This is a genomic window from Leisingera sp. ABM4_060 (assembly GCF_056158765.1).
Genome location: NZ_JBSWTX010000001.1, coordinates 3,574,950 through 3,631,267, shown reverse-complemented (window position 1 = coordinate 3,631,267; position 56,318 = coordinate 3,574,950). Strand labels below are relative to the sequence as shown.

Annotated in this window: 51 protein-coding genes; 19 read left to right on the top strand and 32 right to left on the bottom strand. The window is 63.4% G+C overall.

Going from position 1 to position 56,318, the window contains the following annotated elements:
* Positions 1-6: 6 nt before the first annotated feature.
* The 10 genes from ACXAEH_RS17535 to ACXAEH_RS17490 form a co-directional block, all read right to left on the bottom strand.
* Complete coding sequence (locus tag ACXAEH_RS17535; RefSeq protein WP_475034581.1) at positions 7-1,650, bottom strand: choline dehydrogenase; 1,644 nt, start codon at positions 1,648-1,650, stop codon at positions 7-9.
* A gap of 27 nt (positions 1,651-1,677) precedes the next feature.
* Positions 1,678-2,379 carry a GntR family transcriptional regulator gene (locus ACXAEH_RS17530; protein ID WP_475034580.1) on the bottom strand — a complete coding sequence of 234 codons (702 nt, stop codon included), beginning with the start codon at positions 2,377-2,379 and terminating at the stop codon, positions 1,678-1,680.
* 12 nt (positions 2,380-2,391) lie between these two features.
* The gene (locus ACXAEH_RS17525; protein ID WP_475034578.1) at positions 2,392-3,789 is read right to left on the bottom strand and encodes an amidase family protein; all 1,398 of its coding nucleotides are present in this window, start codon (positions 3,787-3,789) and stop codon (positions 2,392-2,394) included.
* A gap of 2 nt (positions 3,790-3,791) precedes the next feature.
* Positions 3,792-4,556, bottom strand: a complete 765-nt coding sequence (gene ehuA / locus ACXAEH_RS17520) for an ectoine/hydroxyectoine ABC transporter ATP-binding protein EhuA (protein WP_475034576.1) — start codon at positions 4,554-4,556, stop codon at positions 3,792-3,794.
* Positions 4,557-4,564: 8 nt separating this feature from the next.
* Positions 4,565-5,230, bottom strand: a complete 666-nt coding sequence (gene ehuD / locus ACXAEH_RS17515; protein WP_039127002.1) for an ectoine/hydroxyectoine ABC transporter permease subunit EhuD — start codon at positions 5,228-5,230, stop codon at positions 4,565-4,567.
* Between the two features lie 3 nt (positions 5,231-5,233).
* On the bottom strand, positions 5,234-5,956 hold the full coding sequence (gene ehuC, locus ACXAEH_RS17510) for an ectoine/hydroxyectoine ABC transporter permease subunit EhuC (RefSeq protein WP_475034574.1): 723 nt from the start codon (positions 5,954-5,956) through the stop codon (positions 5,234-5,236).
* Positions 5,957-6,016: 60 nt separating this feature from the next.
* Positions 6,017-6,874 (bottom strand): ectoine/hydroxyectoine ABC transporter substrate-binding protein EhuB, encoded by an 858-nt coding sequence (gene ehuB, locus ACXAEH_RS17505; protein WP_475034572.1) that lies wholly within the window; start codon positions 6,872-6,874, stop codon positions 6,017-6,019.
* A 27-nt stretch (positions 6,875-6,901) separates the two neighbouring features.
* Positions 6,902-7,666 carry a maleate cis-trans isomerase family protein gene (locus ACXAEH_RS17500; protein WP_475034571.1) on the bottom strand — a complete coding sequence of 255 codons (765 nt, stop codon included), beginning with the start codon at positions 7,664-7,666 and terminating at the stop codon, positions 6,902-6,904.
* A 49-nt stretch (positions 7,667-7,715) separates the two neighbouring features.
* Positions 7,716-8,570 carry an ectoine/hydroxyectoine ABC transporter substrate-binding protein EhuB gene (gene ehuB / locus ACXAEH_RS17495; protein WP_475034570.1) on the bottom strand — a complete coding sequence of 285 codons (855 nt, stop codon included), beginning with the start codon at positions 8,568-8,570 and terminating at the stop codon, positions 7,716-7,718.
* A gap of 61 nt (positions 8,571-8,631) precedes the next feature.
* Positions 8,632-9,795, bottom strand: a complete 1,164-nt coding sequence (locus ACXAEH_RS17490) for a M24 family metallopeptidase (RefSeq protein WP_475034568.1) — start codon at positions 9,793-9,795, stop codon at positions 8,632-8,634.
* Between the two features lie 382 nt (positions 9,796-10,177).
* Here ACXAEH_RS17490 and lhpI point away from each other — a divergent pair, with 382 nt between their 5' ends.
* The 5 genes from lhpI to ACXAEH_RS17465 all read left to right on the top strand — a co-directional run bounded on the left by lhpI (position 10,178) and on the right by ACXAEH_RS17465 (position 14,920).
* Complete coding sequence (lhpI, locus tag ACXAEH_RS17485) at positions 10,178-11,107, top strand: bifunctional Delta(1)-pyrroline-2-carboxylate/Delta(1)-piperideine-2-carboxylate reductase (protein ID WP_475034566.1); 930 nt, start codon at positions 10,178-10,180, stop codon at positions 11,105-11,107.
* Positions 11,108-11,124: 17 nt separating this feature from the next.
* Positions 11,125-12,309, top strand: a complete 1,185-nt coding sequence (locus ACXAEH_RS17480) for an aminotransferase-like domain-containing protein (RefSeq protein WP_475034564.1) — start codon at positions 11,125-11,127, stop codon at positions 12,307-12,309.
* 17 nt (positions 12,310-12,326) lie between these two features.
* Complete coding sequence (locus ACXAEH_RS17475; RefSeq protein ID WP_475034562.1) at positions 12,327-13,352, top strand: succinylglutamate desuccinylase/aspartoacylase family protein; 1,026 nt, start codon at positions 12,327-12,329, stop codon at positions 13,350-13,352.
* A gap of 154 nt (positions 13,353-13,506) precedes the next feature.
* Positions 13,507-14,427 carry a GlxA family transcriptional regulator gene (locus ACXAEH_RS17470; RefSeq protein ID WP_475034561.1) on the top strand — a complete coding sequence of 307 codons (921 nt, stop codon included), beginning with the start codon at positions 13,507-13,509 and terminating at the stop codon, positions 14,425-14,427.
* Positions 14,428-14,437: 10 nt separating this feature from the next.
* Positions 14,438-14,920, top strand: a complete 483-nt coding sequence (locus ACXAEH_RS17465; RefSeq protein ID WP_475034559.1) for a GNAT family N-acetyltransferase — start codon at positions 14,438-14,440, stop codon at positions 14,918-14,920.
* 27 nt (positions 14,921-14,947) lie between these two features.
* Here the strand turns inward: ACXAEH_RS17465 and ACXAEH_RS17460 are convergent, their stop codons facing one another.
* Together ACXAEH_RS17460 and ACXAEH_RS17455 are read right to left on the bottom strand one after the other, a co-directional pair.
* On the bottom strand, positions 14,948-15,946 hold the full coding sequence (locus tag ACXAEH_RS17460; protein WP_475034558.1) for a GlxA family transcriptional regulator: 999 nt from the start codon (positions 15,944-15,946) through the stop codon (positions 14,948-14,950).
* A gap of 117 nt (positions 15,947-16,063) precedes the next feature.
* Positions 16,064-16,666, bottom strand: coding sequence for a TetR/AcrR family transcriptional regulator (locus tag ACXAEH_RS17455; RefSeq protein WP_475034557.1), 603 nt, complete (start codon positions 16,664-16,666; stop codon positions 16,064-16,066).
* A gap of 243 nt (positions 16,667-16,909) precedes the next feature.
* Here ACXAEH_RS17455 and ACXAEH_RS17450 point away from each other — a divergent pair, with 243 nt between their 5' ends.
* The 5 genes from ACXAEH_RS17450 to ACXAEH_RS17430 all read left to right on the top strand — a co-directional run bounded on the left by ACXAEH_RS17450 (position 16,910) and on the right by ACXAEH_RS17430 (position 22,489).
* The gene (locus ACXAEH_RS17450) at positions 16,910-17,818 is read left to right on the top strand and encodes a tetrahydromethanopterin S-methyltransferase subunit H family protein (RefSeq protein ID WP_475034556.1); all 909 of its coding nucleotides are present in this window, start codon (positions 16,910-16,912) and stop codon (positions 17,816-17,818) included.
* Positions 17,815-19,044, top strand: coding sequence for a uroporphyrinogen decarboxylase family protein (locus ACXAEH_RS17445; RefSeq protein WP_475034554.1), 1,230 nt, complete (start codon positions 17,815-17,817; stop codon positions 19,042-19,044). The genes ACXAEH_RS17450 and ACXAEH_RS17445 overlap by 4 nt, the downstream gene beginning before the upstream one ends.
* Positions 19,045-19,067: 23 nt before the next feature.
* Positions 19,068-20,915 carry an MtaA/CmuA family methyltransferase gene (locus ACXAEH_RS17440; protein WP_475034553.1) on the top strand — a complete coding sequence of 616 codons (1,848 nt, stop codon included), beginning with the start codon at positions 19,068-19,070 and terminating at the stop codon, positions 20,913-20,915.
* A gap of 61 nt (positions 20,916-20,976) precedes the next feature.
* A complete protein-coding gene (locus ACXAEH_RS17435; RefSeq protein WP_475034552.1) occupies positions 20,977-21,291 on the top strand; it encodes a zinc ribbon domain-containing protein in 315 nt (104 codons plus the stop codon).
* Positions 21,292-21,394: 103 nt separating this feature from the next.
* Complete coding sequence (locus tag ACXAEH_RS17430) at positions 21,395-22,489, top strand: ferredoxin--NADP reductase (protein WP_475034551.1); 1,095 nt, start codon at positions 21,395-21,397, stop codon at positions 22,487-22,489.
* A gap of 15 nt (positions 22,490-22,504) precedes the next feature.
* Here ACXAEH_RS17430 and ACXAEH_RS17425 read toward each other — a convergent pair whose 3' ends face one another.
* Both ACXAEH_RS17425 and ACXAEH_RS17420 read right to left on the bottom strand, forming a co-directional pair.
* Positions 22,505-23,860, bottom strand: coding sequence for a DUF3179 domain-containing (seleno)protein (locus ACXAEH_RS17425; RefSeq protein WP_475034549.1), 1,356 nt, complete (start codon positions 23,858-23,860; stop codon positions 22,505-22,507).
* Positions 23,861-24,124: 264 nt separating this feature from the next.
* Positions 24,125-25,474 (bottom strand): MmgE/PrpD family protein, encoded by a 1,350-nt coding sequence (locus ACXAEH_RS17420; RefSeq protein ID WP_475034548.1) that lies wholly within the window; start codon positions 25,472-25,474, stop codon positions 24,125-24,127.
* A gap of 425 nt (positions 25,475-25,899) precedes the next feature.
* Here ACXAEH_RS17420 and ACXAEH_RS17415 point away from each other — a divergent pair, with 425 nt between their 5' ends.
* The 3 genes from ACXAEH_RS17415 (at position 25,900) to ltaE (ending at position 28,896) form a co-directional block, all read left to right on the top strand.
* Entirely contained in the window at positions 25,900-26,796 is an 897-nt protein-coding gene (locus ACXAEH_RS17415) for a LysR substrate-binding domain-containing protein (protein ID WP_475034547.1), read from the top strand.
* Between the two features lie 376 nt (positions 26,797-27,172).
* A complete protein-coding gene (locus tag ACXAEH_RS17410) occupies positions 27,173-27,850 on the top strand; it encodes a hypothetical protein (protein ID WP_475034545.1) in 678 nt (225 codons plus the stop codon).
* Positions 27,847-28,896: a low-specificity L-threonine aldolase gene (gene ltaE, locus ACXAEH_RS17405; RefSeq protein ID WP_475034544.1), complete on the top strand. Its 1,050-nt coding sequence runs from the start codon at positions 27,847-27,849 to the stop codon at positions 28,894-28,896. Before ACXAEH_RS17410 ends, ltaE begins: the two co-directional genes overlap by 4 nt.
* A 171-nt stretch (positions 28,897-29,067) precedes the next feature.
* Here ltaE and ACXAEH_RS17400 read toward each other — a convergent pair whose 3' ends face one another.
* On the bottom strand, positions 29,068-29,631 hold the full coding sequence (locus ACXAEH_RS17400) for a TetR/AcrR family transcriptional regulator (protein WP_475034543.1): 564 nt from the start codon (positions 29,629-29,631) through the stop codon (positions 29,068-29,070).
* Between the two features lie 206 nt (positions 29,632-29,837).
* Between ACXAEH_RS17400 and ACXAEH_RS17395 the strand changes: the two genes are divergently transcribed.
* On the top strand, positions 29,838-30,311 hold the full coding sequence (locus ACXAEH_RS17395; protein WP_475034542.1) for a nuclear transport factor 2 family protein: 474 nt from the start codon (positions 29,838-29,840) through the stop codon (positions 30,309-30,311).
* A 49-nt stretch (positions 30,312-30,360) separates the two neighbouring features.
* Here ACXAEH_RS17395 and ACXAEH_RS17390 read toward each other — a convergent pair whose 3' ends face one another.
* The 3 genes from ACXAEH_RS17390 to ACXAEH_RS17380 form a co-directional block, all read right to left on the bottom strand.
* On the bottom strand, positions 30,361-31,344 hold the full coding sequence (locus tag ACXAEH_RS17390; RefSeq protein ID WP_475034540.1) for a GlxA family transcriptional regulator: 984 nt from the start codon (positions 31,342-31,344) through the stop codon (positions 30,361-30,363).
* A gap of 22 nt (positions 31,345-31,366) precedes the next feature.
* Positions 31,367-33,841, bottom strand: a complete 2,475-nt coding sequence (locus ACXAEH_RS17385; RefSeq protein WP_475034539.1) for a GcvT family protein — start codon at positions 33,839-33,841, stop codon at positions 31,367-31,369.
* Positions 33,842-33,995: 154 nt separating this feature from the next.
* Positions 33,996-35,516, bottom strand: coding sequence for a trimethylamine methyltransferase family protein (locus ACXAEH_RS17380; RefSeq protein ID WP_475034538.1), 1,521 nt, complete (start codon positions 35,514-35,516; stop codon positions 33,996-33,998).
* Between the two features lie 95 nt (positions 35,517-35,611).
* Between ACXAEH_RS17380 and ACXAEH_RS17375 the strand changes: the two genes are divergently transcribed.
* A complete protein-coding gene (locus ACXAEH_RS17375; RefSeq protein WP_475034536.1) occupies positions 35,612-36,526 on the top strand; it encodes a LysR substrate-binding domain-containing protein in 915 nt (304 codons plus the stop codon).
* 1 nt (position 36,527) lies between these two features.
* On the opposite strand, the gene ACXAEH_RS17370 is transcribed toward ACXAEH_RS17375, so the two are convergent.
* The 4 genes from ACXAEH_RS17370 to ACXAEH_RS17355 form a co-directional block, all read right to left on the bottom strand.
* Positions 36,528-37,388: a metal ABC transporter permease gene (locus tag ACXAEH_RS17370; RefSeq protein ID WP_475035618.1), complete on the bottom strand. Its 861-nt coding sequence runs from the start codon at positions 37,386-37,388 to the stop codon at positions 36,528-36,530.
* The gene (locus ACXAEH_RS17365; protein ID WP_475034535.1) at positions 37,388-38,269 is read right to left on the bottom strand and encodes a metal ABC transporter permease; all 882 of its coding nucleotides are present in this window, start codon (positions 38,267-38,269) and stop codon (positions 37,388-37,390) included. The genes ACXAEH_RS17370 and ACXAEH_RS17365 overlap by 1 nt, the downstream gene beginning before the upstream one ends.
* Entirely contained in the window at positions 38,266-39,171 is a 906-nt protein-coding gene (locus ACXAEH_RS17360) for a manganese/iron ABC transporter ATP-binding protein (RefSeq protein WP_475034534.1), read from the bottom strand. The genes ACXAEH_RS17365 and ACXAEH_RS17360 overlap by 4 nt, the downstream gene beginning before the upstream one ends.
* A gap of 98 nt (positions 39,172-39,269) precedes the next feature.
* Complete coding sequence (locus ACXAEH_RS17355; protein WP_475034532.1) at positions 39,270-40,172, bottom strand: metal ABC transporter substrate-binding protein; 903 nt, start codon at positions 40,170-40,172, stop codon at positions 39,270-39,272.
* A 285-nt stretch (positions 40,173-40,457) separates the two neighbouring features.
* On the opposite strand from ACXAEH_RS17355, the gene ACXAEH_RS17350 reads away from it, so the two are divergent.
* Positions 40,458-40,859, top strand: a complete 402-nt coding sequence (locus tag ACXAEH_RS17350; protein WP_475034531.1) for a hypothetical protein — start codon at positions 40,458-40,460, stop codon at positions 40,857-40,859.
* Between the two features lie 27 nt (positions 40,860-40,886).
* On the top strand, positions 40,887-43,838 hold the full coding sequence (locus ACXAEH_RS17345; protein ID WP_475034529.1) for a M10 family metallopeptidase: 2,952 nt from the start codon (positions 40,887-40,889) through the stop codon (positions 43,836-43,838).
* A gap of 89 nt (positions 43,839-43,927) precedes the next feature.
* Here ACXAEH_RS17345 and ACXAEH_RS17340 read toward each other — a convergent pair whose 3' ends face one another.
* From ACXAEH_RS17340 to ACXAEH_RS17315, 6 genes are all read right to left on the bottom strand, one after another.
* A complete protein-coding gene (locus tag ACXAEH_RS17340; protein WP_475034527.1) occupies positions 43,928-45,487 on the bottom strand; it encodes an alkaline phosphatase family protein in 1,560 nt (519 codons plus the stop codon).
* A gap of 122 nt (positions 45,488-45,609) precedes the next feature.
* Entirely contained in the window at positions 45,610-46,365 is a 756-nt protein-coding gene (locus tag ACXAEH_RS17335) for a maleate cis-trans isomerase family protein (protein WP_475034526.1), read from the bottom strand.
* Positions 46,366-46,378: 13 nt separating this feature from the next.
* Positions 46,379-47,545 (bottom strand): M24 family metallopeptidase, encoded by a 1,167-nt coding sequence (locus ACXAEH_RS17330; protein WP_475034524.1) that lies wholly within the window; start codon positions 47,543-47,545, stop codon positions 46,379-46,381.
* Entirely contained in the window at positions 47,538-48,728 is a 1,191-nt protein-coding gene (locus ACXAEH_RS17325) for a diaminopropionate ammonia-lyase (protein ID WP_475034523.1), read from the bottom strand. Before ACXAEH_RS17325 ends, ACXAEH_RS17330 begins: the two co-directional genes overlap by 8 nt.
* A 2-nt stretch (positions 48,729-48,730) precedes the next feature.
* Positions 48,731-49,876 carry an amidohydrolase gene (locus ACXAEH_RS17320; RefSeq protein ID WP_475034522.1) on the bottom strand — a complete coding sequence of 382 codons (1,146 nt, stop codon included), beginning with the start codon at positions 49,874-49,876 and terminating at the stop codon, positions 48,731-48,733.
* Between the two features lie 154 nt (positions 49,877-50,030).
* Positions 50,031-50,573 carry a hypothetical protein gene (locus ACXAEH_RS17315; protein ID WP_475034521.1) on the bottom strand — a complete coding sequence of 181 codons (543 nt, stop codon included), beginning with the start codon at positions 50,571-50,573 and terminating at the stop codon, positions 50,031-50,033.
* A 237-nt stretch (positions 50,574-50,810) separates the two neighbouring features.
* Here ACXAEH_RS17315 and ACXAEH_RS17310 point away from each other — a divergent pair, with 237 nt between their 5' ends.
* Positions 50,811-51,290: a YHS domain-containing (seleno)protein gene (locus tag ACXAEH_RS17310; RefSeq protein WP_475034519.1), complete on the top strand. Its 480-nt coding sequence runs from the start codon at positions 50,811-50,813 to the stop codon at positions 51,288-51,290.
* Positions 51,291-51,380: 90 nt separating this feature from the next.
* On the opposite strand, the gene ACXAEH_RS17305 is transcribed toward ACXAEH_RS17310, so the two are convergent.
* Positions 51,381-52,004 carry a (d)CMP kinase gene (locus ACXAEH_RS17305; protein ID WP_475034518.1) on the bottom strand — a complete coding sequence of 208 codons (624 nt, stop codon included), beginning with the start codon at positions 52,002-52,004 and terminating at the stop codon, positions 51,381-51,383.
* A complete protein-coding gene (gene aroA / locus ACXAEH_RS17300; protein WP_475034516.1) occupies positions 52,001-53,347 on the bottom strand; it encodes a 3-phosphoshikimate 1-carboxyvinyltransferase in 1,347 nt (448 codons plus the stop codon). The genes ACXAEH_RS17305 and aroA overlap by 4 nt, the downstream gene beginning before the upstream one ends.
* A gap of 240 nt (positions 53,348-53,587) precedes the next feature.
* Here aroA and ACXAEH_RS17295 point away from each other — a divergent pair, with 240 nt between their 5' ends.
* A complete protein-coding gene (locus ACXAEH_RS17295; RefSeq protein ID WP_475034515.1) occupies positions 53,588-54,424 on the top strand; it encodes a hypothetical protein in 837 nt (278 codons plus the stop codon).
* 183 nt (positions 54,425-54,607) lie between these two features.
* On the opposite strand, the gene trmB is transcribed toward ACXAEH_RS17295, so the two are convergent.
* Together trmB and ACXAEH_RS17285 are read right to left on the bottom strand one after the other, a co-directional pair.
* Complete coding sequence (gene trmB / locus ACXAEH_RS17290; RefSeq protein WP_475034514.1) at positions 54,608-55,384, bottom strand: tRNA (guanine(46)-N(7))-methyltransferase TrmB; 777 nt, start codon at positions 55,382-55,384, stop codon at positions 54,608-54,610.
* A gap of 89 nt (positions 55,385-55,473) precedes the next feature.
* Entirely contained in the window at positions 55,474-56,130 is a 657-nt protein-coding gene (locus ACXAEH_RS17285; RefSeq protein WP_475034512.1) for a COG3904 family protein, read from the bottom strand.
* Positions 56,131-56,318 lie beyond the last annotated feature (188 nt).

Here is a 56,318-nt window from a genome sequence, read left to right as displayed (position 1 = left end):
TTTTGCCTAGCGCTGCGAGGTCTCCCAGTTGGGATCATTGTAATACGGCAGGTTCGATGGCGGCAGCGGGTCCTTGCCTGCGATCATATCCGCAGTCTTCTCGCCGATCATCATTGACGGGCAGTTGAGGTTGGCCGAAGGGATGATAGGCATCACCGAGGCATCCGCCACCCGCAGGCCTTCGATGCCATGCACCCGGCATTCCGGGTCGACCACTGCCATCGGATCACTGCCCATCTTGCAGGTGCCGCAGGGATGATAGGAGGAATGGCAGGTCTCGCGCAGCCAGGCTTCCAGGTCGGCATCGCTTTCGACCTGCGCGCCGGGGAAGATTTCCTTGCCGGTAAAGGCCGCCAGCGAGGGCTGCTGCACCAATTCCCGGCTGAGGCGGAAACCGGCTTTCAGCTCCTCTACGTCTTCCGGGTGCTCCAGCAGGTTGAACCGGATGCGCGGCGCAGCGAAGGGATCGTTTGACGCCAGCCGCACATAACCGCGGCTTTGCGGGCGCTGGTTGGCAAATTGCAGCTGGAAGGCGTGCTCCTTGACGAAGTCCGCCGACCCCTCGGCCACCGCGATCTGGAACAGAGCAATCTGCAGGTTGGGGAAGCGCACGCCAGCCTTGGTGCGCACAAAACCGACCGCGTCGAAATGGTTGTTGGCCAGCAGCCCCTTGCGGGTCAGCAGCCAATCCAGCACACCTTTGGCCTGCGAAAACAGGTTCAAATGCTTGTAGAGCGTCACGGCCTGCGTGCAGGCCACCTGCAGCGAGGTCAGCGGGTGGTCCATCAGGTTCTCGCCCACGCCAGGCAGGTCGTGCAGCACTTCGATGCCCTGTTCCCGCAGCTGCGCAGCCGGCCCGATGCCGGAGTGCATCAAAATCATCGGACTGTTGAAGGCGCCCGCCGAGAGGATCACCTCGCGGTTCGCCTTGACCGTCACTTCCTGCCCGTTCTGCACCATCCGCAGGCCTGTGGCCTTGCGCCCCTCCATCACGATGTTGCGCACGTGGCAGCCCGTTTCGATGGTCAGGTTGGCCGGCGGGTTGCGCAGATAGCATTGTGCCGTCGAGGAGCGGCGGCCGCCGGCCACGTTTTTGGGCAGCAGGCCAAAGCCATCCTGCTGACCGCCGTTCACGTCATCGGTGCGCAGGTATCCCGCCTCGCTGCCCGCCTGCAGGAAGGCCTGGGTCAGCGGGTTGTCCGCTCCCATGGTCGAGGCGCGGATCCTGCCTTCGGCCCCGCGGTACTCGCTGGCGCCATCCACCCGAGTTTCCAGCCGTTTGAAATAGGGCAGCACCTCGGCATAAGACCAGCCCTTGGCCCCGGCCTCAGCCCAGCCCTCATAGTCCATCGGGTGGCCGCGCAGATAGAGCTGGCCGTTGATCGAGCTGGAGCCCCCCAGCACCTTGCCGCGCGGCTGCACCAGCACCCGGTTGTTCAGGAACGGCTCCGGCTCGGTCTCGTAGTTCCAATTGTATTTCGGGGCGTTGTAGGCATAGCGCATCGCCGCCGGGACATGGAACAAGGGGCTTGTGTCCCTCGGCCCCGCCTCCAGCAGCAGGACAGAGACCGAAGGGTCTTCCGCAAGGCGTGCAGCAATGATGGCGCCGGCGCTGCCGGCTCCCACCACAACATAGTCGCAGGTCTTCATCTGTTGTCTTCCCTGTTGAGGGCTTTGTCAGCCCTTGGTCGCTTTCGCGGCGGCGCTGCCCGCAGCCGGGCCCGCCTCCACCGCTTGGCTCAGCTCGTGCTTGGCACGCACTGTTGCGTGATCGATATGGCGGGTCATCAGCACCACCGCCTTTTCCACATTGGCCACCCGGACCGCATCCAGGATCGCCTCATGCTCGAAGTTATGCTTGCCGACCATGCCGCCATGATCGACCACGCGGAACTGGGTGATGCGGGCGATGCCGTCATACTGGTCGCCGATGATCGCCAGCGAACGCTTCATGATCGAGGGCTCCAGCAGCGCCAGGTGGAACTGGCGGTTCAGCTCCACCTTCTCCCACAGATCGGTGGAGCGTTCGTCCTGCTCGATCAGCGTCTGGCAGGCGGCGATGGTCGCCTCGGTATGGCGCGGCACCGCGTCGGCCAGCACAATGGGTTCCAGCGCGCCGCGGATCTGGTTCATCTCGATCAGCTCGCGTTCATTCATCCTGGCGATGATCGGGCTGCGGCGGGGACGCAGCTCCACCAGGCTTTCGGCCGCCAGCATCCGGATCGCTTCGCGCAGCGGCACAATAGAGATGTCCATCTCCTTGGCCAGCGGCATGATCTTCAGCTCTTCCCCAGCCTTCAGCTCACCAGCAATGATCTGCTGTTTCAGAACCTCATAGATCGCCTTGGGGCCATCACCGTAGTTGAGAATGTTCTTCATGATCCACCGTACCTATTCGTCACATTCCAGGCGGCCAAAAGCCTCGGCCGCCGCCAGGACCTTATGGTCCTGCCCCAAAGCGCCAATCAGCTGAATACCAAGCGGCAGGCCGGAAGGCAGCCCCCCGATTGGCATCACATGCGCGGGCAGATAGCACAGGCTGCCCAGCATGTGCAGCATATGCTGCTTGAGGATCGGTTCTTCGCGGCCATTCACCATCACCGTGCGGGCGGTGACCTCGCAATCGGGGCGCAGGGGCGCCGCTGCCCCGGCCGCCGCCGGACAGAGCAGAAGGTCGTAGTCTGCGAAAAAGCCCTTCAGCATCTGGCACAGCTGCAGCCGTTCCTCATGCAGCACCAGCCAATCGCGGTGGCTCAGCGCATTGCCGCGTTCATTCAACGCCGCATAGGCGCCTGCGGGGGCATCGGCGCCCTGGCGGGCACGGAACTCTGCCGCCAGCTCCGCCTTGCGCGCGGTTTCCGCCCGCACCAGCAGGTTCATCAGTTCGGTTGCCCGGTCAAAATCGATTTCCGGCGCGGCTTCCGCCACGCTGGCACCTGCTGCCCGCAACCGGCTGGCGAAAGCCTCTATGGCAGCGCGGTAGCTGTCCTCGACCGGGCAGCCGGGCAAATCAGGCAGCAGCGCAATCCGCAACGAGGCCGTGTCCACTGCAGCCCCTCCAGCATCCCCGCTCAGAACTGAATAGGCCAGCGCCGCGTCCCGCGCCGAGCGTGCCAGCGGCCCCGCCGCGCCGATATCCGGCTCCCGCAGCTCGCCCAATGGGCTGTGGCCGCGCAGGGAAATCCGCCCCCAGCTGGGCTTCAGCCCATGCACGCCGCAGTTATGCGCAGGCAGCCGGATCGAGCCGCCTTGGTCGCTGCCGATATCGATGTAGGACATGCCTGAAGCCACCGCCGCTGCCGACCCGCCAGAAGAGCCGCCCGCGCTGCGTTCGGGGTCATAGGGGTTGCGAGTGGCGCCGAACAGCGGATTGGCGGTCTCCCAATCGGACAGGTAGGGCGGAATGTTGGTCTTGCCGAGGATCACCGCCCCGGCCCGTTTCAGCGCCGCCACCACGGCGGAATCCTCCGCGGCAACCGTATCCGACCGTGCCGGATCTCCCCAGGTGGTAGGATGCCCCTGCCAGTCAAAGCACTCCTTCACAGTCACCGGCACTCCATGCAGCGGTCCAATGGGCGCCGCCGCCGCATCGCAAGCATCCGCCGCCACCCGCGCCCCGGCCCGGTCCTGATAAACCACCGCGCTCAACGCACCGTTTACCCGGTCGATGGCCGCAAAACAGCTCTCCAGCGCTGCGCGCGCGGAAACTGCCCCCTGCGCCAGCGCCTGACGCAGCGCCACCGCATCGGGCCACACGCCCTCCAGCAGGGGATACCGCACCGCTGCCATGCTCACCCCGCCTCCAGCACCTTGGACAGGAACTGCTGCAGCCGCGCGTTCTGCGGGTTGTCGAACAATTGCCCGGGTGCACCCTGCTCGACCATGCGGCCGCCGTCGAAGAAGCACACCCGGTCCGAGACCTCCTTGGCAAAGCCCATCTGGTGGGTGACCAGCAGGATGGTGTAACGGCCTGATTTCGCCAGGTCGCGGATCACCTCCAGCACTTCGCCTACCATCTCCGGGTCCAGCGCCGAGGTCGGCTCGTCAAACAGCAGCACCTCCGGATGCATTGCCAGGGTGCGGGCAATTGCCACCCGCTGCTGCTGGCCGCCCGACAGCTGGCTGGGATAGTGGCCCGCCTTGTCGGCCAGCCCGACCATGGTGAGCAGTCGCATCGCCTCCTCGGTTGCCTCTGCCTTCGATTGGCCCAGCGTATGCACCGGCGCCTCGATGCAGTTCTCCAGTGCCGTCATATGCGGGAAAAGGTTGAAGTTCTGGAACACCATGCCGATCTTCGAACGGATCCGGCGCACATGCGCGGTGCTGGCATCGACCAGCGTGCCGTTCTTCTGCATCCTGTTCAGCGGCTCGCCATTCACATACATGGTGCCGCCCTGAATGCCTTCCAGCGTCATCAGAACCCGCAGCACCGTGGTCTTGCCGGAACCCGAGGGGCCGATGATCGAGACCACCTCGCCCTTGTCCACACTGAAGTCGAGATCCTTCAGAACCTGCAGCGCGCCATAGGCTTTCAGCACCTTGTCGAATTGGATCATGGGATGGGTCAATGCAGGATGCTCCTCTTGACGTAGTTCTCCACCAGGCGGATCAGGAAGGCGGCGATCAGGCTCATCACCAGGAAGAAGATCCCTGCAATGGTGACGGCTTCGGTAAAGCGGTAGTATTCCGCGCCGATCAGCTTGGAGATTTGCATGATTTCCGCAACCGCCACGAAGGACAGCAGCGGCGTTTCCTTGAAGATCGCTACCAGGTAGTTGCCCAGCGCAGGCACAATGGGGGGCAGCGACTGCGGGATGATCACATCCCGGAAGGTGCGGTAGGTCGAGAGGTTCAGCGCAATGCAGGCCTCCCACTGGCCCTTGGGCACGGCCTGGAACCCGGCCCGGTAGACCTCAGCACACAGGGCAGAATTATAGATGCCGATGGCCAGAATGCCTGTGGTCAGCGGCGGCAGGGTGATGCCGAAATCGGGCAGCAGGAAGAACAGAAAGAAGATCTGCACCAACAGGGGTGTTGCCCGGATGAACTCAATGAACTCAGTGGCCGGCCTGCTGATCCAGGGCGAGCGGTGCGTTTTCAGCAGCATCAGGATGAGGCCGCCAATCAGCGCCAGAACAAAGCTTGCGACTGTGGCCCAGACGGTGACGCCTGCGGCTTCCCACATCTTGGGCAGCACCACGTCGAATGTGAAATCCCATCTCCAGTCCATGGCTCAGACCCTCTTGCTCAAGTGGCGGGAGAAGCGCTCTTCCAAGGCGTCGCCGCCAAAGCGCACGAACTGGGCAAAGCAGTAATACAGCATCAGCGTGATCGCGAAGATCTCCACGGTGCGGAAATGCAGCTGGTTCTGCTGCACGCTGGCATAGGTGATGTCGACCAGGGTAACGGCTGAGACCAGGGCGGTGGCCTTGATCAGCTCAATGGTCAGGTTGACCATGCCGGGAATCATGATGGCGATGGCCTGCGGCAGGATGATGCGCACCATCCGGTTCCAGGGTGAGATGTTGAGGGCAATGGTTGCCTCGGTCTGACCCTTTGGCACTGCTCCGATAGCGCCGCGGGCAATCTCTGCGCCATAGGCGCCGAAGTTCAGCCCGATGCCCAGCACACCCGCCAGAACCGGCGACATGGTAAGGCCGAATTCGGGCATCACAAAGAACAGCCAGAACAAAATGACCAGCAGAGAGGTGCCGCGGAATATCTCGATGTATCCCACCGCCAGCCACAGCACCGCGCCGGAGGCCTTGGCCCGGGCAACACCGGCAATCAGCGACATGGCCATGAAGACAAGCCAGGACAGCACCGAGATCTGAACCGTCACCACCGCGCCTTTCAGGATCGCGGGCAGAAACATCTTCAGCTCGGCAAAGGTCGCCACCGACAAGCCCGCCAAAAAGGCGGCCAAGCCAATGACAATGGCTATTCTTGGTACCATCCGGCCCTCCCCATCCGTTCAAGCCTCCCCCGGGTCCGGAGCCGGAGGAGGCTGTTGGTCTTAGCTGCCGCAGAGCTCGGCAGTGGCGCTGATCGGCAGTTCGTCGGCGGTCATGCCGTGCTCCTGCAACAGTGCGATATGCGCGTCGGAGCCGATGAACTTGGTCAGCTCGGCATTGAAGGCCGCAACAAATTCCGCATCCGCCGGACGGAAGGCAAAGGCGCCGTGCGAAACTGCTGCCTTACCTGCCACCTCGGCAAAGGGTGCAGTGGATTCAATCGGCGCATCCGGCAGGCTTTCGATGATCTGACGCACGCCGGGGGCCGAGACCGCCCAGGCATCAATACGGCCCGCACGCAGGGCAGCCACCCCGGTCGGGTTGTCGGGCAGCTGCGAAATGCTGGTGTCGGTCAAACCGACGGCCTCGGCATAGCCTTTCTGGGCAGAGCCCGAGACCACACCGATCTTCAGCCCCTGATCGGCCACGGATTCATAGTTGGTGACGCCCTTGGGGTTGCCCTTGGCCACCACCATCGCCTGCTGGATGCCGAAAGTCGGCTCAGAGAATTGCACCTCTGCGCAGCGCTTGGGGGTGACGAACATGCCGGCAGCCACGACGTCGAAACGGTCGGCCTTGACGCCGGGGATCAATGCGCCCCAGTCGGTGGACTTGGCCTCGGCGATCTTGCCGCCCATTGCGTCCAGCACCGCACGCAGGGTTTCGACGTCAGTGCCGGTAAGATTGCCGCTGTCGTCCTGATAGGCATAGGGTTTGAAGTTATAGAAGGCGACGCGCAGCCCCTCGCCCTTGGCGCGGTCCATCAGGCTTTCGGCATGGGCCGCCACAGCGGGCAGCATTGCCACGCTTGCCGCCAGGGCGCCTTTCAGCACGGTTCTGCGGATCTTGTTGAATGTCATGAGTTTTCTCCCTGTTTTATTTTGTCGTCAGTTTGGTGTGCCGCGCAGCAGCCGGCCATAGCCCGGCAGGCCGCCCGTCACACCCAGCGAGGCCAGAATGTCCCAGGCCATCGCCTGATTGCTGGACACCGCCGGGATGCCGGTCTCTGTCTCGATCCGCTCCAAAACCTCCAGCGACTGAAAATCCGTGCAGGAGATAAAGATAGCCTCCGCCCCTTCCCCGCCCAGCCGGGCGGCAGCTTCAAGGATCGCTTCAGGCCGGACCCGGCTGATGTTTTCCGAGGCGGTGATGCCGAAGTCATACCGGCGGTTGATAGCAAAGCCCGCCGCCTCAAATTGCGCCGCCATGCGGGCCGCAATCTCCGGCTCGTACGGCGTCACCAGGTTGATGCGGCGTGCGCCCAGGTGGCGCAGCGCGCCTGCGGCGGCCTCCACCGGGTTCACCAGCAGCGCACCAGGCCGCACAGTTTGGATGGCATCGCGGATCACGTCCGGACCAATGGCAATGGTGCCGGATGTGCAGCCGAAAATTACCGCATCCAGCGCCACCTCCGGGTTCAACTGCCGCGCGGCTTCCGCCAGCTGCGGCGCCATCTTGGCCAGCTGACCCACGGTGCAATCGCCGCCAAAGGCAATGCGGGTGGTGAAGGTGAGCACGTTCCGAGGCAGCAGCCGCCCCAGGTCGCGTTCGATCACCTGGTCATTGGCCAGCGCCAGCACGCCCACCCGGAACGGGCCGGGGCTTTCGCCCAGCACAGTCTCAGTCAGCGGCATCTGGTCTTGCGTCGTCATCGTCCAGCCTTGATCAGTCAGTGGACGGGGTCCGAAGACCCCGCCTGGGTTAGCCTTTGCAAAGATCGGCAGTGCTGCGCGAGGGCAGCTCGCTGGGTTGCAGCCCATGCGCCTCCATGATCTTCAGATGCTCCGGCGTGCCAATGAATTCGGCCAGCTTGGCATTGAAGGCCGCGACAAATGCCGCTTCATCCGGGCGAACCGCATAGGCGCCATGCGGGCTGGCGGGCTTGCCATCCACCTCGGCAAAGGGCTGCAGCATCTCAAACGCGCCGCCGTCGTTGCCGGCCACCGCCAGACGTGCGCCAGGCGCATCAATGGCAAAGGCATCGGCCCGGCCCGCGCGCACAGCCGCCAGCCCGGTCGGCGTATCCGGCACCTGCATGATGCTGGCTTCCTCGACGCCGACGCTCTTGGCCCAGTCGACCTGGGCAGTGCCGGAGATCGCCGCCATCGTCACGCCCGCCTCGCGCACACTTTCATATTCCGACAGACCCGCAGGGTTGCCGCTTTTCACCACCAGCGCCTGCTGGATGCCAAATGTCGGCTCGGAAAAGGCAACCTCGTTGCAGCGCTTGGGCGTCACGAACATCGCCGCCGCCACGATATCAAACCGGCCGGCCTTCAGCCCCGGGATCAGGTTGCCCCATTCGGTCGAGGTTTCAGAGGCGATGCTCAGGCCCATTTCGCCCAGCACATGGCGCAGGATTTCCACCTGCTCGCCAATCACCTTGCCGTCGCCATCGACATAGGCAAAGGGGGCAAAGTTGTAATAGGCGACCCGCAGCCCATCCGCCTTGCCGCGCTCTTCCAGCGTTTCGGCCATGCCCATCGCAGGCACCCCGGCCAATGCAGCTGCCGCCACTGTCTTGAGCAGTGTCCGGCGCAATTCATTGATTTTCATATCTTCCTCCCTTGGTGCGGCACCGCGGATCTCCCCGCGGCGCCTATGATTCACATCCTCATCAGGCTTCGATGACCGGGATCTCCCATTCGGCAACCGGCGCCGACAGCAGGTCCGGCTCGCCTTCCGTCACCGCCCAGTTGTCCTCGGCGTTGATGAAGCCCAGCTCGTTCGAGAAGTTCGGGTTGCAGGCAAAGACGTTGCCGACCTCGAAGGTGATGTCCTCAAACGCCGCCAGCGACGGGTATTCGGTGGTTTCGATGCCGACACCGTGACCGACCCGGCCCACGCCCATGGTCTTGAGGCCCCGTTCAGCCAGGTATTTGTCGACCACCTCAATCACATGTGCAGGGGTGTTGCCTGCTGTCAGCTGCATGTTGCAGTCATGGCGCAGCTGCATGGCCCAGGTGTAAAACTCGCTCAGCGCATCCGAAGGTTTGCCGATCGACGCGGTTCGCGCCAGATCCGACCAATAGCCCTTGTAGCTGACGCCGACGTCAAACCCGAGGGTTTCGCCCTTCTGGATCACCCGGTCAGTGGGCAGCAGCACGATGCCTTTCTCGTTGGCACCCGACAGCACGCACAGCAGCGAGATCTTCTCGGCACCGTTGGCAATCAGGTTCTGGCGCAGGATCTGGGCGACCTCGTTTTCGGTCATGCCCGCACGCACCTCCTGAAAGGTCTTCTTCTGCGCTTCGGCGGAAATGATCGAGGCGCGGCGCAGGTATTCGATTTCCTGCGGCGACTTCACGTTGCGCACCTTCAGGATAATGTCGGCGGCGTCGATGAAATCCGCCTCCGGCAGGCCCTTCATCACTTCCTGCAGGCCAAGGTAGGAAATACCCAGATACTGCTCGCGGCCCAGTTCGGCGCCAATGCGGGCCTTGGAAAGGCCCAGGTCCTTCAGCACGCCGATGATGAACTCTGGGTGGCCCATCAGCCCGCCGGTGGTGCGGATGTCGGTGATGAAGGAGGTCTGCTCCACCTGTGCCACCTCAAAGGGCATGGTGATCAGGGTCGGGTCGCCATCCTTGGGCAGGATGAACATATAGGAGCGGATCTTGTCCACGGCGCACTGCTCGGAGCGGTGGCCGGTGTAATACTGATAGTTCAGGCGTTCGGTGATCAGCATGGCGTCGAGGTTTTTCTCGGCCATCAGCGCACGGGTTTTGGCGTAGCGCGCTTCGAACTCTTCTTTGGTGAAATCTGCGTATGGGGCTGTCATGTCGTACCTTACACGAGCTGTGTTTGCGTGCTGTCATACTAGATAATATATTATTTAGAGCAAGGATTTTCTGAGAATTGGGCGAAACCAGCACCTGAAAGGGGGCGATTGCCCAAGAAAACAGGGGTTCTCAGCGCATCCCCTCCTCAGCCGCGCCATCTACCGAAACAGGCGGCGTCCCAGAGAATCTCAGGATCGAATCCGCAATCCGGCAAGGCTGATTCTCAAAACGGCATCACAGCCGCAATGGCAACAGAACCGCCGCACGGCCTTGCTGCGTTGGGCCAGACCGGTGCTTTAACGCGGGCTGTCACAACGCTTGACGCCGCTTGATACTAGATAATATATTATCCAGCAAAACCGGCAGCGGGAGGACAGCCAGTTGAAACTCTTCACCGACAGCGACATGCAGGCCGCCCTGCCCTGGGAGGCACTGATTTCCGAACTGAATGGGGCATTTGCAAAAGGCGTTTCGCAGCCCCTGCGCACCGCGCATGCCGTGCCGGTGCCGGGTGAGCCGGATGCCACGTTCCTGGCGATGCCCGCCTGGGAGGAAGGCGGCAAGCTGGCGGTGAAGATCCTGTTCATCGCCCCCGGCAACTCGGCCCGCAACCTGCCCGCGGTGAACGCCAGCGTGATGGTGTTCGACGCGGTGACCGGCCAGGCCGAGGCGGTGATGGAGGGCGGCGAGCTGACCGCGCGCCGTACCGCCGCCACCTCTGCCCTCGCGGCCGACCAAATGGCGCGCAAGGATGCCAAATCGCTGCTGATCGTCGGCGCGGGCACCATTGCCGGCAACCTGATCCCGGCCCACCGCGCCGTGCGCAGCTATGAAACGGTCAAGATCTGGGCCCGCCGCCCCGAGCAAGCCCAGGCGCTGGCCAATCAGTTCGACGAGGCCGTCACCGTCGCCGCTGACCTCGACGCCGCCGTCGCCGAAGCCGACGTCATCGCCGCCGCCACCATTACCAATGAGCCGCTGATCAAGGGCGCTCTGCTGAAAGACGGCACCCACCTCGATCTGGTTGGCGGTTTCACCACCGAAATGCGCGAAGCCGACAGCGAGGCGCTGAAGCGCGCCGCAGGCGGCATCATCGTCGACACCTACGATGGCGCCATGGCCGAGGCCGGCGACATCACCCAACCGCTTGCGGAGGGCACCATCACCCGTGCCGATATCGTTGGCGACATGGCCGAGCTGTGCCGGGGCGAGGCGCAGCCGCGCAAGTCGGACAGCCAAATCACCGTTTTTAAATCCGTGGGGGCCGCGATCGAGGATTTTACCGCCGCCCGCATGGCCGCCGCATCCTGAACCTGACTGGAAAGACAATGACTGATTTCAGATACGCCCGCCGCTCTGCCATTCTTGGCAAATCGGTGTTCGACCACGCGCCGGGCACCATCGCCCTCAATTCCGGCGCCGCCTACCCGCCCTGCCTGCCCGACGTGGTGCGCGAGGCGACCGAGGCCGTGGGCCCCCTGCGCGAAGAAGCCATGCAATACGCGCCGCTGATGGGCCTCGACGACCTGCGCGACGAGATCTGCAACTTCGTGGCCGAGGACGGCATCAAGGCCAGCCGCGAGAACGTGCTGGTCACCTACGGCTCCAAAAGCGCCTTTGATCTGGCGCTGCGTACTTTCTGCGAGGCCGGCGACACCGTGATCGTCACCCGCCCGACCTATATGACTGCTGTCCACATCATGCGCACCCACAACGTGCGCTTCCTGGACATCGGTCAGGATGAGGAAGGCTTCTGCGCCGACGAGCTGGAAGAAAAACTGCAGCGGATGGAAAACAACGCCGAACAGATGCCCAAGCTCCTGTTCGACGTGCCGGACTTCCACAACCCGACCGGCGTCACCACCTCGCTGGCGCGCCGTAAAAAGATGCTGGCGCTGGCGCAGCGCTATAACTTCGTGATCTGCGAGGACGACCCTTACCGCCGCATCCGGTTCGAGGGCGAAGTGATCCCCTCGATCAAATCCATGGACACCACCGGCCATGTGATCAGCCTCGGCACCGTGTCCAAGATCCTCGCCCCTGGCCTGCGCGTCGGCTGGGCGATCGGCGACGCCGGCGTGATCCGCCGCATGGCGATGCAAAAGGCCGATGGCGGCTCCAACGCCTTTGCCCAGCGCATCGTGGTGCAGCTGATGCAGTCCAACAAGATGGCGCATCACATCGACGAAATGATCCACCAGATGCGCATCCATCGCGACGCGATGATCGAAGCCTTTGCCGAACACATCCCGGAAGCCAAAATCCGCGCTCCGCACGGCGGCTATTTCCTCTGGGCCGCGCTGCCCGAGGGCACCGATGCGGAACGTCTGGTCGAACTGGGCATTGAAGAAGGCGTCGAGGTTTCCTCCGGCCGGCTCAGCTTCCCCAATGACGATCCCGGCAACTGCATCCGCATGGCCTACAGCTTCATCACGGTAGACGAAATCAAGGACGGCATCGCCAAACTCGGCGCCGCCTGGCGCAAACTCCAATCCAATGCACAAGCGGCATAATACAGAAGGAATTTCCCATGCCCTGCCCCAAAGTCTCCCTCGCCCCCTCCTGCGAGATCGATCTGGACGCCGACGGCAAGCAGCACGGCTACGTGCGCATCCAGTTCTCCTCGGACCGATCGGCCTATGGCTGGCTGCCGATGCCGATTATGTCGATCAAGAACGGCGACGGCCCCGTCGCGGTGGTGATCGGCGCCAACCATGGCGACGAATACGAAGGTGTCTCGATCTGCAACGGCCTGTACCAGGAGCTGGAGCCCGAAGACATCAAAGGCCAGATCATCTTCCTGCCCGCGGCCAACGCCCCGGCCTTCTATGCCGGGCGCCGCACCTCGCCGCTGGACTGGACTGGAGAGGCCAACCTGAACCGGATGTTCCCGGGCAACCAGTACGGCTCCCCGACCGAGATGATCGCCTGGTACATCACCAACCACATCGTGCCGCGCGGCGATGCGTTCTTTGACCTGCACTCGGCCGGCAAATCCATCGACCACCACCCCTCGGTCAAGATCCGCCTGATGGGCGACGCCCAGAAGGACGCGATGCAGATGAAGTTCCTGGAGCTGTTCGGCGCGCCCTTGGGCATCGTCGGCGACCGGGTGCATGAAACAACCCTGTCCGGTGAAATCCTGCCGCAGGACAAGATCTACCTGTCCACCGAACTCGGCGGCGCCGGCAAGATCCGCCCCTGGATCCGCGAGTTCGGCTTCAACGGCATGAAGCGCTGCCTGCGCGAGCTGGGCGTCTTCACCAAGGACGAGCACCTGCCCGACCCCGAGCACAAGGTCTCGCTCAAGGCGATGCAGACCGGTGACCATTACATCTTTGCAGGCAAGGACGGCATGTTCGAGCCGGTTGTGAACCTCGGCGACGTGGTCGAGGACGGCCAGCTGGCGGGCTACATCTGGAACCTGAAAGAGCCGTGGGAAAAGCCGGAAGAGCTGCGCTTCAACAAAGGCGGCGTGGTGTTCTGCAAGCGCACGCCTGCCTTGTGTGAAATCGGCGACACGCTGTTCTTCACCCTCAGCGATTATGAAGGCTGACCGGACCCTCTCTGCACGGCCCCCTGGCTCCTTGGGGCCGTGCACAGCTGGAAGCGCCGGACCTGGCACAGGCCGCGGACGGGCGCCCTCACACTCTCTCCCCGGGGACCTGCCGCAAAAGTCCTTTGCGTTCTTCCTTCTGCCCGGCGCTTCCATGCTCAGCTTCAGCTCTGCGATTGAGCCCCTGCGGATTGCCAACCAGCTGGCCGCACAGCCGCTGTACACCTGGCATACCCTGTCCGAAGACGGCAGCAGCGTAACCTGCTCCAACGGCACAGAACTGGGGGTGGACGGGCCGCTTCCCGATGCGCCCCCGGCAGATTACTACCTCATCGTTGCAGGCCCCTCTGCTCAGCATTCTGCGCAAGCTTCGTCGGTCAGCTGGCTGCGGCGCAAGGCGCGGTTCGGCGCCACGGTCGGAGCGGTCTCCGGCGGCACCGGGCTGCTGGCCGAGGCCGGGCTGCTGAAATCCGGCGGTTTCACCCTGCACTGGGAGGACCGGCTGGGGTTTTGCGAACGCTTCCCGGAACTGGCGCCGCTGGACCAGCTGTTCTGCGCGGATGGCCAGGTCCTGACCTGCAGCGGCGGCACTGCGGCGCTGGATCTTTCGCTGCATCTGATTGCCAGCCACCACGGACAGCGCTTTGCCCGCACCGTCTCCGGCATATGCGTCCACTCGGGCCTGCGCAGCGGCCAGGAACATCCGCAAAGTTCGCTCTCCTATCTGCTCGGCAGCCGCAGCCCGCATCTGGTCAAGGCAGCCGGTATCATGGCCGAGAACCTGGAAGATCCGCTGCCGCTGAAGGAAGTCGCCCGGCGCGCGGCGATCTCGCGCCGCCACATGGAGCGGCTGTTCAGCACCCACGCCGGCCGCACACCTGCGCATTACTACCGCGATCTGCGGCTGGAACGCGGCCGCAAGCTCTTGAGCGAAACCGACTACCGGCTGCCGGCGATCTCTGTTGCCTGCGGCTTTGCCAGCACCACCGCCTTTGCCCGCAGCTTTAAAAGGAAATTTGGCATTGCTCCAGTCGAATACCAGTCCCGCAAGCAGCCAGACGCCCGCCGCACCTGAGGTCATTACAGTGAGGTCTTTACCAAAGATCACGCTCAATCCGGAAAACTTTCAGGACTGGCCCGGCCTGCTTGGGCTTTTACGCCATGCCTTTGCCCATACCGTCGGCAAGGTCGACCCGCCCAGCACGGTGTATGGCTGCACCGCTGCCGACCTGGCCCGGCGTGCAGAGCGCGAACATCTGATGATCGCTGCCGACGGCGCCCAGCTAGCGGGCTGCCTGTTTCTCAAAGAAGCAAAGGATGAGCTGTTCCTGGGCCGGTTCGCCATCCAGACCGGGCACAAAGGCGGCGGCCTCGCCCGGCGGATGATCACACGCGCTTCGGCCATAGCCCGCCAGCGCGGCAAATCCCGGCTGGTGCTGGAAACCCGAACCGCATTGGTGGAAAATCAGAACAAATTCCGCGCCCTGGGGTTTGAGATCACCGGCGGCCGGGCACATGCGGGCTACCATGGGATTACCACCTACCGGATGGCGCGGCGGCTGGGCTGAAACTGCCGCCTCCCCTCCGCGCCTGCGCTACTTTGCAGCAGGGCCCTTTCTGCCGCTGCGCAGCTGGTGCGGGGTGACGCCGAACTCATGACGGTAGGCCTTGGCCAGCGAGGCTGACGACGGGAAACCGCAGGCCAGGGCGATATCGACAACCGGCAGGCTGGTGTCCGTAATCAGCTTCCCCGCCAGCTTCAGCCGCACCCGGCGGTAGTGCCGCGCCGGCGTGGTGTCGAGATGAGACAGAAACAGCCGCTCCAAATGGCGGACGGACAATCCCGCCCGTTCCGCAATGGCGGCTGTGGGCAGCGGGGCCTCGACGCTTTCCTCCATGATGGCAATGGCCTTGGCCAGCTTGCCGCCCAGAAAATTGAAATTGCCGCCGGCCCCTCTGGGCTGCTCCCCCGAAAAGCCCCGGGCGGTCTCCAGGGCCATTGCGCTTGTCAGCTCGGCACAATCTTGCGGCGACAGGATCTCTGACAACAGCCGGATGACGATCTCCGCCGTATGCCCGTGGCCGGCACAGGTGAAAATCCCGGCGTTGTTTTCGGCCAGACGGTTTGTGACCGTCGGGTAGTTCCCGGTCTCCGCAAGCGCCCGCGCATCCTGCCAATGGGTGGTCGCCGGCCCGGACAACGGCGCCGCAGCGCGGATGTAGGCGGTGGCCGCCTCCGACAGCAGCAGCACCGGGCGGCGCAGTTTTTGCATCGCCCGGGCCCGCTGCATCCAATTGCCGCCGCCGCAATTGCTCCCGCCGGTGACAAACAGGTAGTCCTTCAGATACTGGTCGCCGATCGCCGGTTCTGCCCGCACCAGAATCTCGGAGCTGCTGGACACCAGGCCCGGCAAATCCGATGCCACCTGCCAGGTGAACTGCACACCGGCCTCCAGCGCATTGGCCGTCTGCAGCACTGAAATCACCGATGACAGTTCGAGATGCGAAAACCCGGGGCGCACGTAGATCTCAAAGCTCAGGGTCTTGCTGAACTTTCCAGACGGCGCCGGGGATATGGGCGGGCGGATTTGCACGGCATCCTTTCCATGCTGATGGCGTAAGCGCGTGCACCAGAATGGAAAACACGGGCAGAACTTTCAAGCCGCTCCTGGCATCGCCGGTCTTGCCGCTGCCAATAGCCGCGCCCCGCCTTACCCGGCCGGAGGTTGCGCCGCCCGGGGCCAGCCCTCCAAAATCAGCCTGGCGCCTTCGCGGGCCCGGGCTGCTGACAGCCGCTCGCCTTCATAGGCGGACACGATGGAGCCCTTCATCAGAAAGTGCCAGACCTCCGCAAAACCGCTTGGGTCCTGCAGGCCCGCATCCTGCGCCAGGCCTTTGATGAAATGCCGGATCGCGGCCAGATGGCGGGAGGCGGCGCGATGAACCTGCGAGTTGATTTCGCTCTCCAGCAGCACGTTCACAAAGGCGCAGCCCTCGTAATCACGGCGCCGGAACCAGCTGTCGAAGACGTCGAAAACCGCCAGCAGCCGCGCCTCCGGAGAGGCCGCTGCCTTTCTCACCTCTTCTTCCAGCCAGCCCCGCGTCCACAGATCTTCGCGCAGCTCAAGAAAGGCCAGAACCAGCTCCTCCTTTGACTTGAAGTGCTTGTAGAGGCTCGCCTTGGCGCAGCCGGATTCCGCAAGGATAGTGTCGATGCCGACCTGTGAAATGCCGCGGCTGGAGAACAGCCTGTACGCGGTGTGCAGGATGCGGTCCCGCGCTTTCATTGCAGAAGGGTCGGCGGCAGTCAGCATGCAGGTCTCCTCGGGTGTCTGCAATGTAGGGTTCCGCGCCGGCCCGCACAAGCATCTTGCAGGTGGCGAATCTGCAAAATGAGACAGAATTTTCCAAGCGACCTCAGAAAACAAATCATTAATGCCCTGTTTTAAAATCACAAAATAAGAATTTAAGAATTTTGTAGACAGACCTGTCTGTCTATTCTTACGCTATATGAAGACCCAGCGCCAGCCGCGCGCGCCGCTACGGGAGAGCATCTGTTGAAGACCCCAAGACCCCTGAAAATCGGCAACTGCACCATTGGCGGACCGGCCGGGTTCCACACCGGCCTGGCCGTGGGCAGCATCTTCTACGACAACCATTCGATTGTTGAAGACGCCTTTGCCGGAACCTTTGACGCCACCCGGGCCGCGCAGCTGATTGCCCGCGTCAACACCCTTGCAGAACGCTACGGCATCCAGATGGCCTTTGATGTCATCGGATCCGACCCGGATGCCTTCTGCCGGTTCATCGGCTTCACCGCAGAGCGCACCGGCCTGCCGCTGCTGCTCAACGCAACCGAAAGCGAAGTCCGCATCGCGGGCCTGGAATACGCCGCCCGCAAGGGCATCCTCGAACGCTCGGTCTACGCCTCGCTGAACGAGGACAGCGAAGACGAAGAGATCGAGGCGCTTGGCCGCCACAAACCTGCCGGGGTGATGATCCTGGCAACCGGCATTGCCGATCCAACCCCGGACGGATCGCTGGCAATGATCGAAAACCACTTCCACCCGATCCTGCACGAGATCGGCTGCGAAACCCCCATCGTTGACCTGGGGGTGATGGATGCGCCCTCCGTCGGTATCGCCATGCGCGGCATTCAGGCGGTGCGCGAAGAATTCGGCTACCCGGCCGGCTGCGCCTTCTCCAACTGCTTCCCGCAGTGGACCGGCCTGGCATCGCTGGGGCGGGAGTATGTCAACCTGTCGCTGGCGGCGGCAATGACCTGCTGCCGGATGGCGGGGGGCGATTTCCTGCACTACGGGATCATCGAAAAATGCGCCCCGATGGCCCATGCGCTGGGGTCCGCCGAAGTATTCCTGGGCTTTGCCGCGCAGGAGCTGGACGGCGGCAGCCTGCCGGACGGCCACGCGCTTTTGAAGATGTTCAAACTGGCCGATGTGTCATGACGGCCCCGGGCGAAACCCTTTCCCGGATCATGGCAGAGCGCATTCCGGCCGACATCGGGACCACATCGCTCACCGCCTTCCGCCGGGCGGCCATACCATCCCATGATGCCTCATTCGTGGGACACCCGGTCTATGAAACACTGCCCCTGTCCGCCAAGGACGCCGCGCGCGCCGGATCGGATCTGCAGCGGGTTGGCTTTGTCTGGCCCGGAGCAGAGACCCGCACCCCGGAGTTTCAGGATGCATACGGGGTGCTCTGGCTCGAAAGCGGCGGCACCTATGCGCCCTATGATCATCCGCTGGAGCACGCTGGCTGGGAGGCGCTGAACCGGCATCCCCGCCCGGTGCTGCCGCCGGTCATTCAGTTCCGCGACACCGGCAGCGGCGCAGCGGCGGTCCTGGACCCGCCCTGCCCGGGCCTGCTGGACACCTGCTTCCTGCTGCGCAACGGCTGGCAGTTCATGCTGGATCTGACCGAGAACTACCAAACCGCCAATGCGTTGCTGGATTGGGCGCTGGAAACCATCACCGAGGCCTATCTGACCGCCCTGGACGCCCTGCCGGAGCCGCCGGAGATCATCGTCTACGGCGATGACCTTGGCTTTGAGGCCGGCATGTATCTGTCGGAACTGGACTTCCGGACTTTCATCTTCCCGCGGCTGCAAACGCTGTTTTCACGGATCCGCAGCAAATGCGGCAGCCTGATCTGCTTTCACTCCTGCGGCGCGATTTCGTCGATTGTCAGCGACATTGCCGATCTGGGCGCGGATATGCTGAACCTCGACTTCTATGCCCGCAATGTCCTGCTGCCGCAGGTGCGCAAGAAGATCCCCGCTTCAATGATCCTGCACACGCCGGTAAACGCCGCGGCCCTGGGCCGCGCGGTGGCAACCGGAAACCGCGCTTCGCTTGCCCTGCTGACAGCCGATATCGCCATGTCTGCCCCCTGCATCGGCGGCCCGGTCGACAATATCTCTACCCCGGACGAAGCCGCCCACGCCATGACCGGCGTGCAGTTCATGCGCGCCCTGACCCCGGACGACCTGCAGCAGATCCGCAGCCTCGGCCCGGTCAAATCCATCATCGAAAAGGCCGCCGCCGCCGCACGGTCAGCCGGCGTTCCCGCGCTCTGCGCCACCGGCGCGCTCTTTGGCGCGCGGGAGAGCGGCGGCCCGCCAGCGCGCTGGCGGGCGCTTTCGCCGGCCAGCGGCGCCCGGCTCAACTGAAACGCATCCAAGGGAGGATTTCCATGAACAAGCAAATGACCAGCCGCGAACGCGTGTTCGCCGCCGTGACGATGAGCGAAACCCCGGACCAGGTACCCGTGGTGCCTTTGCTGATGACCCGCGGCATCCGCGAGGGCGGGGTCCGGGTCGATCAGGTCCTGCTGGACGGCGAAGCCCAGGCGCATGCCAAGAAAAAGGCGCTGGATAAGTTCGGCGGCGATGTCATCATCGCGGGCACAGACCTGTTCACCCCGGTCGAATGCGTGCCCGGCTGCGAGCTGGACTACCTGCCCTATGCCCAGCCCTCGCTGGTGACGCACCCTACCCCCACCCGCGAGGCATTCTACCGGTTCAAGGAGAAATACGAGCGCGAAGGCTTCCAGCCCTCCAAGCGGGTGCTGGCGATCCAGGACGAAATCCGCACCTATGTGAAGTTGGGGCTGAAAGACACCCACGCCATCCCGACTCCTGTCGGCGGCCCGATCACAACGGCGCAGCTGATGACCGGTTCCTCAGAGTTCCTGCAGCTCCTGTCCGAAGACCCGGACTACGCCCACGAAGTCACGGAACTGGCGCTGGACATCGTCCAGAACGTCTGCCGGATGATGTTCGAGGCCGGCGTCGACGTCTGCAACATCCTCGACCCGTTCAACTCCTCCGACATCCTGCCGCCTGAGGTCTACCGCAAGCACGGGCTGCCCTACCAGAAACGCCTGTTCAAATACATCAGCGAGGACCTCAAGGGCATCGGCTTCACCCACACCTGCACCTTCACCCAGCCGATCTGGCGCGACATCGCCAGTAATGGCTGCTTCAATTTCAACGGCGACATGTACCCGGGCATGGACAAGGCCAAACAGGCCATAGGCGGGCAGATTTCCCTGATGGGCACCCTGTCGCCCTACTCCACCCTGATGCACGGCTCCACCAAGGACGTCCGCAACGAGGTCAAGAAACTGGCCGCCGAGGTCGGCTACAACGGCGGGCTGATCGTGATGCCCGGCTGCGATATCGACTGGAACATCCCCGAAGAGAACCTGCACGCGATGATCCAGCAATGCGCCGACATCAAATACCCCATGGATGTCAAAGCCTTGGGGGATCTGTCGAACGTCTACCTGGCCGGCCACCCGATGCACCCCGGCAAACGCTCCTCCTCGGCAGCAGACGACCAGCAGATCGCCGAGGTGAAGACCCACGCCGAGAACCTCTCCCCCGCCGAAGAGGTGAACCATCACCTGGTCGAGGCGATCATGGAATACGACGGCGACAAGGCAATTGAGTGGACCAAGAAGGGCCTGGAGCGCGGCATGAGCGCTCAGGAGATCGTGTTCGACGGGCTGTCGCTGGGCATGAAGATCGTCGGCGACATGTACGAGCGCAACGAGCGTTTTGTCACTGACATGCTGAAGGCCGCAAAAACAATGGACAAGGCAATGCCGGTCCTGACGCCGATCCTGGAGGCCTCGGGCGGCGATGGCGGCCCCACCGGCACGGTTGTGGTCGGGCTGGTGCGCGGCAACACCCAGGACATCGGCAAGAACCTGGTCTGCCTGATGCTCAAGGCCAACGGCTTCAACGTTATCGATTTGGGCAAGAACGTGAAGCCCGAGCAGTTTGTCCAAACAGCCGAGGAACACGGCGCCGTGGCCATCGGCATGTCGGTGATGACCAATTCCTCCACCGTCTATGCTGAAAAGACCAGGCAGCTCCTGGAGGAGCAGGGCAAGGGCGACCGGTATCTGCTGATGTTCGGCGGCGCCGCGGCCAATATCGGGCTGGGCCGGAAGATGGGCCTGGAATACGGCATGGATGCCAATGCCGCGGTCGAGCTTGTGAAAAACCACATCGAAAAACAGGCGGCAGCCTAAGGCGGGCCCGCGCCGTGCGCCCTGCCCCGGGGACGCGCGGCCAGCCGCAGGGGAGGCACAAATGCCGGTTTACACATTCCGCTGCAAAAGCTGCAGCACATCGCGCGACCTGGTCGCAGATTTTACGCAGGCCGAAGTGCTGGAGCTTATGTGCTTTGCCTGCGGCGGGGACATGACCCGCGCGCCTGTCCTGTCGGTCAATGTCATCGGCCCGGCGGCCCGGGCCCGCAAGGCCGCCAAACAGCAGCAGGAACGCGCTTATTTTGCCAAAGCCTGTGGCCACAACTACGCCTGCCGCTGCGGCGTGAAGCTGTCGAAGCAGAATCCCTTCAGGCAGGACATTCGCGCCGCGCATGGCTTCACCGGCGAAGACTGACCGGCTGCCAGCAATGCCGCCGGGATTCTGCCGCCCCATCCAGATCACTTCGCACAAAGGGGTTGCAGGGCCGCCAAGACCCCTCACCCGCACAGGAGGACGCATGGCCACCTACCCGCTGAAAATAGTCAAACGAACGGTCGAAACCGATGATGCCGTGAGCCTGACACTCGCTGTCCCAAAGGACCTGCACAGAGCATTTGCCTACCGTCCCGGGCAGTTCCTCACGATTGAGAAGAACACCAGCGCGGGTCCGGCTGCCCGGCAGTACTCGCTGTCTTCCGTACCCGGCCTCGACCAGGACCTGCGCATCACCGTCCGGAAAATCGAGGGCGGGGTCTTTTCCGCCTGGCTGACCGAACAGGCTGCTCCGGGGGATGTGCTGGAAGTGCAGCCCCCCCGCGGCCGGTTTTTCAAGGATCTCCAGGACGCGCGCCACGTGGTGCTGCTGGCCGCCGGATCCGGCATCGCGCCCATTTACGCAATCGCCCGCTGGCTGCTGGAGACCGGGCCCGGCCACAGGGTAACGCTGATCTACGGCAACCGGACGCCGCAGTCTGTCATTCTGGCCGAAGACGTGGCCGCCCTGGCCTCCGGGTTTCCGCAGCGATGCACGGTCGAACATGTGATGAGCCGCGCTGACGGCGCCTGGACCGGCCACAGGGGCCGCATCGACCGCCGTTTCATCAGCTCCCGCTTTGCAGACTGGGCTGCGCAATCGGACGGCCTGCCGATGGTCTTTTACATGTGCGGCCCCGAAGGTTTCATGGACTGCGCCGAAAGCGCCCTGCAGGCGCTGGCCGTGCCGCTCAGGGACATCCACCGCGAAAGCTACGGCATGGTTCTCGAAGATGACGGCAGCGAACCGTGGCTGGAGGTAGCCGGCGCACATACCGCAGGCATCGCGGGGACCACCGCGCGCATCACTGCCCTGTGCGGCGGAAAGGAGTATGAAACCACCTGGCAGGAGGGTGAAAGCCTTCTGGCAGCCCTGCTGCGCGCTGATGCCGATGTGCCCTTTGCCTGCCAGGAGGGCACCTGTTCGTCCTGCATCGCGAAACTGACGGAAGGCAGGGTCGAGGCCCGCCCCGGCGTGCTGCTGACACTGCGCCAGGAGGATCTTGACGAAGGCCTGACCCTTGCGTGCCTGTCTTACCCCGCAACCACATCGATCCGCCTCGACTTTGACAGTATCTGACCCTGCCGGACCGCCTTAACCGGGCCAAAGGGCGGTCTGCGGATGGAACTGCGACCAGGCAAACCAGAACGCCTGATGGCTTCCCAGGTCAGCACCGTTTTCATCCACCGCCTTCACGCCCCCGGCCTCAAGCTGCAGGTGAACATTTTCAAAGGAAATCCTGCTGCCGCGTTTCAATGCTGCAATCGCCTTGCTGCGCTGAAAGGCAACCGGTTTTCCTGAGGCGGTCAGAACGCCGATGACGTCTTCATGGACCGGCAGGCGCGGATCGACATCCCCAACCGGAAAGATCGGCCCATTGGCATCCCGGCCATTGCGGAAATCGAAATCCCGGCCCAGCGCCAGCGCCTCCACCAGCACGGTGGTTTCGGGATGCGCCCGCTTCCAGGTGCCCCAATCCGTCGTGACAACCGAGGCCTGCTTCAGCTGCAGCTTCCGTTTTGCCAGCGGCCCGGTCACGGCCTTGCCCAGGAACGTATCGAACACAGAATAGGTGTTGACGTCATACATGACCTTGTTGGACCGGATCAGCAGGCCCGAAGTGCGCAGCACCGGCCGCTTTACCCCGGCTGGCAGCTGGTCCGTGAAATAGGCCTGCGCCGCCCCGCATAAGGTGCAATAGGGAATGCCCAGATCCCGGCCGCCCAGGGTATCGTTCACCATTTCGCGCACCTCCATGATGCGCCGAGGATAGGCACGGTATTCGCCATTCACCTCGATCCCGAAAACGATATCGCTGTCCTTCAGCCAGACGGCCTCTTCGGCGCTGCTCACTTCGGGATTGTCGGCCGCCGGGATGCAATTGCACAGGCTGTCGGTTTCGCCATAGGCACGGTCATCGATCGGCACACCGCCCCAGGACACATGCCGCCAGTCGATATCCCCTTCCGCAAAGATCCGGCTCCAGCCGGGAATGATACTGGTGAATATGGCGCGTTTCACCGCCAGGTAGTCCGGCGGCGCCGGAATGTCCCAGGCGATCAAATGATCGGTAACGGCGCCCCAGCTGTTGCGTCTGGGAAACTTCTTTCCCAGCAGGTCGGAGGCCGCACCGCTGAGCGACGCATTGATGCGGCGGTCAGAGACGAACCGCAGCAGATCGCTGATAATCCAGGCAAGCCGGGGATCTTTTGATGCGCTGATTTCTTCCAGCGCCAGTGTCTGATCCGGCCCCCAGCCCTGCTGCGTGATGCTGTCCACAAAGGCCACCTGAACTGCGGACCGCAAGCTGTCCGAGAGCGGGCCTGATGGAACTGCGGGCGGCGTGCCGAAGGCCTTGACCACATAGTCCGGCAGCGGTGGCGCTGCCTCCTGGGCGGCTGCCGGCGCGGCGGACCAGGCCAGAGAGAGCGCCACAAGGGACGCAGTCACGAAACCACGGGAGGGAAATCCGGCTGCAGTTTCCATAAGGAGGCCTTTCCTGTGCAAGCGGTATCAGCATGTTTGCCACCAGCCGGAGAGCCCGCCGGAGCGGTGCTCAGCCTGCATTGGCTTGCAAACAGGCTAGGCCCAAACACGCCGCACGGCCAATCACGCCTGCATCAACAATCTGTGGACCGCTGCGGACTGCCCGCCAAGCCGCCCGATGCCCGGCCTGGACCGCTTGCCGCAACCCGCAGCGCACTGGAGCGGTTGTCAATTCCCTACCGGCTGGCAGCACAGCTCCAGCAGTTGCCGGAACCGGACCGCGTCCAGCCTGTCAAACTGCAAAGCCAGCTCCGCAACCGCCTCCGCCCGCGCCTGGCCCAGCACCGGGGCGGCCAGCAGATGGTACTTCTGCAGGATCTCCGCATCGCTCAGCGGCAGATCCGCATCGCCCCGCGGCGTGCGCGGCGCGTCCTCGATCCGGCGGCCGTCCTTCAGCACCAGGGTGACCTGGGCCCAGCGCTTGTCCGTACTGATCCGCGTCATCTCCGCATCGTCAATCAGTGCAACCGCCCGGCTTACCCGCAGGATGTCCGGATCGCGCAGCGCCGCTTCGCTCAGCTCTTCCAGCCCCACCTGGCCGCGCACGATCATCGCCGCCACCGGAAAGGCAATGGCATAGGCGAACTCATCCTGGGTCTGCGGCTCATGCCCGGCCAGCCGGGTGGCATAGTGGAAGGTGCGGATTTCCACGCTCTCAACCTGCTCGTGGCCAAGCGCATGCGTCCGCATCATCTCCTGCACTGCATCCAGCGAGGGATGCGCCCAGCGGCAGCAGGGGTAGGCCTTGTAATGGGTGTGATCCGCCAGCCGCCAGCCGCTGCCAAGATCCGCCCAGAATTCCGCGCCCTCTTCGCCCTCGCAGGTCAGCGCCGGCGCACCGGTAAAGCCCTCCATCGCGAGATAAGCGGCAGTGACGCCCGTCGGCGCGCCCCAGCCGACACCGTCCCGCACCATCGACGGATGATCGATGCAGCGCATCATCTGGCTGCGCGGCCCATGGTATTCGCCGATGCCAGCGGCCTGGCGGATCTGCTCCGCAGTGCCGCCCAGCAGCTTGGCGCCCGCGGCGGCGACCCCGACCGCCGTCCAAGCCCCCGAAGTGTGGTAGTCCGCGCAGGTCGCATGCTGCACCAGCCCGGCCCGGTAGGAGATTTCATAGGCTGCCGCCAGGACTTCCGCAAACCGCCTGCCATCCATGTCCTGGCCAGAGGCCCGCGCCATGGCCATAAGCGCCGGAAAGATGGCCGATCCGGCATGACCCTTGCAAGGAGTGGTGCCATCATGAGCATCTATCGCGTCAATGGTGAAAGCGCCGGCCATCGCAGCCCCCGCCGGGCTGACTGCGCGCCCGTCCATCAGCATCCGAGCCGCCCCGGCATCCCCTGCGCCAAAGAGCATCGGCGCCACCCGGCGGGCAATCCCCGAAAGTTCCGTCGTTGCGCCGGCGGCGGCCACGCCCATGGTGTCCAGAAAGGACCGCCGCAGCGTCCACAGCACCTGTTCCGGCAGCGCGTCATAAGACAGCTGCGCTGCAAACTGGTCGAATTTCAAGGCCATCTGCTCTGCGCCTCCTCCGCGCGTTTGCCGCCGCTTCCGGGGCGGACAGGACCGGCGGCCGCTGAACCTGCCGCACCGGGCTGCACAAGTTCAGCCGTATCCAGAGCCGCACGTCAATGCTGCGGGGTCTGGTTCAGGAAGGTCCGCGTCCGCCCGTATTGCGGGTTCTCGAAAAACTGCACCGGATCGCTTTCCTCTATGATCCCGCCCTCCTGATGCAACTGCTGCCCGGCACAGACGGCCTGGATGCGGAACTTCAGAAAGCCAGCGCCGGCCGCCGAAGCAGATTGCCCTGCCGGGAATTCTCGTGCCTCAGTTTTCCGATGTCTAGCACCCAAAAAGACCGGAAAATATCAGAATAGAGGAATGACTTGATGAGATTTCAGCATTATTGAGACGGCAACTCTGGCTGTAAGGGCACCCCCATGCGACGACGCATCCCCTCAATCACGTCCATGCTCTGCTTTGAAGCAGCAGCAAAAACCGAGGGGTTCGCCCGCGCCGCAGAAGAGATGAACGTGACCCAAAGCGCGGTCAGCCGTCAGATCCAGATCCTGGAGGCCTTTGTCGGCCAGTCGCTCTTCACCCGCTCCAAGCAGCGGGTCAAGCTGACCGCAGCGGGCCGCAACCTGCTGGCCGAACTGTCGCCGCTCCTGGAGGAACTGGAGCTGACCATCCTGAAAACCAAATCGCATGACAGCGCCGAGGGCAGCCTGAACATCGGCGTTTATCCCACCTTGGGCAGCCGCTGGCTGATGCCGCTTATCATGGGACCCGAGGCGGAAAAGATCCGCCATACCCTCAACCTCATCACTTACCTGAAAAACACAGAGATCGACCCCAGCCTGGTCGACCTCGCCTTCGCCCAGGGCGACGCCTCCTGGCCCGGCTACCGTGCCGACCGCCTGATGAGCGACGTCCTGGTCGCCGCCGGCGCGCCGGACCAATTCCCCGAGCCGCTTGAGGAGCCGGAAGACCTGCTCGGGCACCGGATCCTGCAGCACTCCACCCGGCCGCTGTCCTGGCAGATCTGGTTCAAGCTGCAGGGCAGGAAGCTGCCGCGCAGGATCATTGGCCCGATGTTCAACCAGTTCGAAATGCTGATCGACGCAACCAGGAACGGCCACGGCATTGCCATCATTCCGGAAATCCTGATCCGCAAGGAACTGGCGAACGGCAGCCTGGTGCAGGTGCACCCGTTCAAGGCCGCCGACAGCGCCTATTACCTGCTGACACCGGAAGCCAAGGTGGGTGTGGTCCGCGTCGAACGCATGCGGAGCTGGTTCCTGGAACAGATGCAGACCTCCGGCCAGCCGGTCTGAACAGCCCAGGAACCCAGCCAAAAACCGCGCCCGAAGCCCCGGCAGCGGCCCAAGAAGATCCCCCGGCAATGAAAAATACTCACCGGCGCAGCTGCGCCGCGCTTTCCCGAGCTGCCCAGCGGCGGCTAGACAGGTCCGCACACCCCTTCGGACAATCGCGGCGGCACCTGTAGAAAACTATCCATTTCAACAGATTAAAGACCGCCCGCCTCAAGCGGACGCACACCGCCCGCCCCCAGCCAACCCAGACCGGCCACCGGACCGCTCCGCGACTTGATGCGTTTTGGTGATCACCTGATGACAAAATCCAGCTTTCCAATCCGCAAAATCTGAATATGGCTAAAGGAAACACCGCGCCATTTGGGGAGAGGCCGCAATGACCTTCATGCCACAGATCCAGGACAGTGACGTCGAACTGATCCAGAACGCCATGTCCGAAATGCCCGATTACAAATCGGTTGCGGAATTCGTGCCCGGTCCCGGAATCGCCCGGCTGGACCTGAAATTCGACATCGGGAAACTGCAGGAAGCGCTGGAAGAGTGCCTGAAACGCGAAGCCTTCATGGGCGGGATGCAGGATCAAGGCTTTGCCGCGCTGCCGCTGACCCAGCGCCCGGGCCAGACCGAATGGACCCCCAACGACCTGTCCGGCCGCTACTGGCTGCGCGCCGACGAGCGTTACGTCGAAGAGCCCCGCGAGGATCTGGTGCCGGAGATCGACTTCTCCGAGTTCAACCCGAAATTCAAGGGCACCTATTTCGAACATGTGCACGAAGAGCTGAGCAAACGCTTCCCGATCGGCCGCACCCGGATCTTGTCCAAGGGTCTCTACAACTGCAACTCCTGGCACCGCGACCCGGAGCCGCGCCTGCACATCCCGCTGATCTCGAACCCCGGCTCGCTGTTCATCGTGAACCACCACGTGACCCACCTGCCCGCCGACGGCTCGGTCTATTTCACCGACACCCGCGCCTATCACACCGCCCTCAATGGCGGCGAGAAACACCGCGTGCACATCGTTGCGGCGCTGGCATACGATCAGGTCACCGAATGAGCGTCTATGGTTATGCCGCCGCAGATGCAGCCACAAACTGCATCTGCGATCTTCGCAGCGACACCCTGACCAAACCCAGCGCCGGCATGCGCGAGGCGATGATGGCCGCGCCGCTGGGCGATGATGTCTATGGCGAGGACCCGACAGTCACCCGCCTGGAGCAGGAATTGGCCGCGCGCCTGGGCAAGGACGCCGCGGTGTTCTTCCCCACCGGCACGCAAAGCAACCTGGCCGCCGTCATGGCCCATTGCGGCCGCGGCGACGAGATGATCAGCGGCGACTGCTACCACCTCTACTGCGACGAGGCAGCCGGGGTATCGGTTCTGGCCGGCGTTTCGATGGTGCCGGTTGCTGCCTCTGAGGACGGCGGGTTGGATCCTGCCCGTATTGCCGCTGCGATCAAGGTGGATGACCCGCATTACGCCCGCAGCCGCCTGCTGAGCCTGGAAAACAGCGTCGGCGGCCGGGTCGTGCCGCTGGAGCGGATCGAGGCAGGCGTGCGGGTGGCCCGTGAAGCCGGACTGGCCGTGCATCTGGACGGCGCCCGCCTGTTCAACGCGATCACCGCTTTGGGCTGCGATGCCGCCACCTTTGCCGCACCGTTCGACACCATCTCCGTCTGTCTCTCCAAGGGGCTGGGCACGCCTGCAGGCTCAGTTCTGGCTGGCCCCGGTGCCCTGATGGGCCAAATCCGGCGAAACCGCAAAATTCTTGGTGGCGCGATGCGTCAGTCCGGCGTGCTGGCCGCCGCCGGCCTCTATGCTCTGGAGCACCACGTGGCGGACCTGGCCGCTGATCACACCCGGGCATCCCGCCTGGCCGACGCCCTGCGCAAGACCGGGATCGGCGAGGTCTCTTCGCAAACCAACATGGTTTTCCTGACGCCCAAGGCAGCGGACCACGCCCGCCTCATCAGCCACATGGCTGCGGCAGGCATCAAGATCGGCGGCCAGTCCCCGGCGATCCGGATGGTGCTGCACCGGGATGTGGACGACAGCGCGCTGGAGGCTGCCATCGCGGCTTTCGGCACTTTCACCGCCAGCTAGAGTCAGGGCCCGGCCCCTCTGGCCGGCATCGGAGAGAAGACCTGTGCGGGGCCTGAAACCCGACCGGCAGAGTTAAACCGGCGCGCCCCGGCTGACGCCGGTGCAGGCGCCATGAACATCCTGGGCGGATGGGCCGCCCGGCCCCGCCCGCAAACACCGGGCCAGCGCGCCCTAACCGATCGCCTGGTCAATCAAGGCCAGCGCCGCCTGCCGCCCGTCTCCGGCCGGCGCCGGGCTGTGGCGCATCGCCGCCAGCACTATGGCGCCCTCCTTCAGGATCATCAGCTGCCGGGCCAGCGCCGCGGGGTCCTTTGCCCCGGCCTCGGCCGCCAAGCCCGTGAAATGCTCCTGCAACAGCCGCTTGTGCTCCGCCGACTGCACGTTGACCGGATCCTTGCCGGACTGAAACTCGGCGCTCGCCTTGATGAACATGCAGCCTTGAAACCCCGGCTGCCCGAACCATTCTTCCAGCACATCAAACAGCGCCTCCAACTGGCCGCGCGGGGTTTCCGCCCGCTCCTCCAGCCGCCGGAACAGCCAGTTGCGGAACTCCTCATCCCTTAAACGCAGCACCGCCAGGATCAGCTCCTCCTTGGAGCGGAAATGCTTGTAGATCGAGGTTTTCGACACCCCGGTTTCCGCCGCAACCAGATCCATGCCGGTGGCGTGAAAGCCGTTCCGGTAGAACAGATCCAGCGACTTCCGGATCAGCTCGGCACGTTTGTTAGGCCGCATCACAGGTCCTCTGGCCGTTTTCCGCACCGTTCAGTGAATATTACCTTCGCAGGTGCGGTCAAGTTTTACGTCCCGATTTCAGCCGCTTCCAGCGGCCCCACCCGCAATCGCGGATGAACCCGCCACAAACATTCCGGGCCACCCCTTGAATTTATTTACCGATCAGTACACCTTTGGATCTAAAGTTAACAGATCGGTACACAATTATGACAGAAGCCCCCCGCCCGCCGCTGCCGCCCTTCACCCGCGAGACCGCAATTGCCAAGATCCGCGCCGCCGAGGATGGCTGGAACAGCCGCAACCCCGAGGCCGTCGCGCAGGCCTATACCCTGGACACCAAATGGCGCAACCGCACCGATTTCCCCCAGGGCCGCGATGCAGCACAGGCGTTCCTGGCCGCCAAATGGGAGCGTGAGCTGGAATACCGGCTGATCAAGGAGCTCTGGGCCTTTGACGGCAACCGCATTGCCGTGCGCTACGCCTACGAGTGGCACGATGCCTCCGGCCAGTGGTACCGCTCCTATGGCAACGAGAACTGGGAATTTGCCGAGGACGGCCGCATGGCGCACCGCTTTGCTTCGATCAACGATCTGAAGATCGCGGAAGCGGACCGCCTGTTCCACTGGCCGCAAGGCCCGCGCCCGGCGGATCACCCCGGCCTCAGCGACCTGGGCCTCTGACCCTTAACCCTCAAAACGCCGGGCTGGCCGCCGGCCCGGCGCAGCCGCCTCAGAACGGCCGCTCCTGATGCGGTGATTTCCCGAAATAGCGGCGGTAGACCTTGGCGAAATGGGTCTGGCTGTTGAAGCCGGACGCAAGCGCAATATCAATGATCCGCATATTGGTCTGCAGCAGCAGGCTGCGGGCATAGTCCAGCCGCAGCTTGGTGTAGTAAACCTTGGGCGTGGTCTGCAGGTACTTTGAAAACAGCCGCTCCAGCTGGCGCACCGACAGGCCGACCAGATCGGAGATACCTCCGGGCGTCAGCGGCTCCTCCAGGTTGCTGCGCATCAGGCTGAGGGCTGCGGCCAGTTTCTCATGCCGCACGCCCGCGCGGCCGAACTCGGAAATCGTCTGATCCTGGCTGCCCTTACGGGCAGAGGAACAGACCATCAGGTCAGCAGCCCCGGTCGCCACATCCGCCCCGTGATGGTCCGAGATCAGGTTCAGCATCATATCGACCGTGGCGGTGCCGCCGGCGCATGTGATCAGCTTGCCTCCCATGGTGAACAGCGAGTTCTTCACCTCCACATCCGGATGCGCCTCCGCCAGGATCGCCCGCAGCGCCCAATGGGCCGACACCTCGCGCCCCGCCAGCAGGCCCGACCGCGCCAGCGTCAGCACCCCGCCGCCCAGCGCGCCCAGGGTCGCCCCTATGCGCTGCGCCTTCCTGAGCCAGCCGAGGACTTTCAGCGAGACGCCCGGCTCAGCCCCCTGGCCGCCGCAGACAAAGATCATATCGCCGCGCGACAGCTCCGGCAGGCCGCCGTCCACTGCCACACCCAGACCGTTGGGCGCGGTGACCGGCAGCCCGTCCTCGCTGACCACGCGCCAGTCATAGCGCGCGGTCCCGTCGTGTGTGTTCGCCGCCTCCAGCGCCGCCACCGCGCTGGACAGATCCAGCGGCGAGAAGGTCGGCAGCAGCAGGAAGATGCAGCGGCGGGCCGGCACGGCCTCAGCCGCTTCGGGGAGCGTCCGCATGGGTTTGGTCATGGCTTCCGCTCCCCTGCCCGGCTCAGGCGCGCATATTGGCGCCGTTGGCGTCATAGATCGGCGCACCCAGAACCTCGGCGTCATACATCTCGCCCAGGATCTCGACCTGCAGCCTGGTGCCGGCCTCCGCGTGTTCCGCCGAGACATAACCCATCGCCATCGACGCCTTGGCGTGATGCGCATAGCCGCCGGAGGAGATGTAGCCCACCGCCGCGCCGTCCTTCAGGATCGCCTCGTCGTTGGACACATCGATGCCGTCGACGTCGATGGTCATGGTGACCAGCTTGCGGCTCGGACCGGCTTCCTTGGCGGCCAGCGCAGCTTCCTTGCCGGTAAAGTCCTTCTTCCAGTTGATGAAGACATCCATGCCGCTCTCCGCCGCGTCGAAGTCGGGGCGGAAGTCCAGCGTCCACACACCCCAGCCCTTCTCCAGCCGCATCGACATCAGCGCCCGCGCCCCGTACCAGCGGTAGCCCAGATCGGCGCCCGCCTCCTCGATCGCTTCCGCCAGGCGCAGCAGATACTGCGGCTTGCAGTAGATCTCATAGCCCAGCTCGCCCGAGAAGCTGATCCGGTTCAGGATCACCGGCACACCGCCCACAAAGGTCTGGCGCAGGTCGCGGAACTTCATGGCCTCGCCCGACACATCCTCGCGGGTGATCCGCTGCAAGAGCTCCCGCGACTTCGGACCAGACAGCGCAATGCCGTGCCAATCATCTGAGACGTTCTGATAGGACACGTCTGCGGGCACGTCCTTTTCGAACCAGCGGCGGTGCGCCTCCTGCATCGCGCCGGAGCCGAACAGCATGAAATGCTCCTCGCCCAAACACGCTACGGTCAGATCGCCATAGAGCTTGCCCTTGGGCGTCAGCATCGGCGTCAGCGTCAGGCGGCCCGGTTTCGGAACGTAACCCGCCAGCACCCGGTCCAGATAGGCCCGTGCGCCCGGCCCCTTGAACTCATGCTTGGCAAAGTTGGCAACTTCGATGCCGCCCACAGCCTCGCGCACCGCCTTCACCTCGCGAGCGACATACTCATGCGACCGGTTGCGCTCAAACGTTGGCTCCTCATGCGCATCCTCGGGACCATCTGCAAACCACAGGGCATTCTCCAGGCCAAAGCCCTGGCCCATCCGCGCGCCCTTGGCGACCAGCCGGTCATAGAGAGCAGTCGTCTTCTGCATCCGCCCTTTCGGCAAAGTCTCATTCGGGAAGGTCATCACGAACCGGCGCTCGTAGTTCTCAGTCGACTTCACGGTGCCCCAGTCGGGGGTCGCAAAATCGCCGAACCGCGCCACATCCATCGCCCAGACGTCGATGGACGGCTCGCCGTCGATCATCCATTCGGCCATGGTCAGACCGACGCCGCCGCCCTGGCAGAAGCCCGCCATCACGCCCACGGCACACCAGTAGTTCTTCATGCCCGGCACCGGCCCGATCATCGGGTTGCCGTCAGGGCCGAAGGTAAAGGGCCCGTTGATCATATCCTTGATGCCCGCCTCGCCAATCGCCGGGATGCGCTCAAAGGACATCTCCAAGCGGTCGGCAATCCGGTCCAGATCGGGCTGCAGCAGTTCATGGCCGAAATCCCAGGGCGTGCCATCCACTTTCCACGGCGTCCCCTTCGGCTCATAGGTGCCCAAGAGCATCCCCTGCCGCTCCTGCCGGAAATAGATGTTGGCCTCATAGTCGATCCCGGCCGGCAGGCGGGTCGGGTGGTTCGCCACCGCGTCGATCTTGTCGGTGATCAGATAGTGGTGCTCCATCGGCTGCACCGGCAGGTTCACACCCTGCATATGGCCGACTTCGCGCGCCCACAGGCCGCCGCAGTTCACGATATGCTCGGCATTGATCACCCCGCGCGGAGTGACCACGTCCCAGCTGCCGTCCGGGCGCTGGGTGGTGCCGGTCACCGGCGTATGGGTGAAATACTGCGCCCCATGCACACGGGCGGATTTCGCAAAAGCATAGGTCGCGCCCGACGGGTCCAGATCGCCGTCCTGATCATCCCACAGCGCCGCGTGATAGTGTTTCGGATCGATCAGCGGATGCCGCTCCGCCACTTCCTTGGGGCTGATGAATTCCTGGTCCAGCCCCATGTAACGCGCCTTGGAGCGTTCCCGCTTCAGGTAGTCGTACCAGGTCTTGTTTGACGCCAGGTAAAACCCGCCGGTGATGTGCAGGCCAACCGAGTGGCCCGAGGTCTCCTCGATCTCCTTATAGAGGTCGATGGTATAGGACTGCAGGCGCGAGATGTTCGGATCGGACGAAATCGTGTGGATCTGCCCCGCCGCGTGCCAGGAGGAGCCGGAGGTCAGCTCGTCACGTTCCAGCAGCACCACATCCTTCCAGCCGAACTTGGCCAGATGGAACAGGATCGAGCAGCCGACCACACCGCCGCCGATGATCACCGCCTTGGCGTGGCTCGGCAGCTTCTTGTCGCCGGTGCTTTCTTCCTTGTGGATGTTGAGCGTCGATTGAGCAAAATTGTCTGACATGGGTTGTTGTCCTCAGGTCTGGGGCAAAACGCGGAAATTGCGGCAAACGGCACCAAGGGGGTGCACAGGGGGTGTACAGCCGGTGCACAGGGGGTGCCGGGGCAAACCGGCAATCCCTGCATAAGCTGGAGAAATGGGTGAAGAATTCCTTACCTCAGTACCAGGCATCCGGGATCTCCTCCTTGCGGCGGGCGACATAGGCCGCCAGTTCCTCTTTTACCGCCGCATCCATCGGCGGCGCCTCATACTGGTTCAGCATCTCGTTCCAGCGCTCATAGGCCCGGCGCCGCATGTCCTTGGAACCGCCTTCTTCCCAGCTCTCAACATTCTCGCTGTCGCTCAGCTTCGGCTCATAAAACGCGGTCTGATAGTTGCGCATGGTGTGGCCCGAACCCAGGAAGTGACCGCCCGGCGCCACTTCAGCGTAAGCATCGCGCGCCATCGCCTCATCGCTGGTATCCAGGCCCTGGCTCAGCACCTTCTGATACGAACCCAGCCGGTCCGCATCCATGATCAGCTTCTCAAACCCGGTGCACAGCCCGCCTTCCAGCCAGCCCGCCGAGTGCAGCACATAATTGGCCCCGGCCAGCATGGTGGAATGCATCGAGTTGGCACTTTCATAGGCCGCCTGCGCGTCCTCGATCTTGGACGCAGTCAGCGACCCGCCGCAACGCAGCGGCAGCCCGGCCCGCCGGGCCAGCTGGCCGATGGCATAGTTCGACACCACCGGCTCCGGCATCCCGAATGTCGGCGCGCCGGACTTCAGCGACATGGAGCTGAGGAAGTTGCCCAGCACAAACGGCGCACCCGGGCGCACCAGCTGGCTGAAGGCGCAAACCATCATCGCCTCCGCCATCGCCTGCGCCACGGATGCCGCGGTGGAAACCGGCCCCATGGCGCCCGTAAGGATAAACGGCACAACGACAATTCCCTGCCCGCGCGCGGAATAGGTGCGGATCGCCTCCGTCACCACCTTGTCGACCAGCAAGGGCGAATTGGTGTTCACATTGCCCATGATCACGCAGTTTTCGTCCATGACCTCCTTGCCAAAGACGATCTCGGCCATGTCGACGCTGTCCTGCGCCCGGGACATTTCGGTGATGGCACCCAGATGCGGTTTGTCACTCAGCGTCATATGGGCAAACAGCATATCGAAATGGCGCTTGCTCACCGGCACATCGCAAGGTTCGCAGATCACAAAGCCGCCGTGATGCAGGTTCGGATGCATATAGGTGAGCTTCACCAGCTTCTCGAAACTCTCCATATCGCCATAGCGGCGGCCGCCCTCCAGGTCGCGCACAAACGGCGCGCCATAGATCGGCGCAAACACCTGGTTGTTGCCGCCAATGGTGACCGAGCGCGCCCGGTTGCGGGCCAGCTGGGTGAACTCGCGCGGGGCCTTGGCACATAAGCTGCGGATCCACTGCGCATCGGCCCGCACGGTGTCCTCCTCGATCCGGGCACCGGCCTCTTTCCAGATCCGCAGCGCCTCCGGGTCATCGCGGAAGGCAATGCCGACCTCCTCGAAAATCCAATCAACCTGAGCCTCCAGCTTGACCAGCTTCTCCTCGTCCAGCACGTCAAAGAACGGCAGCGTGCGCTGGATCCAGGGCGATGCCGGAGCGCCGGCAGAGGCGGTGTTTCTGTCACGGGATGCGCGGGCGCGTCGGGCCATGGGGCTCTCCAAACTCTCAAGTGATGAATCACGATACGCCCGGGCCCGTCATTTGTGACGGTTGAAAAATCTGATAGATTGGATAACTGAGAGTTATGCAAGAACTCTGGAAGCTCCTCACCAGCCCCCGCCACCTGATCGTCTTCGAATCCGCCGCGCGGCACGCCTCTTTTACCCGCGCGGCAGAGGAATTGAACGTGCAACAGCCGGCCGTCAGCGCGGCTATCAAGCAGATGGAATCGTCTTTGGGCGTTATTTTATTCCGCCGTGGCCACCGCAAGGTGGAACTGACCGGCGCCGGGACGCGGCTCTATGCTGACGTCTCCAAAGCGCTTGAGGACATCCTGTCCTCGGCCAAGGCAGTGCGGCAGTTCGGGCGCAACGACCATGTGACCCTCAACTGCTCTTCGGCTTTTGCATATTACTGGGTGATGCCAAAACTGACCAAACTGCACGAGGCGCACCCCGATATCGACCTGCGGCTGCAAAGTTCCGACCGGGAGCCGGATATCAATACCGAGGGCATCTCGCTGGCGGTGCGGCGGGGGACAGGCAACTGGCCGGACTGCCACTCCGCGCTGATCGCGCCAGAGGTGATCTATCCGGTGGCGAGCCCGCGGGTGATGGCCTCGGCGGTCAACCTGGCGACGGTACCGAACCTGCTGCATGAGCGGCTGATTCACCTGGAGGAGCCGATCCGCGAGCGCCCCAGCTGGCGGCAGTGGTTTGCCCATTTCGGCGTCACCGGCCGCCTGCCCGCCGCGGGCCTTAGGCTCAATGACTATGCGCTGGTGCTGCAGGCGGCGATTGCGGGCGAGGGCTTTGCCTTTGGCTGGCAGCATGTGACCGAGCCCCTGATCAGACAGGGGCTGCTGGCGGCGCGCCAGGACTGGTCCTGGACCACCGGCGCAGGGTTTTACCTAGTGTGGTCCAAGAGCCAGGACCTGGTGCCCAACGCCGAACTGGTGCGGCAATGGCTGCTGGAGATGGCTGCCTCCGGAACCGCGTGAGTCACGCGATGCCGGAGCCGTCCTTGGCCCGCTGCATCGACGCCCGGTGCGTCAGATACAGCCGCCGCACGAAGGCCAGGATGAACAGCAGCGTCAGGATCAGCACGATGGTCGGCGCCGGCGCACTGTCGAGGAAGAAGCTGGCATAGGTGCCCGCCACCATTGAGAACATGCAGACCAGGACTGAGACCCACAGCATGGTGCTGAACTTGCGCACCACCAGAAAGGCCACGGCACCGGGTGCAATCAGAAGACCGATCGCCAGGATCAGGCCCGCCGCCTTGAGCGTGGCCACGATGGTCAGCGACAACGCAGCCAGAAGCCCGTAATGCAGCACCGTAACCGGCAGGCCCGAGGCTTGCGCCTGCGCCGGATCAAAGCTGTGCAGCAGCAGGTCTTTCCACTTCAGCACCAGCGCCGCGCCAACGGCCAGCGAAATGATGCCCGCGGTCCACAGTTCATCCGGCTCCACCCCCAGCATGTTGCCGAACAGGATGTGGTCCAGATGCGCGTTGGTCTCGAGACCGACGTAGAGCACGATGCCCAGCCCGAACATGCCGGAGAACACCACCCCCATCACCGTGTCCTGTTTGACCCGGCTGTTGCCCGCCAGGAACCCGGTGGCGACAGCGCACAGCATACCGGCGGCAAAGGCACCGATGATCAGCGGGATGCCGATGACATAGGCCACCACAATCCCCGGCAGCACCGCATGGCTGACGGCATCCCCCATCAGCGCCCAGCCCTTCATCACCAGGAAGCAGGACAGAAGGGCGGTGGGCACCGAGACGATCAACGCAATCAGGAAGGCGTTCTGCATGAACGCAAACTGGAACGGCATCAGCAGCGTATCGAGATCCATCACGCAGCCCCTTCTTGCGCAAGAGGTCCGCGTTTCAACGCCTCGCGCGCCTTGCGCTTGGCTGCCAGCAGCCCGTGTTTCGGGGCGAAGATAAAGACCGCCAGGAATATCAGCGTCTGCAGCGTCACGATGATGCCGCCGGTGGCACCGTCCAGGAAGTAGCTGGCATAAGCGCCGAAGAAGCTGGTGAGGGCGCCAATCACTACCGAAACCAGGATCAGCCGCGGGAAGCGGTCGCACAGCAGGTAGGCCGTGGCACCGGGGGTCACCACCATGGCAATCACCAGAAACGCTCCCACGGTCTGCATTGCCGCCACGACGGAGGCCGACAGCAGCACAAAGAACACCGCTTTCAGCAGCCCGGGCCGCAGCCCGATGGTACGGGCATGGTTTTCGTCAAAGAAAGTGACCATCAGATCTTTCCACTTGGCCAGCAGCACCGCCAGAGAGACAAAGCCGATGATCGCCAGCTGAGCCGTGTCCTCGGGCGTGATGGCCAGGATGTTGCCCATTGTAATGGTCTGCACCGAGACCGACATCGGGCTGATCGAAACGATGAACAGGCCAAGCCCGAAGAAAGAGGTGAAGATCAACCCGATGATCACATCGACCTTGAGGCCTGAGCGTTCCGACAGGAACAGCATCGCCCCTGCCGCCAGCCCGCCGGCGATAAAGGCGCCCAGCGCAAAAGGCAGGCCCAGGATGTAGGCGCCGGCGACGCCCGGCACCACCGAATGCGAGAGCGCGTCGCCGATCAGCGACCAGCCTTTCAGCATCAGATAGGCGGACAGGAAGGCGCAGACGCCGCCCACCAGCGCGGAAACCCACATCGCATTGGTCATGTAGCCGTAGGAAAACGGCTCCAGCAGATACTCCATCATTCCTGTTCCCGGCTTTCGCTGGTCTGGGTCTTTTCGCCGTATTGGACAAAGGGGCGCTCATCGTCGGTCAGGATGGTGACCTCGCGGGTGTCACCGTCATCATGCAGCGCATCGCCGCCCAGGGTGAAATGGCGCAGCACGCCGCCAAAGGCGTGTTCCAGGTTGGCGCGGGTAAAGGTGGTTTCGGTCGGCCCATGGCCCAGCACGGTGCCTTTGACCAGCACGGTGCGGTCGCAGAACTCCGGCACGCTGCCCAGGTTGTGGGTGGAAACCAGCATCACCCGGCCTTCGGCGCGCAATTCGCGCAAGAGCGCGATGATCTGCTCTTCGGTCTTTACATCAACGCCGGTGAAGGGCTCGTCCAGCAGGATCACCTGCCCGTCCTGGGCCAGGGCGCGGGCCAGGAACACCCGCTTGCGCTGACCGCCGGACAGCTCGCCGATCTGGCGGTGGCGGAAGTCCTGCATGTTGACCCGCCGCAGCGCCTGATCAACCGCCTCGTGATCGGCGGCTTTGGGACGGCGCAGGAACCCCATGTGGCCATAGCGGCCCATCATCACCACGTCCTCGACCAGCACCGGGAAGGCCCAGTCGACCTCCTCCGACTGCGGCACATAGGCGACCAGGTTCTTGCGCAGCGCCTCCTTGACCGTCATGCCAAGGATGCGGATTTCACCCTGTGCGGCCGGCACAAACCCCATGATCGCCTTGAACAGGGTCGATTTGCCCGCCCCGTTCACCCCGACCAGCGCCGTGACCGTGCCGCGGGGGATGCCAAAGCTTGCGTTCCACAATGCCGTGTGGCCATTGCGGTAGGTCACCGTGACATTCTGGGCGGCGATCCCGCCATCGGCGGGCATGGCGCTGGTATTCATGATGTGGGTCTCGCTGGCATCAAGCATGGGCTGTCCTGCAGAGTTACACACAGAAATTGTGCTTTGTGAAATGAAACGCCCCGCAACTTGCGCTGCGGGGCAAAAGGGTATGCAAGAATGGCGGTTTAATTGGTTACCTCAGTCAGCCCGCGGGCCACGGTTTCCGAGGTCACCTTGAGCAGATCCAGGTAGGTCGGCACCGGCCCGTCCGCTTCGCTCAGCGAGTTGACATACAGCTCGCCGCCGTAAGCCACACCGGTTTCGCGGGCCACCTGCTCAGCCGGCGCGGTGTTCACGGTGCTTTCGCAGAACACCACCGGGATGTCATTGGCGCGCACGCCGTCGATCACGCCGCGCACCTGCTGCGGGGTGCCGACCTGATCGGCGTTCATCGGCCACAGATACAGCTCCTTCATGGCGAAATCGCGCGCCAGGTAGCTGAAGGCGCCTTCGCAGGTCACCAGCCAGCGCCTGTCCTCGGGAATCTCTGAGATCGCCTGGCGCAGCGGCTCGATGGTGGCGCGCAGCTTGTCTTTGTACTCGCCTGCGTTCTTGACGTAGATGGCGGCATTTTCCGGGTCATGCTCAGCAAAGGCTTCGACGATATTGTCGATATAGATCAGTGCGTTACCCAGCCCCATCCAGGCGTGCGGGTTGGGCTTGCCCTCATAGGAGCCTTCGGCAATCGGGATCGGGCTGATGCCATCGGTCAGGGTCACCGAGGGCACACCGTCCAGATTGGTCAGGAACTGCTCAAACCACAGTTCCAGGTTCATCCCGTTCCACAGGATCAGATCGGCATCGGAGGCGCGCACGATATCGCGCGGCGTCGGCTCATAGCCGTGGATCTCAGCGCCCGGCTTGGTGACCGAGACCACCTCGGCGGCATCGCCCGCCACATTTGCGGCCATATCAGCAATCACGGTGAAGGTGGTAACAACCTTCATCTTCTCTCCGGCCACAGCGCCGTTGGCGGCAACGGCGGCGAAAGCGGCAACCGAGGCCGTCTTGAGCAGGTTGGGGAACATCCGATTCTCCGTCTGAAACTGTTGTTGATGCATCGATATTGCAAATCATTCGCAACTGTCAATGAAATTGAGAATGATTTGCAACAACAGAGTCGGCAAGGTAACAGCCCGCCTGCCCGCATAGTTGGAATTACCAAATGGTTAACGCAGGTTAACGGCGTCTAAATCTTGCCGGTTTCTTAACCGCTATTTCGCCCCATTCACCGCTTAAACCTGAGTTTGTGCAGCCAGAACGGCGCAGGACAGAACCTGATCCTTTCAACCGCCCGAGCGAGCACCCTTCCCATGACATCACCTGGAAAACTCTCCAGCTGTTCCGCCGCGGTCTGGCTGCTGGTCACCGGCTCTGCCGCGATTGGCAGCCCTGCCCAATCAATAGAGCTGCAGTGCGGCGGCGGCCTGCAGAACCCGCTGTGCCAAGCCCTGGCCAATGAACTGCAACGCAGGATTCCCGGCGCAGCGGTGTCCGCTGCTGAAGAGGCCACCAAGGCGGATCTGACCATTCGCTACGTCAGCCAGGCACAGGCTGCGGACTGGCTTGCAGGGCATCTGGCCTGGCAGCACCGTGACGGGCGGTCCGGTCAGGGCCCGGTCATTGAGCATTCGGTGATGGATGGGCAGCTGACTGCCGGCAGCCTTGCGGGCTTTGCCGGCCAACTGGTCCGGCACACTGAATTTCCCTTGTGAATTAACGATCTAGGATGGAACCCGATCATGTGTGAATTTTGCGGCCGAGAGGCTCATAGAATACCGGAAATCACCGACAGCAGCGGATCCGGCTCCGGCGGCGGGGACGCAGCCGGCAAGCCGACCTATACCGTCGACCAGATCGCTCAGTACCTGTACCAGGGCTACTGGGAGGACACCGGCCGCACTCAGCGTTCCTTTGACGTGCAGACCGGCGGCGAACTGACTGTCAACCTCAGCGGCCTGAACACAAAGGGCAAGGATGCGGCCCGCAAGGCGCTCGAAAGCTGGACGGCCATTACCGGCATCGACTTCACCGAGACCAGCGTCGGCGCCAAGATCACTTTCGACGACAACCAGTCGGGGGCCTGGGCCAGTTCTTCGGTTCTCAACGGCACGATCCTGAGCTCCCATGTCAACGTGCACACCAATTGGTCCAGCAGCAGCGACGACTATTACTACCAGACGTTCATCCACGAGATCGGCCATGCCCTGGGCCTGGGCCACACCGGCAACTACAACGGCAGCGCCAGCTATGGTTCGGATGCGGATTTTGCCAATGACAGCTGGCAGATGTCCGTGATGTCCTATTTCCACCAGAGCGAAAATACGGCGACCGACGCGAGCTTTGCCTTTCTTGCAACGGCACAAATGGCCGACATTGCCGCCGTGCACCACCTGTATGGCACGCCGGTGAATGTGGAGACCGGCAACACCACATACGGCGACAATGAGACCACCGGCCGCTTTGGCATGGATCTGAACGGCGGCTACGCGGTGTCGATTGTCGACAGCGGCGGCATTGACACCATCGACTTGAGCTCGCGCAGTTCCGATCAGATGCTGAATTTGAATGCAGAGACCTTTTCCAACCTCAACGGCAAGACCGGCAACTTCTCGATCGCCCGCGGCACCGTGATCGAGAACGCAGTGACCGGGTCCGGCGACGACCACATCATCGGCAACGCAGCCAATAACCGGCTCGACAGCGGCGGCGGCAATGACAGCATCGAAGCGCGCGAAGGCAACGACATTCTGATCGGCGGAGCCGGCGCCGACACGCTGAGCGGCGGCACCGGTGCCGACCGGTTTGTTTACACGGCATTGAGCGAAGCCGGCGACACCGTCACGGACTTCGACCTTGCAGCCGGAGACCGGGTCGACATTACCGCCTTGCTGCAGGCCATAGGCTATTCAGGAAGTGATGCGGCAGGCGACGGCGTCGTGTCGCTGCAGGCAGGCAGCGGCGGTTCCTGGCTGCGCGTGAACAACACCAATCTAGTTTTCCTCGCCGGTGTAGCCGCGAGTGCAGATGCGGGCGAAATCATCGACAGCGGCGACACACCGCCGCCGCCGCCGCCGCCCTCAACGGACAACACCTACACGTTCACAAACAGCTTTGTGCCGAATTGGACAACGCTGCTCGGCACCGTGTCCGACACCAACGGCGGCAACGATACACTTGACCTCAGCGCCGTGACGCTGAAATCGAGCATCAGCCTGGAAAGCGGAGTTAGCGGCAAGATCGGATTAAAAAAGCTGACCGTCAGCTCCGATTCAGTAATCGAGAATGTGCTTCTGGGCACTTCGTCAGACAAGGGCTACGGCAACACAGAAGACAACCTGATCGATGGCGCCAAGGGCAATGACATGCTCTACGGCGACGAGGGTAACGACACGCTGATCGGCGGCGAAGGCAAGGATAAGCTGTATGGCGGCAGTGGCGACGACAGCATAGACGGCGGCAACAGCGATGACCAGATCTTCGCGGGCGACGGAAATGACTCTATACACGGCGGCAGCGGCAAGAACTCCCTCAAGGGCGAAGACGGCGATGACACCATCTTGGCCGGGGATGGCAAGGACAAGCTGTATGGCGGTGACGGGCATGACAGTCTGAACGGTGACCAAGGCAATAACATGCTTGACGGCGGCAGTGGCAATGACGTGCTCATCACCAAAGCAGGCAAGGATCAGCTGAAAGGCGGCAGCGGCCACGATACGATCTCAGCCGGCGAAGGCGACAATGGGGCTGACGGCGGCGACGGCAACAACTCAATCACCTCTGGCAGTGGCAAGGATAAGCTGAAGGGCGGCGACGGAAATGACACGATCTCGGCTGGCGACGGCATCAACAATGTGGACGGCGGCGACGGGGATGACTCGATCACGGCAGGCAGCGGCAAGGATCAGCTGAAAGGCGGCGACGGAAACGACACAATCTCAGCTGGTGATGGAATCAACAATGTGGAGAGCGGCGACGGGGATGACTCGATCTCGGCAGGCAACGGCAAGGATCAGCTGAAAGGCGGCAACGGTAATGACACTATCTCAGCCGGTGATGGAGACAACAAGGTAGACGGCGGCAATGACAACGACTCGATTACCTCTGGCAGCGGCAAGGACCAGTTGAAAGGCGGCAAGGGCGCCGACACGATCTTCGCAGGGGACGGCAAAGACAAGGTCGACGGCGGCCATGACAATGACTCTGTGACCGGCGGTGGCGGTGATGACGACCTGAAAGGCAACAAGGGCGACGACACCGTCAAGGGCGGCAGCGGCAACGACAAAATCAAGGGTGACAGCGACAATGATGTCCTCTGGGGCGGCGACGGCCAGGACACCATTGATGGCGGCTCTGGATCGGACCGGATTACCGGCGGCGCGGGAGCCGACCTGCTCAAGGGCGGCTCGAAAGCGGACGTCTTCATCTTTAACTCGGAAGAAGATGCGGGCGATACGATCCTCGACTTCAAGACCAAAGATGGAGACACATTGGATATTGACGGGCTGCTTTCGGATCTGGGCACCAACCTCGACGACGCTTTGTCCAGTGAGCAACTGCATCTGGCCGGCACCCGCTCAAAAGTCTGGCTGCAGTTCGATGCCGATGGTGAAGGCGGCGAGGATGCCCTGCAGATTGCTCAGCTCAAAGGGATCAAGCTGGACGCGCTGATCACCGAAGACTGGTTTATCTGACCCTCAGAAATACTGCGGGCCCGGTTTCCACGCAGGGAACCGGGCCTGTTGCGCATTGTAGGTCTAAACCGGGAGCACAAGCCCAGGCCTTACCCATCCTGCTCCGGGAACCGCGGCAGACTGCGCGCGCCCTCAGGTGTGATCGCTGTCAGCGACAGCGTGTGGTCCATATTCTTCATCCGGTGCCGAAGCATCATCCGCGTCAGCCGGTTGAGGTCGGCAGCGTAACCCGGTTGCCCAGCCACATTCTCCAGCTCGCCCTGCCCTTGCGCATCAAACAGCATCGGCGGCAGATCGGCGGCAAACTCGACCAGGGTGAAACGTTCGTCGCGCAGGATGCCCAGGCAGCTGTCGCTGGGCGAAGTGCCCAGTGCCTTTTGCCACAACGTCGGCTTCAGCGGATCTGCGAAATCCAGCTCAGAGAAGGAATACTGCCGCCAATCCCGCGGCACATCCCCCTTGAGCAGCGGCAAAAGCGACCGCCCGTCCATCGAGTTCGGAATCTCCTGCCCGACCCAGTCCAGGATGGTCGGCGTCACGTCGATCGACTCGGTGATATCGGTCAGGCAGGCGCCGGCATTGGCCCCGTTGCCCGGCATCCGGATGATCAGCGGCGTGTGATAGGCCGCATCATAGACCGTCATCTTGCCCCAGGAATGCCTGTCGCCCAGCATCTCGCCATGGTCGGCTGTGATTACCACCATGGTGTCGTCGTACTGGCCGGTGTCCTTGAGGAACTGGACCACCCGCCCGATATGGTGGTCCACCTCGGTTGCCAAACCCAGGTAGACCGCGCGCAGGGTGGCGATGTTCTCGTCCGTCGGTTCCAGATCCGGGAAGCCTTCGACAAAGCCTGCCGGGGTGTTGTTGCGCATGACCGGATCAAAGAAAGCATGCTGCGCTCTTTCTTCCGCTTGCGTGGCCAGCCGCTCCGGCAGCGGCAGTGAAGCAGGGTCGTACATTGTGTTGTAGGGCGCCGGCGCCACCAGCGGCGGATGCGGGCGGATATAAGTCAGATGCGCAAACCAGCTTTCCTTGTGGTAGGCAGTCATCTTGCCCAGGAAGGAGTTGGTCAGGAAGGCGGTATCGCTGTCCTCTGCTGCATAAAGCGCGGGATCATTCAGCTTGGGCGTGCCCCCGTCCGGAGAGACCGGCTTATAGACATCCCAGTAGTCCTCGAACGCATACCCTTGGTTCATCAGATGCGATTGCCACGGATAGGACATCTCCATCCGCATCTCGGTCATCTCGTGAAACCCGTTCATCGGGAATTCATAGGTCCTGAGCGCCGGGTCATTAGCATCAAAGGCGCGCGGGTCCTGCGAGGTGTCGGTATAGCCGAACAGCATCGGCATGTAGCCGGCCTTGCGCATCTCAGTTGCGATGTTCGGCGTATCGTGGCGCAGCGGCGCGCCATTGCGGACCGAGCGGTGGTTCATTGCATATTGCCCGGTCAGGATCGAGGCACGCGACGGTCCGCAGGGGTTGGTGACCGAAAAATGCCGCTTGAAGGACACCGCTTCCTTCATGAAGGCGCGGAGATTGGGCAGTTCCACATGCTCTGCCATAGCCCCGAACACGCAGTCGGCGCGCAGCTGGTCGATGATGATGAACAGGACATTTCGGGTGGAGGGACGGGTGGCTGGCATCCGGGTATCCTTGCAAGCGCGAATCAAACTCTGACAGGCAATCTGTCGCGATCCGCGGAAGAAATACAAGCGCGCTTTAGGCCGGGCTGCGCCCCCGCCCGGCGCAGCCTCCGCGGCTCTGACTAACTGCCCAGAGACCGCTTGAACAGCTTGCCGTATTGCGGCATGACGCTGCCCACCCCCGCCAGCCGCAGCATGTGCCAGGCCAGTGCCTGATTGCTGGAAATCACCGGCACGCCGGTCGCTTCCTCAATCTCCGGAATGACGCGCAGGCAGCGCAAGTTGGTGCAGGAGATGACGACTGCGTCGCAATCCTCTTGCCGGGCCACCTGTTTGGCTGCTCCTGCAATCGACGCTTCGCAGATGCGGGCGACCACCCGGTCGTCCATTTCTTCGAACGAGCCGAAACCAGCAATGGAAAATCCTGCCTCCTCCAGCTTCTGCCGCATCCGGGCTGAGACCTCCGGCAGGTAAGGTGTGACAAACCCCAGCCGCGCTGCGCCCAACGCCTTGCCCGCGGCAATGATCGCCGCCAGCGGATCGGTCACCCTGACCCCGGGCAGCACGCCTTGCACCGCCTCAGCCACCTTGTCAGAGCCGATCACGGTCGAGGCAGAGGTACAACCGTAGCCGATGACGTCAAAGCTCAAAGAAGACGGGAGCAGCCGGGCCGAGGCCGGCAGATCGGCCTGCATCTGGGCCAGTGTCTCAGGCCGGATTTCGGGAACCATCGGGATGCGGCTGTGGTAAAGCGCCACGCCGTCATGGGCCATCATGCGGGAGAATTCCGCCTCCAGCGTCTCGTCAGTTTCCAGCACGATCACACCGAGGGTGGCACGGGTGCCGATGCCGGCGTCGGTGTCAAAGGGAAGCTTCATAGGTCTGTCTCCGTCAGATCACCGGCAATTCGGGGGCGGCACGCGCTGTCAGCAGTTCGGCACCATCCGCCCGTACCACGATGTTTTCCTCATGCACCATGATATGGCCATCACCATAACCCAGCGAGGGTTCCAGGGTCAGCACCATGTTCTCCTCGATCACCGTCTGGTCAAACGCCGCGTGCGAAGGCCATTCGGTCAGCTGCATCCCCAGCCCATGGCCCAGCCGCCCCACGTCGCCGCCCTGATCGTCCAATTCCGCGATCACCGCCTGCATCGCCTGGAAGAGTTCCCGGCAAGTGGCCCCCGGTTTGGCGGCGGCAATTCCCGCCTCGGTTGCCCGCCACAGCACGTCATAGGCCCGGCGCGACGGGTCGTCCGCCCGGCCAATGGCAAAGTTGCGGTCGAAATCGCAGAAATACCCGTCCCAGGTGGCGCCTGTGTCCAGCATCACGATGTCGCCCGCCCGCAGCGGGCGGCAGGCCGGCGGGGAAATCACGTCGCTATAGCCGCCCTGATCGGCCCCGCCGACCAGGTAAGGCATATCGTCTGCGCCCTGCGCCAGCGCCTCGCGGCGGAAGGCGCGGAACAGGTCCTCAAACGGCTGGCCCGCATGGGCGATCTGCGGCACCTGCGCAAATGTGCGCGAGCCGATACCACAGATATGCGACAGCTTTTCGATCTCTGCCGCGGATTTCACCATTCGCAGACTGCGCACCAGCGGGGTCGCATCCGCAACCTTCAACCCCGGCAGCCCATCCATCAGCCGTTCGTAGTCGCCCAATGGCATCCGCAGCGCGGTTTCATGCCCTTTCATGATGCCAATGCTGCCGCCGCGCCCGGCAATCGGCGACAGCAATTCGGTCAGCAGGCTGAGGCCATCATCCTCGGGCGCAGGCGCGCTCCAGGTGCGGATATCCTCGACCCAGGTGCGGCGCATCAGATCGGCGCCGATCTCCGGGATGATGGCAATCGGCTTGCCCGCCGGCGGCACAAACAGGAACCAGGGCCGGGTCGGGCTTTGCCAGAACAGCGTGTGGAAACCACTGAAATAGCGCACCTCCGGTTCTGTCAGCAGCAACAGCCCGTCCAGCCCCTGCTGTGCCATCAACGCCTGCGCCTTGTCCGTCCGGGATGCGAATTCCGCCTCGGGAAACCCGCGCACGGGCGCCTCAGACATGGTCTTTCCCTTCCATGATGGCGGCAAAGATCGCCGGGTCGGTTACGCCTTCGGAACCGATCAGCAGCACGCGGGAGGTTTCATCCAGACCCAAGGTCTCTTTCATCCGGGCAGACTGGCACGCCGCGATGACAGCGGCCAGCCCCGCCACTGCGCTTTCGCCAGCTTCCACCGCGGGGTCGCCGGTTTCAGAATTGGCCAGCAACCGCACCGTTGGGGCCACGACGCTGTCCGGGATGGTCAGGAAGTCCGATGCCTCCTCGGCCAGGATTACCCATGCCATTTCCGATGGTTCACCGCAGGAAAGGCCCGCCATGATGGTCTCTTCCTGAATGGCGAAATTGGTCGCCTTGCCATTGCGGGCGCTGTCGAACAGGCAGGCTGCCAGTTCCGGCTCGACGATCACCACACGCGGGGAGTTCTCCCCGTAGTGCTGCCTCAGCCCCGCTGCGACGGAGGCGGCCAGACCGCCAACACCACCCTGCAGGAACACATGGGTCGGCGCCTGTTCCAGCGCCTCGCAGGCCTCGCGGGTCATCACGCTGTAGCCGGCCATCACGTCGCGCGGCGGCTCAGTGTAGCCCTCCCAAGAGGTATCTGAGACCACGAACCAGCCGTTCTCCTCCGCTTCTTTCTTGGCCAGCAGCACGGATTCGTCATAGTCGCCTTCGATGCGGATCACCTCGGCCCCCAAGTCGCGCATGGCCACGGCACGGCCTTCGCTGACCTCGGCGTGGATATAAATGCGGCAGGGCGCACCGAAACGCTGGCAGCCCCAGGCCAGCGAGCGGCCATGGTTGCCGTCGGTGGCAGACACCAGGGTGATCCCGGCGCAGGCCTGTTTGTGCTCGCCCTTGCGGATCTCCTCCAGACTGACGTCCTTACCCAGTTGTTTACTCAGCTCCCGCTGCAGCACCCGCAGCGCCGCATAAGATCCGCCAAGCGCCTTGAAGCTGCCGAGGCCGAAGCGCGGCCCTTCATGCTTGTAGTCGATGCGGCCAATGCCGGTCTTGGCAGCCAGGCCGGGCAGAGACACCAGCGGCGTTGCCTCATAGCCCTCCCACGCGGTGATTTCCGCCTGAGCGTTGCCGAAATCCTGTTCGGACAGCACGGTATAAGCCGCTTCGCCTGCCTTCGGGTTTCCAGCCGTATGGCGCAAAGCCACTGCAAAATTCTCAAACATGGTCAGTCCTTTCCCGCTGGCAGCCGGTCACGCACAAGCTGCACCCAGAACTCCGCGCCGATCGGCAGCAGAGCGTCGTTGAAATCATAATCCGCCGAATGCAGCGGCTGGCCATTGGGGCCGTTCTCGCCATTCCCAAGCAGCAGGAAGCAGCCCGGGACCGCCTCCGCAAAATAGGCAAAATCCTCTGAGAAGCTCATCGGAGGCCGGTTGCGGATCACCTCGCGCCCTGCGGCTTCACCCGCGCGATAGACGGCGTCAGCAGGGCCTTCCGCGTTGATCGCCTCAACAAATTCAGTATTGAAGCTTACCTCCACGCCCACCCCGTGGGCGGCGGCAACCCCGGCAGCGATCTGGCGCATAATCCTCTCGACCGCTTTGCGGTCTTCTGGAACCCGTGCACGGACATCGCCCTTCAGCACCGCATGACCCGGCAGCACGTTACGCTGGCCGTCGGTCAGGAATTCGGTGACCGAGACCACGGCCCCTGCCCCCGGCGCCAGCTTGCGCGACACGATGGTCTGCAGCGCCAGCACCATCTCGGCACCAACAGTGATCGCATCCACCCCGGCCTGCGGCATCGAGGCATGGCCCCCCTGGCCCTGGATCGCGATTTCAAACAGGCTCTCGCTGTTGCAGATCTGGCCCGCCCGGGTCGAGACCTGCCCGGCCGGCGCACCTGGCAGGTTGTGGATGGCATAAATTTCTTCGATCGGAAATTTCTCCAGCAGGCCCTCGGCAATCATCGCCTGCGCACCCAGCCCGTGTTCCTCGTTGGGCTGGAAGATGAACACCACGGTGCCGTCAAAATCCTGCTCTTGCGCCAGCCGTTCGGCCGCGCCCAGCAGCATCGCCATATGGCCGTCATGGCCGCAGGCATGCATCTTGCCCGGTGTTTCCGAAACGTAATCATGGGTCGACGCTTCCGTGATCGGCAGTGCGTCCATATCGGCCCGCAAGCCAATGGCCTTGTTGCCCTTGCCACAGCGCAGCAAGCCAACAACGCCCGCGCCTTCATGCACTTCCAGCCCTAGTCCGCGCAGATGCTCTGCGACTTTGGCCTTGGTGCGCGCTTCCTCGAAACCGAGCTCAGGATGGCGGTGGAAATCGCGGCGCAGCGCGGTCAGCCGGTCCTCGAATGTAGTCATATGCGCTCTCCAAGCCGTGTGCAGCGACTTTAGGCTGCGGCTTGTGATTTGACGCATATTATTCCGGCGTGCGGGTGACGAAATTTATCACCTGAAGGGGCAACGGGGCGGAAATTCGTACGCCTGCAAGATGCCTCCGAATTCTCCGCGGAGGCTAGATTTCCTCCCCCTTTTCCAGCAGTTCCTCGATCAACTGACGCTGGATGCCAGGGCTGTCGCCGCCACCGAACTGCAGCGCGCCACCGGTGTAGAGCGTGCCATAGGTGCGGGCGATATTGACGGTTTGGCCCAGCGAGGAAATCAGCTGATCCTTCTCCAGGGGGGAAAGCGGGTGGATGAACACGGCCCATAACTGCCCGCGGGCCACCGCATAACGGGCGTCCAGCGCGGAATCGAAATTGGCTTGCATCATCCGCATCAGTTCTTCTGCCGTCAGCCCTTCGGCCGGGCGCAGCGGCACCATCGCGCGCATCCGGTCCGCCGCCGGATCGGTGACCACCAGCATCGGCACGCCGGAGATACTCAGCTGGAAACCAGCCCCCATCGGCTGCGCGTTTTCGTCCAGCGCAAAAATGATCCGCCCCAGCCGCTCATAGGTCATCGGCGGCTCTGAGGCCTCAGGAGGCACCGGTGCCTCCTGCGCCCAGGCAGGCGCCGCCAGCAGGCAGGCAGTTACAATCGTCCGCAGCCAGGCCATGACAGCACCTCCTCTTTGGCAAAGCCCCTTCAAGCTACCCCCGCCCGGGCGCAGGCTCCATGCACAGATCGGTGAGCAGACGTGAAAGCCGCCCGGCCGGAGTTCAGGACGATCTGCAAAATCAACCGGACGATCAGAGATTAAACGTCCAGCCCTGCGGACTTAGCTTCATATCACCGGGCCGCACAGCCCGCTCTGAACACACCGAAACCACAACCGAACCCGATGAGGATCAACATGAAAACGCTTTTGACAACCGCCCTGATCTCGCTCTCTGCCGCACTGGCAGCTCCGGCTTTTGCCGCTGATGAGGTCAACGTCTCCAACGGCATCTCAGCCGGCGGCGCCCCTCTGGCAGCCCATGGTGTCGATCTGGTGGCACTGCTGGACAGCCGCAACCCGGTGGAAGGGGTGGCGAATTATTCGGCCACCGTGGACGGCGCCTCCTACTATTTCGCTTCCGAGGAAAACAAGACCGCCTTCGAGGCCAACCCGGCGAAATACCTGCCGCAGCACGGCGGCTTCTGCTCCTACGGCGTCTCGGTCGGCAAGAAGTTCGACGGCGACCCGGACCAGTACCTGGTGCACGACGGCAAGCTGTTCCTGTTCCTGAACGCCGCCACCCGCGCCGCCTTCCTGGAAGACGTGGCCGGCACTGCCAAGACCGCGGACAGCCAGTGGGGCCAGATCAAACACACCGCCGTCGGCGAGCTCTGACCGCAAGCGCTCCCCGTGTCCCAGAGGGGCGGCAGCACTGCTCCGTCCTGCTGTCCCTCCGCCCGCAGCTGCTGCATCAGCTGCGGGTGATTACTTTTCCGCCAGCCAGCGTTCTTCGATCACCGTAAGGGCGGCCGCCAGCGCGTCTTCGATGCTGAGATCGCTGGTGTCGATCAGCACCGCATCCTCGGCGGGCTTCAAGGGGGCCTCGGCCCGGTTCATGTCACGGTCATCGCGCGCCTTAACGTCGGCCAGGACCTCTTCCAATGAGATCACCTTGCCCGCCGCCGTCAGCTCCAGGAACCGCCGCCGTGCCCGCACCTCGGCGCTGGCGGTGACAAACAGCTTCACCTGCGCATAGGGGCAGATCACGGTGCCGATGTCGCGCCCGTCCAGCACAGCGCCGCCTGCCCGGCGGGCAAAGGCGCGCTGGAAATCCACCAGTGCCGCCCGGACTTCGGCAATCACCGCCACCTTGGAGGCCGCCTGCGCCACCTCCGGCCCGCGCAGGTCATCGCGCGCCAGGTCTTCCGGGGTCAGGTTTTGCGCCGCTTCAATGGGGGCCACCCCCTCCAGCATCCTGGCGCCGACGGCCCGGTACAAGAGGCCGGTGTCCAGATGGCCGAACCCGTAGTGCGCCGCTACAGCTTTGGAGATCGTCCCCTTGCCCGCAGCAGCCGGCCCGTCGATGGCGATGGTGAAGCTTTCGCTCATGTGCGCTCCAGCTTGGCGCCCAGGTCGCCCATCAGGCTTTCGAAGATCGGGAAAGAGGTTGCAATCGGGCTGCCGTCATCGACGGACACCGCGTTCTGCGCGCCCATGCCCATCACCATGAAGGACATGGCGATGCGGTGATCCAGGAAGCTCTCGCAGGTGCCGCCGCCAGGCACGCCATCAATGCCAAGGCCGGTAACCTCCCACCAGTCCTCGCCTTCCTCGACGGTGACACCGTTGGCGCGCAGCCCCTTGGCCATCGCGTCGATCCGGTCGCTTTCCTTCACGCGCAGTTCTTTGACGCCGGCCATCATGGTCTTGCCTTCGGCAAAGGAGGCCACCACGGATAGCACCGGGTACTCGTCAATCATCGAAGCCGCGCGCTCCGGCGGCACCTCAATGCCCTTCATGTCCGGCGAGTACTTGGCACGCAGATCGGCAACCGGCTCACCGCCCTCTTCGCGCATGTTCTCGAATGTGAGGTCCGCGCCCATGTCCTGCAAAGTGTAGTAAAGGCCCGCACGGGTCGGGTTGAGGCCGATATTCGGCACCAGCACGTCCGAACCAGGCGTGATCAGCGCCGCGCAGACGGGGAAAGCGGCCGAGGACGGATCCCGCGGAACTGCAATCACCTGCGGCTTCAGCTCCGGACGGCCGGTCAGGGTGATGACGCGGCCCTCTTCGGTTTCCGCGGTAGTGATTTCGGCGCCGAAACCGGCCAGCATCCGTTCGGTATGGTCGCGGGTGGCCTCTTTCTCGATCACCACGGTCTTGCCAGGCGCATTGAGGCCGGCAAACAGCACCGCGGATTTCACCTGCGCGGAAGGAACCGGCACCTCATAACGCACCGGCACCGGGTCGGCGGCGCCAACGATTGTCATCGGCAGGCGGCCGCCGGACCGGCCCACGGACTGGGTGCCGAACAAAGCCAGCGGATCGGTCACGCGTGCCATTGGGCGCTTGTTCAAAGAGGCATCGCCGGTGAAGGTCGCGGTAACCGGAGAGGTCGCCATCACCCCCATGATCAGCCGCACTCCGGTGCCGGAATTGCCGCAGTCGATCACATTGTCCGGTTCGGCAAAACCGCCGACGCCGACGCCGAACACCGACCAGTTGCCCCCGCCGTGGTTCACAACTTCGGCCCCAAAGGCTTGCATTGCCTTGGCTGTGTCCAGCACGTCCTCGCCTTCCAGCAGGCCGGAGATTTTGGTCTCGCCGACCGACAGCGCGCCCAGGATCAGCGACCGGTGCGAGATCGACTTGTCGCCGGGCACCTCGGCGGTGCCGGTCAGCGGGCCGCAGCGGTGCGAAGTCATCGGGATGGGCGTGCCGTGTCCGGACATTGGGGCTTCCTCTCTACTTGCTCGGACAAGGCTGTTAGCGCATGACGGCGCGCGCGTCCACGCCCAAGCGCATCTCAGCTTTGCAGAAGGTTTTCAACGCAATCTGAAATTGTGTAATACTCAACCCTGCACCATCATCTGGAGCAGGCACCCGGCTGCCTGCTGCGTTAGTCTCTCCTTGAGTTCCCTGGCTGCGGAGTTTGTCATGACCAAGCCTTCCCCCTCGCCGGCCTGCAGGCCATGCTGCAGCCTTCGCGGGCTCTAAGCCCTGCGGAAACCGCCCTGCAGAACCGCCTCGCCTTTCTGGTCGGCTGCTGTGCAATTGCCCTGCCCGCCACCCTGTGGCTGGCGGCCTTCCACCCGAATGTGTGCATGCGCGACAGCATCAGCCACTTCTATTACGACCCGTTCCTGGGCTCCGTCTTTGTCGGCATCCTGTTTTTCATCGGCGGTTTCATGATCGCATTGACCGGAGAAAATGCGCTGGAGAAATACGGCTCCGGCGGCGCGGGTCTCGGCGCCTTCGCCCTGGCGGTCTTTCCCACCTCCGGAGATGGCTGCGAGGGCATGAACACATTTTCGGCCCGCGCCTTTTCGTCGATGACCCGGGTGGAAGCAGCCGCAGATCCCGCTAAGGCGGTCTATGATGTGGCGCAGTATCCGGGCGGGGCCTACTTTGCCGTATTTGACAAAGCCGAGAACTTTCATTTGTACGGCGCGGCCTTTGTTTTTGTCTTTCTGGGGCTGTACTGCCTTTTTGTGCTGGCCCGGGTTGTGGAGGCACGGCACAAGCCCGGCGGGAAGCTGCGGCAAAGCAAACGGAAACGGAACCGGCTGTACCGGGCTTGCGGCACAACAATCCTGGCCTGCGTTGCCGTGCTCGGCGCAAAGGGCCAGTTTCTTGGCGAGGATCAGCTTGCCTGGTGGAACGCCCGCAACCTCACCTTCTACGTGGAGGCCTTGGCGCTTTTGGCCTTCGCCGCCGCCTGGTTTGCCAAAGGACGTGCGTTCCAGCGCCTGAACGACAGCCCTCCGGAGACCTTCCAGTCCCTGACGGCTGCCAATAACAGCGCTTGAATGCAGGATCGGGGCATTTCCGCCAGCCGGTTAGCAGACGGCAAAGAGATGTTGCGCTCCGCGTTGCGGATCGCGAGGGGGGGCGGGGCCGCGCCTTTGGCGCGGCCCCGCCCGGCCCAAGGGGATGGGTTGCCTTGCCAAAGCAACGCGGACGCGCGGGAGCTTCCCGCCTGCTGTCACGGATCAGCCGAGGCGGCGGAAGGTCAGATAGTGCGGCGTGCGCCCCTCACGCAGGGCTTTCTGTTCGTAGCGGGTCGAGAGCCAGTCTCCCCAGGGCTCACGCCAATCTCCGGGGCCATCAGCCAGCCATTCGAAACCGGCCTTCGGTACTTCCTCCAGCGTCTGGCGCACGTAATCCGGAATATCGGTGGCCACCCGGAATATGGCGCCGGGCTTCAGGCAGCGGGCCAGCGGCTCCAGATGTTCCTGTGTCACGAACCGGCGGCGGTGATGGCGTGCCTTGGGCCAAGGATCGGGATAGAGCAAAAACGCGCGCGAGATGGAGTCCTCGGGCAGCACATCCATCAAATCGCGCGCATCGCCTGGGTGCACGGCGATATTGTCTGCCCCCGCGCTGCGGATCTTTCCCAGCAGCATTGCCACGCCGTTGATAAAGGGCTCTGCGCCGATGATGCCGGCATCCGGATTGCTGACAGCCTGATGCACCAGATGCTCACCGCCGCCGAAACCAACCTCCAGCCACACATCCCTGCCGCCGAACAGCGCCTCCAGGTCCAGGGGTTTGCGGTCCGGGTTTTCGTCCCAGCCGACAGCACCGGGGCTGAGCGCGGCGAGGTCCTCGTCCAGGTAGCGCTTTTGGCTGTCCTTCAGCGTCTTGCCCTTGAAACGGCCGTAAAAGTTGCGCCAGGGCGCGCCGCTGGCGTGTTTGTCTGCCGCGTTGGCAGCTGCAGGCTTGGCTTCCCCGGATTGATCTTCGCGGGGCTTCTGGTCGCCGGACATGCGTCTGGCCTCCTGTTCAGGGCATCTTCAAAGGGCTGGCCGCTCCTCTGCCGCATGCGGGCCTCAGGGTCAAGCCGGCGCCGTCCCTGTTACGGCTCCTGGTCCGCCAGCACCTCTCGCAGCACACCTGCCGCGATCAGCCGCAAACGGCTTGGAAACCACTCGCTGCCAGGCTCCGTGCGCAGCGTCTCAATTGCAAACCCCGGATCAACCCCGCGTGCCACCATATAGCTCAGGTGGTCATACGTCTCGCGCTGAGTGTCCACATAAATCCAGGAACCGAATTCGAAAGGCGTCGCCCAGCGCTGCCTCTTGCGCTCGCTGCGATAGTATTTGTGCACAGCCGGAGCAGGCCAGCTGCGTTGATGAAACCCGATGCGCGACCCGATTGTCATCCGCCGCCGGTTGCCGGCCAGGAAAACATCAACACAGGCGCTGACGCACTCACCGTCGACCAAAGTGTCAAGCCCATGCTCCAGCACCAGTCCGGCGATCTCTTCGCCGGCAAAGACACTGCCGCCGATGCTATTGAGCTGCAGTTCCGAGACATCCGGGTGCTGTTCCAGAATGTCGCGCAGACGCCCGATGTCGGCATCGGTGATTTCCGCGGTCTCCCCCTCCTCCCCGGTTTCTGTATCATAGACCAGCGTCCGGCCCTGCAGGCTGAACTTCTGCGGCAGCCCGTCTTTGGCTGCGGCACCCGGCCCCAGGGCCAGACAGAGAATGGCAGTCAGGATCCGCAGCATCATACCTCCGGCAGCAGAACGCAACTTCACCCTGCACTATGGCCTGTCCAGCCCCCGCACTCCAGCCCTGGAAGGTCAGACTTTCTGCCCTAATGTTTCGCGCGCGAAACATCCGGTCAGCATTGCTGACCTGTTCGCCGTGCCCAGCTGGTGAGGTGTACTCCTGAATGCGCTGAACCGGCGGGAGA

Bases quoted from the DNA above. Each gene is read 5' to 3' on its own strand.
- ACXAEH_RS17535 (WP_475034581.1), bottom strand. From the start codon at position 1,650: ATGAAGACCTGCGACTATGTTGTGGTGGGAGCCGGCAGCGCCGGCGCC.
- ACXAEH_RS17530 (WP_475034580.1), bottom strand. From the start codon at position 2,379: ATGAAGAACATTCTCAACTACGGTGATGGCCCCAAGGCGATCTATGAG.
- ACXAEH_RS17525 (WP_475034578.1), bottom strand. From the start codon at position 3,789: ATGGCAGCGGTGCGGTATCCCCTGCTGGAGGGCGTGTGGCCCGATGCG.
- ehuA (WP_475034576.1), bottom strand. From the start codon at position 4,556: ATGATCCAATTCGACAAGGTGCTGAAAGCCTATGGCGCGCTGCAGGTT.
- ehuD (WP_039127002.1), bottom strand. From the start codon at position 5,230: ATGGACTGGAGATGGGATTTCACATTCGACGTGGTGCTGCCCAAGATG.
- ehuC (WP_475034574.1), bottom strand. From the start codon at position 5,956: ATGGTACCAAGAATAGCCATTGTCATTGGCTTGGCCGCCTTTTTGGCG.
- ehuB (WP_475034572.1), bottom strand. From the start codon at position 6,874: ATGACATTCAACAAGATCCGCAGAACCGTGCTGAAAGGCGCCCTGGCG.
- ACXAEH_RS17500 (WP_475034571.1), bottom strand. From the start codon at position 7,666: ATGACGACGCAAGACCAGATGCCGCTGACTGAGACTGTGCTGGGCGAA.
- ehuB (WP_475034570.1), bottom strand. From the start codon at position 8,570: ATGAAAATCAATGAATTGCGCCGGACACTGCTCAAGACAGTGGCGGCA.
- ACXAEH_RS17490 (WP_475034568.1), bottom strand. From the start codon at position 9,795: ATGACAGCCCCATACGCAGATTTCACCAAAGAAGAGTTCGAAGCGCGC.
- ACXAEH_RS17480 (WP_475034564.1), top strand. From the start codon at position 11,125: ATGACTGATTTCAGATACGCCCGCCGCTCTGCCATTCTTGGCAAATCG.
- ACXAEH_RS17475 (WP_475034562.1), top strand. From the start codon at position 12,327: ATGCCCTGCCCCAAAGTCTCCCTCGCCCCCTCCTGCGAGATCGATCTG.
- ACXAEH_RS17470 (WP_475034561.1), top strand. From the start codon at position 13,507: ATGCTCAGCTTCAGCTCTGCGATTGAGCCCCTGCGGATTGCCAACCAG.
- ACXAEH_RS17455 (WP_475034557.1), bottom strand. From the start codon at position 16,666: ATGCTGACTGCCGCCGACCCTTCTGCAATGAAAGCGCGGGACCGCATC.
- ACXAEH_RS17445 (WP_475034554.1), top strand. From the start codon at position 17,815: ATGACGGCCCCGGGCGAAACCCTTTCCCGGATCATGGCAGAGCGCATT.
- ACXAEH_RS17440 (WP_475034553.1), top strand. From the start codon at position 19,068: ATGAACAAGCAAATGACCAGCCGCGAACGCGTGTTCGCCGCCGTGACG.
- ACXAEH_RS17435 (WP_475034552.1), top strand. From the start codon at position 20,977: ATGCCGGTTTACACATTCCGCTGCAAAAGCTGCAGCACATCGCGCGAC.
- ACXAEH_RS17430 (WP_475034551.1), top strand. From the start codon at position 21,395: ATGGCCACCTACCCGCTGAAAATAGTCAAACGAACGGTCGAAACCGAT.
- ACXAEH_RS17420 (WP_475034548.1), bottom strand. From the start codon at position 25,474: ATGGCCTTGAAATTCGACCAGTTTGCAGCGCAGCTGTCTTATGACGCG.
- ACXAEH_RS17415 (WP_475034547.1), top strand. From the start codon at position 25,900: ATGCGACGACGCATCCCCTCAATCACGTCCATGCTCTGCTTTGAAGCA.
- ACXAEH_RS17410 (WP_475034545.1), top strand. From the start codon at position 27,173: ATGACCTTCATGCCACAGATCCAGGACAGTGACGTCGAACTGATCCAG.
- ltaE (WP_475034544.1), top strand. From the start codon at position 27,847: ATGAGCGTCTATGGTTATGCCGCCGCAGATGCAGCCACAAACTGCATC.
- ACXAEH_RS17400 (WP_475034543.1), bottom strand. From the start codon at position 29,631: ATGCGGCCTAACAAACGTGCCGAGCTGATCCGGAAGTCGCTGGATCTG.
- ACXAEH_RS17395 (WP_475034542.1), top strand. From the start codon at position 29,838: ATGACAGAAGCCCCCCGCCCGCCGCTGCCGCCCTTCACCCGCGAGACC.
- ACXAEH_RS17390 (WP_475034540.1), bottom strand. From the start codon at position 31,344: ATGACCAAACCCATGCGGACGCTCCCCGAAGCGGCTGAGGCCGTGCCG.
- ACXAEH_RS17385 (WP_475034539.1), bottom strand. From the start codon at position 33,841: ATGTCAGACAATTTTGCTCAATCGACGCTCAACATCCACAAGGAAGAA.
- ACXAEH_RS17380 (WP_475034538.1), bottom strand. From the start codon at position 35,516: ATGGCCCGACGCGCCCGCGCATCCCGTGACAGAAACACCGCCTCTGCC.
- ACXAEH_RS17375 (WP_475034536.1), top strand. From the start codon at position 35,612: ATGCAAGAACTCTGGAAGCTCCTCACCAGCCCCCGCCACCTGATCGTC.
- ACXAEH_RS17370 (WP_475035618.1), bottom strand. From the start codon at position 37,388: ATGGATCTCGATACGCTGCTGATGCCGTTCCAGTTTGCGTTCATGCAG.
- ACXAEH_RS17365 (WP_475034535.1), bottom strand. From the start codon at position 38,269: ATGATGGAGTATCTGCTGGAGCCGTTTTCCTACGGCTACATGACCAAT.
- ACXAEH_RS17360 (WP_475034534.1), bottom strand. From the start codon at position 39,171: ATGCTTGATGCCAGCGAGACCCACATCATGAATACCAGCGCCATGCCC.
- ACXAEH_RS17355 (WP_475034532.1), bottom strand. From the start codon at position 40,172: ATGTTCCCCAACCTGCTCAAGACGGCCTCGGTTGCCGCTTTCGCCGCC.
- ACXAEH_RS17350 (WP_475034531.1), top strand. From the start codon at position 40,458: ATGACATCACCTGGAAAACTCTCCAGCTGTTCCGCCGCGGTCTGGCTG.
- ACXAEH_RS17345 (WP_475034529.1), top strand. From the start codon at position 40,887: ATGTGTGAATTTTGCGGCCGAGAGGCTCATAGAATACCGGAAATCACC.
- ACXAEH_RS17340 (WP_475034527.1), bottom strand. From the start codon at position 45,487: ATGCCAGCCACCCGTCCCTCCACCCGAAATGTCCTGTTCATCATCATC.
- ACXAEH_RS17335 (WP_475034526.1), bottom strand. From the start codon at position 46,365: ATGAAGCTTCCCTTTGACACCGACGCCGGCATCGGCACCCGTGCCACC.
- ACXAEH_RS17330 (WP_475034524.1), bottom strand. From the start codon at position 47,545: ATGTCTGAGGCGCCCGTGCGCGGGTTTCCCGAGGCGGAATTCGCATCC.
- ACXAEH_RS17325 (WP_475034523.1), bottom strand. From the start codon at position 48,728: ATGTTTGAGAATTTTGCAGTGGCTTTGCGCCATACGGCTGGAAACCCG.
- ACXAEH_RS17320 (WP_475034522.1), bottom strand. From the start codon at position 49,876: ATGACTACATTCGAGGACCGGCTGACCGCGCTGCGCCGCGATTTCCAC.
- ACXAEH_RS17315 (WP_475034521.1), bottom strand. From the start codon at position 50,573: ATGGCCTGGCTGCGGACGATTGTAACTGCCTGCCTGCTGGCGGCGCCT.
- ACXAEH_RS17310 (WP_475034519.1), top strand. From the start codon at position 50,811: ATGAAAACGCTTTTGACAACCGCCCTGATCTCGCTCTCTGCCGCACTG.
- ACXAEH_RS17305 (WP_475034518.1), bottom strand. From the start codon at position 52,004: ATGAGCGAAAGCTTCACCATCGCCATCGACGGGCCGGCTGCTGCGGGC.
- aroA (WP_475034516.1), bottom strand. From the start codon at position 53,347: ATGTCCGGACACGGCACGCCCATCCCGATGACTTCGCACCGCTGCGGC.
- ACXAEH_RS17295 (WP_475034515.1), top strand. From the start codon at position 53,588: ATGCTGCAGCCTTCGCGGGCTCTAAGCCCTGCGGAAACCGCCCTGCAG.
- trmB (WP_475034514.1), bottom strand. From the start codon at position 55,384: ATGTCCGGCGACCAGAAGCCCCGCGAAGATCAATCCGGGGAAGCCAAG.
- ACXAEH_RS17285 (WP_475034512.1), bottom strand. From the start codon at position 56,130: ATGCTGCGGATCCTGACTGCCATTCTCTGTCTGGCCCTGGGGCCGGGT.